Here is a 56360-nt window from a genome sequence, read left to right as displayed (position 1 = left end):
ACCACTTTCTTCAACGCGCGATCGCCGTTTTCCGGCTTGCTTTTCATCTGCGTGAACTTGTAGGTCAACTCGCGCAGCGCGAGGATGGCGCAGCGCACGCCCCAGTCGCTGGTGCGCTCGGGCACCGGCAGTTGGGCGAGCGTGAACGCCACGTTCGCGATCTTCGTGGCGAGCAGCGCCCGCCATGCGGCGCGCGCGGCTTCCGTGTAAGCCTTCTGATTGAAAGCGTCCTGCTTGCCGAGGCCGACCAGCAAAATCCGTGACGCCCCAATCCCCGTCACTTCGGTCAGCATCAACGTGGAACCGGCCTTGCCGCTCATGTCACCAGCTTTCACCGTGCGCGTAAGCAGCCCCTTGGTCACCAAATCCATCTCGCGGGCTGCGCCCGTCAACGTCTGCGCTTCGAACACTCCGAGCACTACTACATCGGCCTTTCCGTTAAGGAAACCATTTGCCGAGCCTTTGCTCCAATCACAGGCTTTTATGCTAAAGTCCATCGCGCTTATCCTCGGATAAAATCTGGGCTGAAGGAAGAAAGCCGCAATTATCCGCTATTTTTTCCGAGGCGGTCGCGGGCAGCGATACCCGGATTGAATGTCTCGCTCATGACTCGGTCGACTCGTTCATCCGGCACGTTTGTCATGGCGTGTGGTCCAAACGTGGTCCAAGCGCGGCCCGCACATAATCCAACCGCCTGGTCGCCGCCGGTTTCCACCTGACAATCAATGATCTTCGAACGCTCCCTTCAGCGTGAACTCGCGTATACGGCTGGCGCCGTATTCATGGTGCTGCTCACGATCATGCTGACCACGATGATGATCCGCATCGTCGGCTTTGCCGCATCGGGACAAGTCGATCCGCGCGACGTCGTCGTGCTGATCGGCCTTACCGTCATCGGCTATCTCGCCGTGATCATGATCGTGACCCTGTTCGTGTCCATCCTCTTCGTGCTGACGCGCTGGTATCGCGACTCGGAGATGGTCGTGTGGCTCGCGTCAGGCGTCAGTCAGACGGCGCTGATCAAACCAATCGCGCTCTTCTCCACGCCCATCATCCTGGCCATCGTATTTTTCGCGTTCGTGGTCTGGCCCTGGTCGAATTTGCAAAGCAAGCTCATCAAGGCACGGTTCCAGCAACGCGACGAAGTCTCGCTGCTCGCACCGGGTCAGTTCCGTGAATCGCAAACCAGCCACCGCGTGTTTTTCATCGAGAAGATGTCGCCGGATCAGGGGCACGTGCAGAACGTGTTCGTGACGAGTACGGAAGGCGGCAAGGTCAACGTGGTGGTATCGAAGAACGGCCATACCGAAACGCACGCCAATGGCGATCGTTTCGTGGTGCTGGAAAACGGCCGGCGCTACGACGGCATTCCGGGGCAGCCGAACTTCCGGATCATGGAGTTCGAGCGCTACGGCGTGAAAATTCAAAGCCAGCAATTCGTGAACACGCCTACCACGACCGGCATGTATACGAACGAGCTGCTGGCCAATCCCACCCGCGACAACCTTGCCGAAATCGCGTGGCGCGCGGGTCTGCCGCTGATCGCGATCAACCTGATGCTGCTCGCCATTCCGCTCTCCTACCAAAACCCCCGACGCAGTCGAACAATCAATCTCGTGATGGCAGTACTGATCTATCTGACGTATTCCAACCTGCTGAACGTGGTGCAGTCGTGGATCGAGCAAGGCCGGGTGTCGTTTGTTGTCGGGCTGGTGGGACTGCACATAATCGTCTCGGTCATGGTCGGGTTCATCTTCTGGTTGCGCATACGCAATCGGCCGCTCTTCAAGCTGTCGGCGTTTACCCGCTCGAAAGGGGCCTGACGCAATGCGCATTTACGAACGGTATTTCGCGCGTCAGATTTATCTCGCGTTCATCTTCATCCTGTTCGCGTTCTCAGGCCTGTTCTTCTTCTTCGACTTGATCAACGAGCTGAACACGGTCGGCCACGGCAACTACAAGTTTGGGCTCGCCGTGCTGCGAGTGGGCTTGCAGACGCCCTCGCGCTTCTACGAAATCATTCCGGTTGCCGCGCTGATTGCGGCCATCTACGTGTTCGCGCAAATGGCCGCCGCGTCCGAGTTCACCATCTTCCGCGTATCCGGATTGTCCACCGGCAAGGCGCTGCGCTCGCTGCTCAAGATCGGCATACCAATGGTCCTGCTCACGTATGTGATCGGCGAAGTGGTCGGCCCCTACTCGGACCAGCTCTCCGAGAAAGTACGGCTCGAAGCGCTGGGCTCGTCGGTGTCGATGAACTTCGAATCAGGCGTCTGGGTGAAAGACACGCTGACCGCGCGCGCGGACGGCGAACAGGTCACGCGCTTTGTAAACGTGGGCACGCTGAATCCGGATACGACCATTGCGAACGTGCGCATCTACGAATTCGATTCGTTGTTCCGGCTGACGAACGTGCGCATCGCTAAAAGTGGCGTGTTCCAGCCGCCGGGCCACTGGAAGCTCACCGACGTAACGGACACCGAACTCATCGACGCGCCGCCACAAACCGTGAATCCCGGCGACGCGCTTAATCCCGTGTATCGCGCGAAACAGATCACCCTGCCCGAGTATTCGCTGCGCTCTGAACTCACGCCGCAGATTTTGTCGGTGCTGCTGGTGTCGCCAGACCGGATGTCGATGTTCAACCTGTTCAGATACATCCAGCATTTGACGGAAAATCATCAGGACACGCAGCGGTATCAGATCGCGTTCTGGCGCAAGATCTTGTATCCGCTCGCGGTGCTGGTGATGCTGGTGCTGTCCCTGCCGTTTGCGTACCTGCATACGCGCGCCGGCGTGGTCGGTGTGAAGGTGTTCGGCGGCATCATGATCGGCATGAGCTTCCAGCTGGTCAACACGCTGTTTTCACACATTGGTACGCTGAACACCTGGCCCGCGCCATTGACGGCCGCAGCGCCGGCGCTGGCGTACCTGATCGTCGGCTTGATCGGGTTGCGGTGGGTGGACCGGCATTAGGCTTCAAGCATTAGGGCTTCAGGCGTCAGCGCTTTGAGACGAGGGAGAACGCGATGAGCAAGCACGGCATGATCCTGTTCGGTCACGGCGCACGCGATCCACGCTGGGCCGAGCCTTTCGAACGGCTCGCCACGAAGCTGCGCGCAATGCGCAGCGCGCCGGTATCGCTGGCGTTTCTTGAACTGATGACCCCCGATTTACCTACGGCTGTCGAACGCCTGGCGGTGGATGGGTGTGACGCGCTCACCGTCGTGCCCGTGTTCTTCGGTCAAGGCGGTCATATACGGCGCGACCTGCCTGAGTTGCTCGATCGATGCCGCGCGATGTTTCCATTGCTGACCATCCAATGCGCAACAGCGGTGGGTGAAGACGACTCGGTGCTGGATGCGGTCGCACAATATTGCGTTCGGCAGATTGAGTAGGTTTATCGCCCCTCACTAGCGTGCTGGCGAAAGCACGACCGTTTTCCATAATGCCCCGCGAGTCATGGACTTCCGGGGCATTGTTCTGTCCGAAGGATTTTCCTGGCCGACGCCATTGTGCCTGCGCGCCGAAGAGGGCCGGAGCCAGCTTCAACGGACACCCGGTGCGGGCCAGATCATCAAACAAACGCGTTCTAATCAGCCAAAAATGGTCATATCTGATCAATTAAGCCACTTATTTGTTCAGATATGACCATTTTTCCATATAGAAATATTGACGATCTTAGGATTTTGTCTATACTGACCAATTAAGTGGGTTTATATGTCAGATACGACAAAATGAAGCGCAACAACAAGGATTTTTCTTCGCCAGAACTTGGGCTTCAGGCCACGGGACTTGGACGCGCGGTCGCCGCCGCCCGGATCGCACGCAACATGACCCGGAAGGATTTTTCCGAACGAGCCAACATCAGCCCGAGTACCCTGATACGCATAGAAAATGGCGATGTTTCGGTCAGTTTCTCGTCGTGGCTGCACGCGTTCGAACGTGCCGGCCTCCTCGGATTGCTCCAGCCGCTCGCGAATCCGCAAAACGACGTGGTCGGCGAAGCGCGGCGCAAGACGGAATCTCGCGTGCGTCCACGCAAGACCGCTTCCAAGACAGGCGAGTATGATTTTTAATACAACAACCTGGAGCAAATACGTCTTCATCGCCCTCGAAGGAGCGGCCGAGGCGGTCCCTGCCGGTAAGCTCGAACTACTCGAAGAAGGTATCAAGCCCGTCGGGTCGACCTTCGTCTACGGCAACAAGTACTTACAGCGTGCGAACGCCGCTGCCGTGGACCCGGTCAGCATGCCTCTGAGCGAGGCGAAGAAGTCCAAGGAAACGGTATTTCAGCCCCCCGCAGGACTGGCGCTGTTTGGCGCAATCCGTGACGCGGCTCCGGATTCCTGGGGACGGCGCGTGATTGAGAATATGTTGAGGGCGGCGCCCGACGGTTTGCCCGAGACTGAATATCTGGCTCATGCCGGCCCCCACCGGACTGGCGCGCTGGATTTCAGGGACTCCCCCACCGCACCTGCAGAACCCGGCAAGTTGCCGGATGCAAAAGAGCTTTCTTATCTGCTCGACGCTGCAGCCATGATCCAGGACGGCAAGCCGGTTCCGAAAAAGCTGCAGTTACTCTTTAGCGTTGGCGCAACTTTCGGCGGCGCGCGGCCCAAAGCCGTGCTGCTGGACGATGGCCGGCAATGGGTCGCCAAATTTCCTGTCGCCCGGGACGGTTTCAACGTTCCCGTCGTGGAGCGTGCAACGCTTGAACTCGCCCGCGAGTGCGGTATGCGCGTTCCCGCAACCAGGCCCATTCACTTGGCCGACGGGCGCGATGTCATGCTGATCGAACGATTTGACCGCGTGCCGTTGCCCGGCGGTACGTTCGGCAAACGCCACGTCGTGAGCGCGCTGACCATGCTCAAGATGCATGAAAGCGATACCGCATCGGCTAATTACACGGACCTGGCGGACCTGCTCGGTGAACGCGGCGCCACGGGCTTTGTCGCGGCCGACAAGATCGAGTTGTTCAAGCGAATGGTGTTCAACATTCTCGTGACGAATGACGATGACCATCTTCGCAATCATGCGTTCGTGTGGGACGGAGCAAACAAGGGCTGGCGCCTGAGCGACCTTTACGACGTCGTGCCGAAGCCGCAGGTCGGCTCCGAGCGTTTCCTCGTACTGGGCGTAGGTCCGGCAATGGGCCGGCTGGCGACGCTCGACAATGCCCTCTCCGCGGCGGGCCGATTCGGTCTGCTCAAACACGCAGCCGTTGAAATCATCCAGCGTTTGTCGGCTGTTGTGAGAGAGTGGCGGACTTATTTCGAGGAGTTCGGTGTTCCCCGAACCGAGTGCAACAAAATCTCCTCTGCATTCCGCAAGCCGCAGGCCATTGGGCTGCGTGAAGTGGAGAAAGCGTAGTGCTTCAACGCTCGCGAAACGGGTCGTTGAAGCACGCAATTGCGCAGGCATCAGGAAACCGGCGCAGGTGAAAAAAGCCCCGTGGGTCAGTGACCCACGGGGCTTTTCAGACGACGAATCACAAGCGGTCTAAAGCTCGCCAGGGCAGCGCGGTTTCGCCGCGTCGCCTGCGGCCTCAATCAAGCAGCAGCCTGTTGTAATGCCGCTTCCACGCTTTGGACCGGTACTACCATAACCGACCGCTCCGCAAACGCCTCACCGATCATCAGCAAACTCGGCTGCGATGCATCGAGCCAATCCCGCGCGTCGCCAATCGCCATTTCGCCCAGCGTCAGCGTAAGCGAACGTTCACGCGGCGTACTGCAAGCCTCGACAATAGCAACCGGCGTCGACGCCGGCCGTCCTGCATCGATCAGTTGCTGCGCAATCTCCGGCGCGCTGTCGCGACCCATGTAGAACACAAGCGAATCCGCGCTTGCCTGCTCGCGAATTTCATCGCTGTCAGGGGCACGGCTGTACGTCGCCAGAGCAACGCTACGCGATACCCCGCGCAAGGTCAGCGAACGCTTCAACGTCGCGGCGCTCGCCAGCGCGGCCGTGATCCCCGGCACCACTTCGTACTCAATACCCGCGGCTTCGAGCGCGCGCATTTCTTCGTCGGCGCGGCCGAACAACATGGGGTCGCCACCCTTCAGGCGCACGACGATCTCGTGTTCGCGGGCGGCATCGACGATCTGCTTGTTGATGAAATGCTGCGCCGTCGAACGCTGTCCGCAACGTTTCCCGACCGCAATCTTGCGCGCGTCCGGCGCGTAGTCGAGCATGGCCGGCTCGATCAACGCGTCGTGCAGAACGACTTGCGCCTGGCTCAACAACCGGGCGCCCCGAACCGTAATCAGGTCCGCAGCACCCGGCCCCGCTCCGATCAAATACACCTTACCCATAGTCGATTCTCAGGCTGAATACGAGCGAATCATCCCGGCCGCAACCGTGTGATGCGTCGCTTCATCGATAAGAACAAACGCACCCGTGCCCTGATGCGTGTCGTAAGCATCGCAGACGATCGGCTTTTGAAGCGTCAGCGCCACGCGGCCGATGTCGTTCATCGTCAGGTTATGGCGGTCCACCGAATGCAGCAGCGTATGCACGTCGAGCACTTCCTTGATTGCACCAATCCGCGCGAACACCGTATTCGTGGTCTGCTTCAGCAAGTACTTGCGTTGCGGTGAAAGCGGCTCTTCGTCGAACCAGCAGAGGTCAGCGTCCAGCTTCTTCGCCGGCTCGATCTTGGCGCCGCTCGTGTTGCGCGGCACGAACGTATCGCCACGCGAGACGTCGACATCTTCCGCCAGGCGAATGGTCACCGTCTGGCCCGCGAACGCGCGATCCACTTGCGCCACGCCGCCCGGAACCGGCGCGATGATCTCGGCAACGGTTGCATCGCGATTGGCGGGCAACACGGTAATGGTGTCGCCCAGTTTCACTTCGCCCGATTCCACCCGGCCCATGTAACCGCGGAAATCGTCGGCCTGACTGCCGTCCTGCCGTGCGACCCATTGCACCGGGAAACGCAGCGCTTGATCCACAGGCTGCGTAACCGGCAGCGCTTCAAGCAGATCGAGCAGCGGTTCGCCCGCATACCACGGCATGCGCTCGCTCGCGGTCACGATGTTGTCACCCTTGAGAGCCGACACCGGCACGAAGCGCACATCGGCAATTCCAAGCCGGCGTGCGAGTTCAACGTACGCGTCGCGGATCTCGTTGAAACGCGTCTCACTGAACTCGACCAAATCCATCTTGTTGATCGCGACGATCACATGCTGCAGCCCAAGCAATTTGACGATCGCGCTATGGCGCACTGTCTGCGGCAGCAGTTGCGCTACGCCATCCTGCAATGTCACGCGCGTGGCATCCACCAGAATGATCGCGGCATGCGCGGTCGATGCGCCCGTCACCATGTTGCGCGTGTACTGCTCATGGCCGGGGGTATCGGCGATGATGAACTTGCGCTTCGCCGTCGCGAAATAACGATACGCGACGTCGATCGTAATGCCCTGCTCACGCTCGGCTTCAAGACCATCAGTCAGCAGCGACAGATCGATTTCGTCACCAACGGTGCGCTTGTTCTTCGCCCGCGACAACGCCGACAACTGATCCGACAACACCGCTTTGCTGTCGAACAGCAGGCGGCCGATCAGCGTGCTCTTGCCGTCGTCTACGCTGCCTGCCGTGATGAAACGCAACACGCCGAGGTCTTCGGGTTGATGAATACTCATGATGTTTCCCTGTTCCTTGTTTGCGGCGTGATGCTTAGAAATAACCTTGTTTCTTGCGGGTTTCCATCGCGGCTTCGGACGCTTGATCGTCCATGCGCGTGGCGCCGCGTTCCGTGATTTCCGTCACGGCCGTTTCCGCGATGATCTTCTCGACGTCGTCGGCATCGCTGGCAACGGGGCACGTGCAACTGATGTCACCAACGGTACGGAAACGCACTTGCGCGACTTCGGACACTTCGCCTTCCAGCAGCGGCGTGATCGGCGTCAGCGGCACGAGCAAGCCATTGCGGCGAATAATTTCGCGATCGTGCGCGTAGTAGATGGACGGCAATTCAAGCTTCTCGCGCCCGATGTATTGCCAGATATCCAGTTCGGTCCAGTTCGAAATGGGGAACACGCGCAAGTGCTCGCCGTTATGCAAACGCGCGTTGTAGATGCTCCACAATTCCGGGCGTTGCGCTTTCGGGTCCCACTGGCCGAATTCATCGCGGAAAGAGAAGATGCGCTCTTTCGCGCGGGCCTTTTCTTCATCGCGACGCGCGCCACCGATCAACGCCGTATAACCGTATTCCTCGATGGTTTCGAGCAACGTCACCGCTTGCGCAGCGTTACGCGAATCCGTTTCGCGACGCAGACGCACGGTACCTTTCTTGATTGAATCTTCGACATGACCGACCACGAGTTCCGCACCAATTTCAGCGGCGCGACGATCGCGGAAGTCGATGACTTCGCTAAAGTTATGACCGGTATCGATATGAACCAGCGGGAACGGCAGCACGGTCTTGCGACCCGAGCCCAGGCCAAATGCCTTCAACGCAAGATGCAGCACGACGACCGAATCCTTGCCGCCGGAGAACAGCAACGCGGGCTTGCTGCACTCGGCCACGAGTTCGCGCAGGATGTGAATGGACTCGGCTTCGAGCCAGTCGAGGTGATCCATCCGGGTCCCGCTATTCGCGATGGGAGCGTTGACTGTTGAATCGAGCGTGCTGCTCATATGCGTCGTTCCTTGGTTGCTTTGCATGACACCAAACTTGTGGCGTCGTGCGTCAATATCAATGCGTTCAGAGCGCCGAGGTTGGCGCTGCGCTGCGGTCTTCCACGATCCTTATATTCGTCACGTGCAAGCCGCATTCCTTCGTGTCCCGCGATTCCCACCACCAGCGTCCTGCCCGGCTATCTTCGCCCGGACGGATAGCGCGCGTGCATGGCTCACAGCCAATGCTCGGATAACCGCGCGCATGCAGCGGGTTGACGGGGACATCGAAGGCTTTCAAATAGGCCCAGACATCGGCTTCGGTCCAGTCCGCGAGCGGATTGAACTTCGCGATACCACGCGGCGCGTCGTGCTCTTCTTCATGCAACTCTACGCGTGTTACCGATTGCTCGCGCCGCTGTCCCGTGACCCACGCGCTCACGTCCTTCAGCGCGCGATTCAACGGCTCGACCTTACGAATGCCGCAACAGCTTTTACGCAAATCGACGCTCTCGTAGAAGGCGTTCAAACCGTGGTCACGCACATACGCTTCAACCGCTTCCGGCAGCGGATAAAACTGTTCAATGTCGTATCCATACCGCTCTTTCACGCGATCAATCATGCCCAGCGTTTCAGCATGCAGACGACCGGTGTTCAGCGAGAAAATGCCGATCTTTACGCCGCGCGAAAGAATGGCGTGCGTGAGCAACATGTCTTCGGCGGCGAGACTGCTGGCTAGCTTGACGTTCGCATGACGTTGCGCGATGGAATCGAGCAGCGCATCAAGACGACCGACTTTGGCTTGCAGTTCGGCATTCATGCAGACGCTCCGGCGGCAGCTTTGCCACGACGACGGAACAGCGGTTCCGGATTGTCCACAGCGCTCTGGTACGGGATGCTCAATTCACCGAACGCGTTCAATGCGTCGTGAATGTCTTTATCGGCGCGAACGGCGAAGGCGTCGAAACCGCAACGTGCGTGGAAGCGCAACTGATCCCGCAACACGTCGCCGATAGCCCGCAACTCGCCGGTCCAGTGATAACGCTCGCGCAGCAAGCGGCCGATGCTGAAACCACGACCATCGCTGAACTTGGGGAAATCGATGGCGATCAGCGCGATCTTGTCGAAGTCTTCGACCAGTTCCGCGGGTTCATCGTCGGGGGCGAGCCACACGCCGATCGGTTCTTTCTTGTGCGCCGCGGTCAACGCGTTCTTGTGCTCTTTCCACCACGTGAACGGCACAATTACCTTACCCAGCAACAATGCATCGACTGCGGGCAACGTGCCATCTTCAGCCGCACGCACCACGTTCCAGTCGTCTTCAACCACTTCGCGGTTCTTGATTATCAAAGCCATGTGCTTATTCCTTAGCGTTTCAAGCATGCGCCGGCTGGCGCGACGCGTACACGCGTTCCTTGAACGGCGCGATGCCGATACGGCCATACGTCTCGATGAAACGCTCGCCTTCAATGCGATTCTCAACGAACGTATCGATCACTTGCGACACGACCTCGGGCATCTCTTCCGCCGAAAACGACGGGCCGATCACGCGGCCAAGATGCGCGCCCGTTGCGCCCGAGCTTTGCTCGCCGCCGAGCGTGACCTGATACCACTCCGAGCCGTCTTTATCGACACCGAGCACACCGATGTTGCCAATGTGATGATGACCGCACGCGTTGATACAACCCGAGATGTTGAGCGTCAGGTCACCGAGGTCGTACACGTAGTCGAGATCGCTGAAACGTTCTTGAATCGCTTGCGCGATCGGGATCGACTTGGCGTTCGCGAGCGAGCAGAAATCGCCGCCCGGGCACGCAATGATGTCGGTCAGCAAACCAATATTCGATGTCGCGAAACCCAGCGCTTTCGCGCGTTCCCACACCGCGTACAGGTCCCGCTTCTTCACGTTTGCCAAGATCAGATTCTGCTCATGCGAGACGCGGATTTCGCCGAACGAGAATTCATCGGCGAGATCGGCGACGGCTTCCATCTGCTTGTCCGTTGCATCGCCCGGCGCAATGCCGGTCGGCTTCAGCGACAACGTCACCGACGCATAACCCGCCACCTTGTGCGGCCGCACGTTGCGCTCGATCCAGCGCGCGAACGGCTTGCTGTCGATGAGATGCTTTTCATACGACACATCCGTATCCGGCAGCTTTTCATACGCGGGCGGTGCGAAGAACTGCGACACGCGCGTGAGTTCTTCTTGCGTGAGCGTGGAAGGACCGTCCTTCAAATGCGCCCACTCTTCCTCCACTTGCTGCGCGAATTTCGCGGGGCTCAGCGCCTTCACGAGAATCTTGATCCGCGCCTTATATATATTGTCGCGACGGCCGTAGCGGTTATACACACGCAACACGGCTTCGCAATACGTCAGCAGATGCTGCCAGGGCAGGTCTTCCTTGATGATCGCGCCGACGATAGGCGTACGACCCAAGCCGCCGCCCGCGAGGATGCTCGCCACCACTTCGCCCGCAGCGTTCTTCTTCAAGTAGACGCCCAGATCATGCACTTGCACGGCTGCGCGATCTTCCACCGAGCCATTGACCGCGATCTTGAACTTGCGCGGCAGCCACGCGAACTCAGGGTGGAAAGTCGACCATTGGCGCAGGATTTCGGCCCACGGACGCGGATCGACGATTTCATCGGGCGCGACGCCTGCGAATTGATCGGCGGTGATATTGCGGATGCAATTGCCTGACGTTTGAATGCCGTGCATTTGCACCGACGCCAGTTTGCGCAAGATTTCCGGCGTTTCTTCGAGCTGGATCCAGTTGAACTGGATGTTGGTCCGCGTCGAAAAGTGGCCATAGCCGCGGTCGTGTTCACGCGCGATCGTGCCGAGCATGCGCATCTGGTCGCTGCGCAAGTTGCCGTACGGAATCGCGATACGGTGCATGTACGCGTGCCGCTGCATGTACAGGCCGTTCTGCAGACGCAGCGGCCGGAATTCTTCTTCGCTCAACTCGCCGGACAAACGGCGGCGCACTTGGTCGCTGTATTGAGCGACGCGTTCGTCGACGATTTTCTGGTCGATCTGATCGTATTGATACATTCGGGGGCCCCAGTTTTCAGTAGTTCCGTCAGTACGGCGTCCTAGCCACGCCGCACGTCTCTATAAGTAGAGTCATTGCCTGGAACGCCGTTCGGACGATGCGTTCATTTGCTTATGACAAATACAGATATCGATATTGGAAAAATTGGCTCGATGGTAATAAACTTCCTATATATTGCAAACGACTGATAAATTACTTTGATATGCGGATGGGTTATATATGAATCTGCACCAGTTCCGCTTCGTGCGCGAAGCCGTCCGGCAGAACTACAACCTCACCGAAGCCGCTAAAGCGCTGTTCACGTCGCAGCCGGGGGTATCGAAAGCGATCATCGAGCTGGAGGATGAACTCGGGGTCGAGATCTTCACGCGTCACGGCAAACGGGTTCGTTCGCTGACGGAGCCAGGGCGAATTATCCTGGCATCGGTGGAAAAAATCTTGCAGGAAGTGGAAAGCCTGAAGCGCGTCGGTAAAGATTACGCGGCACAGGATCAAGGCAATCTGGTGATCGCGGCCACGCATACGCAGGCGCGGTATTCGCTGCCGAACGCCATCGCGGAGTTCAAGAAGCGCTTTCCGAAGGTGCATCTTTCGATTCTGCAAGGCAACCCGACGCAGGTCGCCGAAATGGTCATACATGATCAGGCGGATATCGCCATCGCCACGGAAGCGCTCGCCAACTATAAGGAACTGGTGTCGCTGCCGTGTTTTCAGTGGCACCACGTGGCCGTGATGATGCCGGACCATCCGCTGCTCGAACGCAAGCTGCTGACACTCGACGACCTCGCGCAATACCCGATCATTACCTACGACAACGCGTTCGCCGGCCGCTCGAAGATCAACCAGGCGTTCGCATTGCGCAATCTGTCGCCCGATATCGTGCTGGAAGCCATTGATTCCGATGTGATCAAGACCTACGTCGAACTGGGCTTGGGCGTGGGCATTCTCGCGGATATCGCGTTTAACCCCGAACGCGACAAACACCTTCGCGCAATGCCCGTCGGCCATCTGTTCGGCACGAATGTCACGCGGCTCGCTTTGAAACAAGGCGCGTATTTACGCAGCTATGTGTACACGCTGGTCGAACTGCTCTCGCCTTCGATGAACCGCAAGCTGATCGAGCAGGCGCTGTCCGGCGAGCACGAAACCTACGAGCTTTGATTGACCGGGGTTCGAGCACGACCTAAGACACGGGCAACGCTCGCGTCAAAACCCGCGCCGTGCGATTTTTGTCATCCCACACTTCAGCATTTTTAAACCACACCTCTTCGCGGAGACCTTCCAATGAAGTTGTCGAAGTTCATGCGCCCGGCGCTGATGGTCAGCGCGCTCGCGTTTTTCAGTGCAGCGGCTAACGCGCAACTGAAAGTTGGTATCGATTTGTCGAGCACCGGTCCGGCGGCCGCCATCGGCATCACGAGCAAGAACGCCATGCTGATGTGGCCGAAGACTATTGCGGGTCAACAGGCGGAATACATCATTCTCGACGACGGCTCCGACCCGGGCGCGGCCGTGCGCAATATCCGCAAGCTGATTACCGAAGACAAGGTCGATGTGATCGTCGGACCGAATATCACGCCGGCAGCGCTCGCGGCGCTCGATCCGGTGGCCGAATACCAGACGCCGATGATCACGCTGATCGGCTCGGCATCGGTTGTCGAACCGCAGGAAGGCAAGAAGGTATGGGCGTTCAAGATGGCCCAGACCGACCGCGCAATGGCCGATGTGATGACCCGCACGATGGTCAACCGGAACGTGAAGACGGTCGGTTTCATCGGTTTCGCCGATAGTTACGGCGATAGCTGGTTCAACGAATTCTCGAAGTTCGCCGAGTTGCGGCATATCAAGGTGGTCGCGAGCGAGCGTTTTAATCGCACCGACACGAGTGTGACCGGGCAGATTCTCAAGCTGATGGCCGAGAAACCCGATGCGGTGCTGATCGCGGGCGCGGGTACGCCGACGGTGTTGCCGGAACGCACGCTGATCGAGCGCGGTTATAAAGGCGCGATTTACCAGACGCACGGCATTGCGACGCCGGAGTTCATCAAGCTCGGCGGCAAGGACGTGGAAGGCACGCTGTTCCCGACGCAGCCGGTGGTGGTCGCGCGGACTTTGCCCTCTGATCATCCATCGAAGAAAGCGGCGCTGGCTTTTGTCGATGCCTACGAGGCGAAGTACGGCAAGGGGTCGGTCACGCAGTTTGCCGGCGATGCGGCCGGGGTCTATCCGCGGCTGCAGGATGCGGTCGGGCGTGCGTTGAAAGCCGGGCAACCGGGGACGGTGGCGTTCCGGGTGGCATTGCGCTCGGAGCTGGAACACGCGCATGAACTGGTCGTGCCTAACGGCGTGGTCAACACGAGCGCGACCGATCACGTCGGGTTGGATCAACGGGCGAGCGTGATGGGCATCATCAAGAACGGCCAGTTCACGTATTTGAGCCAGTGAGTTCGCCGGTGAACGCGGTAGCCTGCTGCGTGGATCCAGGGGCTTGCCCGCGGAAACGATTTTCGGCATAATCGCTGACTTGCCGGTTGGCGTCGGAATTTTTCCGCCCCCCAGTCGGCTGGTTCAAATGCTGTTTGCCCGGGTGGTGAAATTGGTAGACGCAGGGGACTCAAAATCCCCCGCCGCAAGGCGTGCCGGTTCGATTCCGGCCCCGGGCACCATTTCCGAAAAGCCGTTTCTGCGTATGCAGAGACGGCTTTTTCGCATTGGGCCCGCGCCGGATCAACGCACGCAAGAAGCGGCAGGCAGTCCGGGGAATCCACCGATCAGATCAACGACAGTCCCTAGCCACGCGCGACCCAAGCGGCTCCCGACAGCCGCGATCCCGCTGCGGCGCTCGGAAAGATTGGGGATGGTGCTGCTTTGACAGGTCCGCTACGAACTCGCTCAGGCCATTCTGAAGATCGTCCTGGCGGAATTCGAACGCCGCCGATTCCCCGGCGAGCGGCATGGCCGGGCATCACCATCGCCCCGATAAGAACACCTTCGTTCCTCGATCTGTTCGTAACGCGGCTCGCAACCGAAAGGCCCTGACTGGCCCCTCCCCCGTCACGATTGTTTCCTTCCTCTCAAACCCCGGCGCACAAACAGATATCATGTGCGCTCGTTAATACTGCCGTGCTTACCCGGCATTCCTTGCTGGAGTTTCTATGGCCTCATCCCCTGATAGCGTCAGCATGGCGTTGTTTTGCGACTTCGAAAACGTCGCCCTCGGCGTGCGCGACGCAAAGTACGACAAGTTCGACATCATGCCGGTGCTCGAACGGCTGCTGCTCAAAGGCAGCATCGTAGTGAAAAAGGCTTATTGCGACTGGGATCGCTACAAAGGTTTTAAAGCCGCCATGCATGAGGCGAGTTTCGAGTTGATCGAAATTCCGCACGTGCGTCAGTCGGGCAAGAATTCAGCGGATATCCGGCTCGTCGTCGATGCGCTCGATCTCTGCTACACGAAATCGCACGTGGATACGTTTGTCATCATCAGCGGTGACTCGGACTTCTCGCCGCTGGTGTCGAAGCTGCGCGAGAACGCGAAAAAGGTGATCGGCGTCGGTGTGAAGAACTCCACGTCCGACCTGCTCGTCGCGAACTGCGATGAATTCATTTTCTACGATGACCTCGTCCGCGAGCAGCAACGCAGCATTGCGAAACGCGAAGCGCGCGAGGCCCGTGAAGCACGCGACGCCCGGGAGGCGAACGCAACGGCATCGTCGGCGAAGCGCTCACCCGACGACGACCGCCAGCCCAAGCAGGAACTCGAAGCACGCAAGGCCAAGGCCATCGCGATTGCGGTGGAAACATTCGATGACCTCGCTTCCGAGCGCGGCGAGAGCGGAAAGATCTGGGCCTCGGTGCTCAAGAGCGCAATCAAACGGCGCAAACCTGATTTCAACGAGTCGTACTACGGCTTTCGCGCGTTCGGCAATCTGCTGGAGGAAGCGCAGGTACGTGGTCTGCTCGAAGTGGGACGGGACGAAAAGTCGGGTTCATTCGTGTTTCGCGCACAATCGGTGGCCGCGACGGAACCCGTGAGGGACATCGAGGCGCCCGTCGTGCCGAAGGAAAACCGCCAGACGGGGAATACGGGTAGCTCGGGCAACGACCGGAATCGGCGGAAAGGCCGCAACCCGCGTCAGCAAGTTTCCGAACCACTCTTCGATGAACCGCGCGAGGCCCAATCCGGAACGTATATAGAACCGCGCTCCAAATCGGGTGGCGAGCACGACCGCAGAGACGGACCGAACCCGCAATCGCAGGTCGTGGAACCGCTCCTCAACGAACTGCAAGATGCGCAGCAACCTGAGGCGCAGGTGGACACGCGACCCAGGCAGGGCCGCGAACGCAATCGCAGAAACAACCGGAACGCAAGGCCGCAGGTCCACGAACCGCTGTTCGATGTAGCACATGAAGCGCCACCCGAAGCTCATGTGGAAGCCGCTGACGAGCAGCCGTTCTTCACGCTACCGCCGAAGGCCAAGGAAGAATTCGTGTTCGTGGAACGCACGGAAGAAGCACTTGCGCCACCCAGCGAAGTAAGCGAAACGCCGTCACCCAAACGCGGCGTGGCGCGGCGTGGACGTCAGGCGGCAGCGAAGAAAGTCGTGGCAAAGACGCAGCCGGAAGCGCCGGTTGAGGTTGCCGCTGCGGGTGAAACTGCTGACAGAACGGACGCGTCTCCCGCAAAGAAAACGGCTGCGAAAAAGACGCCACGTAAAACGGCTCCCGCTAGCCGGCGTCCGCGAAAGACAGCGGCCGCAACGAACGAAGAGTGAACGGTTGAAGACGGGGAATCGCCATGACGTGGTTGTCATGGCGATGCTGGTTTGTTGAAAAATTGCTTGCGGTTAAATGACTGGAACGCCTTGGTGACAGCTAGGGCATTGAGAGCTTGGCTCGCCGCGGCCGGACTTATCCGACTCCGCATTTAACGTAACAACTCGACGCCTTGGGGCTCTGGAATCTCCAGATCCATCAACGCTGAACTCAGCGATTTCCCATGCGCATCGAGCGCGAGTGAGCGTGTCACGCCGCCACCCAGCGCGCGCCCGAGTACGAAATTAACCGCCGCTATTCCCGGCAATTCAAAGCGCATCACGTCGCCCTTTACCACGTCGCTCAGATGCGCTTTCACACGCTCCGGCGTGACATGCGCGAGCAGATGATCGTAATGCCGTGCGTCGTAACAGATCACCGATACATTCAGCGTATTGCCCTTATCGCCGGTTCGGGAATGAGCAAGTTGGCGTAGTTTCATCTCAGGCCTCCACCATTTCAAACGATGGCCGCACGAGTTCTCGTGGCAACAAAACCGACTGCACCGCAATCACTTCCCGAGCGGTCTTTGTCACCCCGCCGCCGCCTGCAGGACCATTTGTATAAAGCGTCTCTACTTCATTGCCGATACGAACCGCCTGCCCCATCGAATCCGTGCGACCGGCTACACGCACCCGAACTTCATACGGCTCCGCGTTACGTTCACCCAGCGTCGCGCCGTGCAACGAGTCGATACCGACCAAATCGAAGCGCAGTTCGCTGGTCAAAACGCCAATTATCTCCAACCGCTCCCGCACAATCTCAAGCGCCAGTTTCGCACGCGCGACAGCACCCGGACCGCCATATGAAATCTGCCCTTCGCCGATAAAACCATCCACGTAAGCCACGGTCACCTTCAACGTCCCGGTCCGCGATGTCCCACGTCCACCGCTCACGCGCACACGATCCTGCCCTTCTTCCACCACGCGAACCTGCGTGAAGTCGGCGACGACATCGGGCTGCAGATATCGGCGGGGATCGTGGATTTCATACAGCAATTGTTCCTTGCACGTAGCCTCCGTCACACGGCCGCCGGCGTGCGCGACCTTGGTGATCGTGACGCAGCCATCAGCGTCGACCTCGCCTATCGGGAAGCCGAGGCGCGCGAGCATGGGTACGTCCTTAAACCCAGGATCGGCGAAATAACCGCCGGTGATCTGTCCCGCGCATTCGAGCAGATGCCCCACCACCGTCGCCTGTCCGAGCGTGGTCCAATCGTCCATCGCCCAGCCGAATGCGTGGATCAGCGGCGCCGTGAACAACGACGGATCGGCGGCGCGACCGGTGAGCACGATATCGGCACCGGCCTGTAATGCTTCGACAATCGGCTCTGCGCCCAGATACGCATTCGCCGAAACGAGCCTGCTGTCGTAGTCCGCAACGCTATCGCCCGATTCCTCGAATCGATACGCTCCTTGCCTCACGACATCGAGTACGTCGTCGCCGCTCACTGCCGCGATTTTCAGACCGCTCAAACCCAGCTCGCGCGCAATCGATGCCGTCTTGCGCGCCGCCGCCAGCGGATTCGCCGCGCCCATGTTCGAGATAATCCGCACGCCGTTGCGCGTAGCCGCCGGCAACACTGCGCGCATCCGGGCCTCGAGCAACGGGTCGTAACCCAGCTCCGGATTCGCTCGCCGCGCCTGTTGCGCAAGTGCGATGGTTCGCTCTGCCAAGCATTCGAACACGAGATAATCGAGCGCTCCGTGTTCGGCCAGTTCGACCGCAGGCTCGATACGGTCGCCCGAGTAACCCGCGCCCGCGCCGATCCGCACGCGGACGGCTTGGGTCACAGCGTTGAGTGCAGCAGTCATACCCATTCCTTGCGTGAAGAGAACGCGCTCAAAGAGGAAAGATGCCCAGTACGACGCACGCGATCGTCATCACGATCGATGCGCCGAACAACAGCGGAAACGTGAATTTCTGATGATCGGCGAGATCGATGCCGGTCAGCCCGACGACCAGGAACGTCGCGGGCGTGAGCGGGCTGACCGGGAACCCTGTTGTCATCTGCCCCAGTAATGCTGCCTGGCCAACGTGCACGGCGGGCACGCCAAGTTGTCCCGCCACCTCCGCGATCACAGGCAACACGCCGAAGTAAAACGAGTCGGGATCGAAGAGCATGCTGAGCGGCATCGATAAGAAACCGAGTGCGACCGGGATGTGCGTTGCCATCGACGGCGGCACGAACCCAACGGCGGCTTGCGCCATCGCCTTGAGCATGCCGCTGCCTTGCATCACGCCCGTGAACACGCCGGCCGCGAGCAGGATGCCGGCCATCATTAGCGCGGCGCGCGCGTGAGCATCAATGCGCTGACGCTGCATATCCACGTTCGGATAGTTGACGAGCAACGCGACGCACAACCCGACCATGAACATGATCGCCGGCGGAATCTTCTCGCCCATTACCACCATCGTGCCGAGCACTATCAGCGTCAGCACGATGTTGAACCAGAAATTCTTTGGTCGACGCAGCGCTTTCTGTTCGTCGGTGAGTTCGCGCGCCGGCACGTGCCCCGGCATCGGGATTGCGCCGTCGGCACCCGTGTATCCCAAGCGTTTTTCTTCGCGCCGGCCAAGCCACCACGCCACGCTGAACACAAATATAAGGCCCACGATCTGCACCGGAATCAACGGATTGAATAACGCCGATATAGGCAGATGCAGCGACGCCGACGCGCGGATCATCGGCCCGGTCCACGGCAGGAAATTGATCCCCGCCGCCATCGATGCCGCCGCAGCCAGCACGCGCCGATCCATCTTGAGACGGTCGTAAAGCGGCAGCATGGCGGGGATGGTCACGAGAAAGCAAACTGCGCCCGAGCCGTCGAGGTGGATCAGCAGCGCGAGCAGCGTCGTACCCATCACAATGCGCGTCGGCCGCGTGCCGACCGTGCGCAAGATGCGGTCGATGATCGGATCAAGCGTGCCCGCGTCGGTAATCGTGCCGAAATACAGGATCGCAAACACGAACATGCCGACCACGGGCGCAAGGCTCTTCAGCCCGTCGATGACAAACTTGCTGGTCTGCAAGCCGAAGCCGCCGATCAGCGACGCCGCTATCGGCACGATGATCAGCGCCACCAGCGGCGACATCCGTTTTGAAAGAATCGCCGCGAGCAGGACGACGATAGTGGCCAGGCCAAGTAAGGGCAGCAAGGTTTGTCTCCGATCTTTTTTAATCGATTGTTTTATGAGTCAACCAAGCGTAATTTCTGGACGTCGATAAAACAATTGAAATGATTTGATGGCAGCAATCACGTTTCGTAATAGCTAACAATCATGGACCTGAATCTCCGCGACATACGCGCGTTCATCGCCGTCGCGCAGGCGGGCAATTTCACGCGCGCGGCGGTGCGGCTGCATCTGTCGCAGCCCGCGTTGACGGTGCAGATCCGGCGCCTCGAAGAAACGCTCGGCGCGCGGCTGTTCGACCGCAATAGCCGCAGCGTTGCGTTGACGCCGGTCGGCCGGGATTTGTTGCCCGTCCTGCAAAAATCGCTCGGCGACATGGAGCAGGTTCTCCACGACGCCCGCGCGCTCAGCGACGGTTCCACCGGCACGGTGCGGCTCGCGTGCCTGCCGTCGTTCGCCGCAAGTTTGCTGCCCGATCTGATCCAGGATTTCAGACGCGAGTTGCCGCACGTGTCGTTTCAGATCCGCGATGTGGTGGCGAGCGTCGTCAACGCGCTGGTGCGTAACGAGGATGTAGACGTGGGCCTGACCGGCGGCGACGTCACCGATGCCTCGCTGGAAGTGCTGCACGCCGGTGAGGACCGGCTGTGCGTGGTGTGCCCGGACGGGCATCCGTTGACGGCTGGGAAGCGGATCGGCCTGGAGGAGATCGTCCGCTATCCGCTGGTGTTGACGGCGGCGGGAACGAGCGTGCGGGCAGTGGTGGATGCCGCGTTCGAGCATGCCGGCTGCGCCCCCGTGCCCACCTGCGAGCCGACCTACATGATGACGGCGGTTGCAATGGTCCGGGCAGGGCTAGGCGTGACCATCCTGCCCCGCTCGGCGCGCGAAGTGCGCGCGGAACCGGCACTGGTGACGCGGGTTATCGATGAACCGGGTTTCGTGCGGCCGATTGCGCTCGTGAAGAAGCGCGGACGCACGCTGCCGCCCGTGACGGAGGCGTTTGTCGGCGTGATCGTCAAGGGGCTTGGGCAGCGCGGAGAGTGAAAGCGCGGTGATCGATTCAACGCATGTAGGCGAACACGGTCAGTCTCCCCATACCGTGGCGCTTGAGGGCGCAGCAGCATGGGTCCTGCGTGTTTCAGACTCCTCCATTCAAGTCTCCATGACTTCGTTTTGCCGTCACGCGGACGCTTAGATCAGCAACAGCAAGGCCGCGCCATACACCACGGCGCCGAGCAGGAAGGTCATGACGGTGAAGCCAAGCACGCGCTGCACCCCGACACCCGCCATGGCGACAACCGGCGCGGCCCAGAACGGCTGCAGCATGTTGGACACCTGTTCGCCCATGGCGACTGCCATCGTTGCGCCGGGTACCGATGCATGGAGCGCCACCGCCGCCGGCACCACGAACGGGCCCTGCACCGCCCAGTGGCCGCCGCCCGACGGCACGAGGAAGGTCACGATCAGCGAACACACATAACTCCAAAAAGGCAGCGTATGCGCGTTCGAAATGGCGATGAAAAAGTGCGACAGCACGTCGGGCAAACCGGTCGCCTCCATGATCCCCATGATGCCGCCGTAGAGCGGGTATTGCAGCATCATCGACCCGGTCTGGCGCGCGGCGTTCTTGATGGCATCGGCGTATGCGAGGGGGTAGCCGTGCAGCACCACGCCCGCGAAGAACATCACGAAGATCACTGCGTTCACGCCGCTGAAGCTGGTCTTGTGCGTCCACGCAATCGCCAGGAACGACACCCCCGCCGCACCGATAAACGCGCTGCCCACCCACGAATATTCGAGCCACTTCGCCGGTGTTAGCTTGCCCGACGGACGCGTCTTGGCTGGCGGATCGGGATTCTTGTCGAGATCGAGTACGACGATGTCTTCATCGGCGGGCTTGAGGAAAGCAAGCACGATCGGCGTGGCGATCAGCATCACGATGGTCGGCACCAGGTTGAACGCGGTGAAAACCGTGCTGCTGAACGGCAGCACCTGCCCCGTCAGTTTTTCGACGACGTTCATCGCGCTGCCGTGCGTCGCCTGGGCAAGTGCGATTGAACTTGAGATGCCGCTCGCCCATACGACCCAGCCGGAGAAACCCGCCGCGACGATCCACGCAAAGTCCACGCGCATGCGCTTGGCGACTTCACGCGCGAGCAGCGCTGCGACCACGAGCCCGAAACCCCAATTGAGAAACGACGCCACGGCTACCGACACAAAGGTAAGCGTGGCAGCCTGGACCGGCGTGCGCGCGAGAGAAACGACCGCACGAAAAAGCCGCTGCACAGGGGGCGCGTGTGCGAACGCGTGGCCCGTGACGAGGATCAGCGTGATCTGGAACGCAAACGTCAGGATATCGAAGAAACCCTTGTACCAGCCGCCAACAATTCCAATGAACGAAGGATGAGGCGCGAACAACGCTGAAACGACTGCGACGAACGCGGTGATCAGGATGGCGAGAACAAACGGGTCGGGGATTACTCGCTCGAAAAGCTCAATGGTCGCGTTGGTGAAGCGCGTTTTACCGCTGCCGCCCGAAGGTGAGGCGCTCGCCGGTTTCATGTCAGTCTCCTTGTCATTGTTGTTGGATGTTTCAGCGTCGAGCGGTGTTAGAAGTCGTATAGGGCGGCGGGGTTGTCGACCAGAATCGCGCGGCGTTGCACGGGGTTTTCCACCCAGTGCGCAAGCAGGTCGAACAGCGCGGTATCGTCGGGCTTGGTAGCCTCGGTTGGGTGCGGCCAATCGCTGCCCCACACCAGCCGCTCGGGCGCGGCGCCGACCCACGCATGCGCCGCGCGGTCCATATCGCTGTAGCGTTGCGCTTCGCCCACGCGCGAATCAAGGTACGGACCGGATAACTTCAGCCACGCACGACCGCCATCCAGCAGCGAGCGCACGATGCCAAACGCTGGATGATCAATGCCCTCGGGTAACGACAAACGCGCGAGGTGATCGAAGACGATCTTCGACGGCAGGCGTCTCAGCAAAGCCTCATGTTCCACGATCTGCGCCGCCGTCCAATGCAACTGGACATGCCAGCCAAGTTCATGCACTCGCCGCGACAGCGACTCAACCATCTCGAAGCCGACCACCGCCTGCACCGGCGTGTACAACGTGAAGCGAATCCCGCGGATACCGCCGGCATGCAGCGTGACCAGTTCGGCATCGGTCACGTCGGTGCGCAGCACAGCCACGCCGCGCGTACGGTCGGCGCCGAGTTGCTGGATGGCATCGAGTGTTACGCGGTTGTCGACGCCATAGATGCGCGGCGTCACGACCACCGTACGCGTCGTGTCAATGCGCGCCTGCAACTCACGGCGGTAGTCATCGGCAGTTGCATTGTTCACCATCGTGCCGGTGTGCGGAAAGCGGGCATCGTAGACATGCATGTGCGCATCGCAGGCAAACGGTGGCGCTGGAGTGATTTCGGGCATGACGTGTCTCCGTTCCTTTTATTGGCTTTTATTCAATCACGCGCTTCGCCCGCAGCACTTCGATGTCGTCGCTCGACATGCCTTGCTCGCTCAGCACTTGCTCTGAATCCTGTCCGAACGTGGGGGCGGCAAACGGTTCGGGACCTGGCGTCCGGCCGAACCGGATCGAGCGCTTGAGCCCACGATATCGCCCCACCACCGGATGTTCATACGTCGCGATCATGTCTTCGGCCAGCACTTGCGGGTCGTCGAACATATCTTCCACCGTGCGCGCCGCCGCGCACGGCACGTCTTCGCCGAACAGCGCTTCCCATTCCAGCGCGCTCTTCGCGGCCAACGCGGCGTGAAGTTGCGGCACGATTTCGTTCACGTGCAGTGCACGCTTCCTGACGGTATCGAAACGCGGATCGGCGGCGAGTGCATCAAGGCCCGTCTTGCGGCAGAGCGCCTGCCAGAAATGCGGCGTGTTGGCGGAGATGTAGAGGTACCCTTCGCGCGTCGGATGAATGCCGGTGATGCCGCCCGAACGCATGTCCCGGCCGACTTCGCGGGGCTCGCTGTCGGCCCAGACGAGACGCGCCGACTGCATGGCAAGCGCGCTGCGCAACAGCGACACGCCTACGTATTGCCCCTCCCCGCTGCGCTCACGCTCGAACAGCGCCGACGCCACGCCACCGGCCACCAGCGCCGCCGCGTAGTAATCCACCACCGATCCGTACAGCACCTCGGGCGGGCCGCCGCTCTTGCCTTGCATCGAGCACATGCCGGTCATGGTCTGCAGCACCTGGTCGTAACCGGCCTTGTCCTTGAGCGGCCCGGTTTCGCCATAGCCGGTCACGGCGCAGTAAATAAGCCGCGGATTGAGCGCTTTCAACTGCTCGTAATCGATACCCAGCCGCGCCGGCACGCTCGGCCGGAAGTTGTGCACGAGGACGTCGGCGCTGGCCACCAGCGCCTTCAGCGCGGCCAACCCTTCAGGTTGTTTGAGGTCGAGCGCGAGGCCGAGCTTGCTGCGGTTCACGCCGAGAAAAGCCCGGCTTTCGCTCTCAAGGGTCGAGGGATATTTGCGCAGGTTGTCGCCTGCGGGCGGCTCGATCTTGATGACTTCGGCGCCCTGGTCGGCGAGCAGGCTGCAACCATACGGCCCGGCGATATACGCGCTCAAGTCGAGCACACGAATGCCGCTCAGCGGCCCGCGTGCGCCATCGGGTCTGCGGGATGACACGCTCATGCCTGCGGCTCCCGGTCTTGCGTTGACGCAACCGTCGAAGCCGCAATAGAAGCCGCATTAGAAGCTGCCTGAGCCACGATCGCCCGAGCCCGCGCGAGGAATGGGCCGTCGATCATCTTGCCGTCGACCACATACGCGCCCCGGCCTGCCGCATCGGCTTCTGCCGCCGCTTCGACCACACGTTGCGCGTGGGCGATCTCATCGGGCGTCGGCTGGAACACTTCATTGGCGAGCGCAACCTGGCTCGGATGAATGCAGCTCTTGCCGATAAAGCCAAGACTGCGCGCAAGCCGCGCTTCGGCCCGGAAACCGGCCTGATCGCGGATATCGGCGAACGCAGAGTCGTAGGCGAACACGCCCGCCTCGCCCGCCGCCATGCTCAGGGCAAACATGGCCTGCTGGATCGCAGCGGTCTCCCGCCGCGCGATGCCCAGCGGCTCGAACAAGTCACCCAGCCCAAGCTGCAAGCCTTTCACGCGAGGATGTGCGCTGGCCAGTTCAAACGCACGCCGCAATGCGCCCGGCGATTCGATATTCAGCAGCAAGCCAATCGGCTCGGTCACGCCGTTAGCGCGTTCGGCGGCATTGAGCGCGTTCGCGGCTGCCCGGACGTCGTCAGCGTTGCGCGGTTTCGGCAAGTTGATCAGATCGACGCCCGCCTGCACGACGGCGGCGAGATCGGCTTCGAAATGAGGTGAATCGATGGCGTTCACGCGCACGATCAGCGTCTTGCCGCCGAACCGGTCCGCAGGAGAAGAGGAAGCGTTCGAACCCGGCGGAGAACCCAGGAGAAAATCGCGCAAATGTGCCCGGGCTTCGGGCTTGCGCGCTTCGGATACGGCGTCTTCGAGATCGAAAGAAAGGGCGTCTGCCTGGCTCGCCAGCGCTTTGGCGAACAGTTCGGGCCGCGAACCCGGAACAAATAATTTGCTTTTCATGCCGCCAGTCTAGTCATCGGCACAATGAAGATAAAGCGATAGAATGTCCCTTCAAAATGAACTAAAAGTATCTTTTATGGAAACCTCGTTCCTGACCAGTTTCCTGCTGGTCGTCGATACCGGTTCCATGGCCGAAGCCGCTCGCCGCCTCGACCTGACGCCTGCCGCGGTCGCGCAGCAGATCCGCACGCTCGAACGCGAATTCGGCGCCCCGCTTCTCGCGCGTGCCGGCCGGACGGTATCGGTCACGCCGGCAGGCAGCCGGATAGTCGCGCAGTCGCGGGGTTTGCTGCGTGAACTCGCCGACCTGAAGATCCTCGCCAACGACGAATACGCAACCGGCGAGCTCAAGCTCGGCACGATCAATACGGCGCTACATAGCCTGCTGCCCGATATCCTCGCGCGTTTTGTCAGCGCTCATCCGCATGTGAAGGTGTTCATCCAGTCGGGGACCTCGAACGAATTGTATGAAGCATTGCGGCAAGGTGACGTCGATGCAGCCGTCTGCACGCATCCCGCCTTCGCGATGCCGAAAACCTTCGTGTGGGAACTGCTTCGAGAGGAACCGCTGGTGGTAATCGCGCCGCAGAGCCTGGCGAAACGCGAAGCACATGACCTGCTCGCGCACGAGCCGCTGATCCGCTACGACCGCTCGCTCGCGGGCGGTAAAGAAGCGGAGTGTTATCTGAGGCGAGTCGGCATTGTGCCCAACGAGCGCTTCGAACTAAGCTCGCTCGCGGCCATCGCGATGATGGTGGACCGTGGACTCGGGGTATCGCTCGCACCCGATGTCGCCTCCCCGATGACCAGCGCGCTGCGCATCGCGCGGATCAGCTTGCCGATGGAGTCCGAGCCGCGCCGCTTCGGCGTGCTCTGGAAACGGGCGTCGGTACGTGACCGGCTGATTCGCGGCCTGGTGGACTGCGCGCTGCAATGCGTGCGCGGATCGATCGTATGAAATTACCGGGTTGTTCGCAGCGCCTCAAAAATAATACGGCGGCACGCTCGCGCGTGCCGCCGTATGTGGCGCTTGAAACATGCTGTCCCGGGCGCCTTACTCCAGGCCTTGCCGCTTACTGCGGTTGACCCTTGTCGTTGATACCCATGGCTGAAGCAGATGAGATGCGGCAGCCGATGCGCCCTTCAGGTGCGATGCCTTGTCTTACTTGGCCGCCGTACCGCTTGCGCCAGATGCTGCCTTCTTCTTATGCTTGAAGTGCGGCAGATGCGGCTTGGGTTCTTTCGGGCTGACAGCAGGCTTGCTTTCGTCAGTCTTCGAACCACCACCCGCACCTTGTGCCATTGCCGTGCCTGCGAACGCGAATGCGAGCGCACCAACCATTGCAATTTGCGAGAACTTCTTCATTTGCCAATCTCCCTGGAGTGTTGAATCGATTGCAGCATCGCATTGTTGTTCGAAATGTAAAGAAATTCAACGAATTCAGAATATTCCTATCGGAAATTGGTCTTGGCTAGTTCCACGATTTCGTCGCCGCGACCATTCAGGATCGCGCGCAACATGTAAAGGCTGAAGCCTTTGGCCTGCGCCAATTCCACTTTGGGCGGCATCGCCAGCTCATGCTTTGATGTCACCACATCCACGAGCGCCGGCCCGGGATAAGCGAAAGCCTTTTGCAGAGCCTCTGCGATGTCCTCGGACTCCTCTACCCGGATGCTGAAAATGCCCGCACCCTGAGCGATGGCGGCGAAGTCCGTTTTGGCCAGATCGACGTTGGTATCGAGGTAACCAGCGGCCTTGAGCTCCATGGAAACGAAGCCGAGCAGACTGTTGTTATAAACCACCACTTTGATCGGCAGGTCGAGTTGTCGGGCGCTGAGCAAGTCGCCGAGCAGCATCGATAAACCGCCATCGCCCGAAAGCGAGATCACTTGGCGCCCCGGATTCGCGCCTTGGGCGCCGAGCGCCTGCGGCATCGCGTTTGCCATGGAGCCGTGGTTGAACGAACCGTGAAGCTGGCGTTTGCCGTTCATCGTGAGGTAACGCGCGGCCCAGACGGTCGGCGTGCCGACATCGACGGTAAAAATGGCGTCTTCCGAGGCGGCTTCGTTAATCAGCTTCGTCAGGTATTGCGGATGAATCGCGTTACCCGGGCCTGACGGCGTGGCGAGTTCATCGAGTCCCTTTCGCGCCGTTGCATAGTGCTTGCGGGCGGTATCGATGAACTTGCGGTCAGACTTGCGCGTGAGCTTCGGCAGGACCGCCGCGATGGTCTCCTTGACCGTGCCGACCAGCCCAAGCGCGAGCGGCGCGCGCGAGCCGAGCTTCGAGCCGCGCCAGTCGATCTGGATGATCTTGGCGTCGGCGGGATAGAACGGCCGGTAGGGGAAATCGCAGCCGAGCAGCAGCAGCGTGTCGCACGACATCATCGCGTGATAGCCGGAGCTGAAACCGATCAGCCCCGTCATGCCGACGTCGTACGGGTTATCCCATTCAATGAACTGCTTGCCGCGCATCGCGTGGACGACCGGTGCGCCCAGCGCGTCCGCGAGCGCGACCACTTCGTCGTGCGCGCCCACGGTGCCGCTGCCGCACATCAGCGTCACCGCTTCCGAGTCGTTCAGCATGGCCGCGAGCCGGTCGATATCGATGTCCGACGGCAGGATGGTCGACGGTCCCGTGGCGGACCAGCCGGGCTTTTCCGCGGGCGCGTCGCTCAACGCGACATCGCCGGGTAACACGATCACCGCGACGCCGCGCTCTTCGATCGCCGTGCGCATCGCGCGTGCGAGCACGCGGGGAAACTGCGCGGCGCTCGACACGAGTTCCACGTAATGGCTGCATTCCTTGAACAATGCGGTCGGATGCGTCTCCTGGAAATAGCCCAGTCCAATTTCCGTCGACGGAATATGCGCGGCAATCGCCAGCACCGGCTGCTGGTTACGGTGACAGTCATACAAGCCATTGATCAGGTGCAGGTTGCCCGGGCCACAACTTCCCGCGCATACGGCAAGCTTGCCAGTGGATGCGGCGTCGGCACCTGCCGCAAACGCGGCCACTTCTTCGTGGCGGGTGTGCATCCATCGAATGGAGCCAAGCTGCTCGAGGCTGTAGGCGAGCCCGTTCAGGCTGTCGCCGGTAACGCCCCAGATACGTTCGACGCCTGCTGCCGCCAGCGTCCTGGCCAAAAATTCCGCAACCGTGTTTCTTGCCATGTCCTGCTCCTTGGGTGAAAAGAGGGATCGGAGTGCTCGATCGGGTGCCGGATTGTCAGCATCCTTTCGTCATACGCGTGGAACGGGTCAAAACGGCTCAAAGCGAAAAGCATAAACGTCATGCAGGGGATCAACTATGAAAAGACCTTAATCGGCCTGCTTTACGAATGACCGACGACAGAGGCTGAGGGTCGATACGCCGGTATGCAATGCATTCAACAGGGCCCTCGTTCATGATGTGCTCACCTAAATCCCGGTGTTGCTCGGCGGCCGCCGCAAGGGATCGAAGCACGCGGGTTGCTAGAATGTCCGTCCCTTCTTTCTGCCTGAGCCAAGAACCACCCTGATGGATCTCGAACGCATTCTTTTCACGCAGGGTTTCGGCTCGCGCCGCCAATGCCGCGCGCTGATAGCCGATGGCCGCGTGTCCATCGCGGGCTCGTCCTGTAGCAATGCCGCCAATGCCACGATCGACATTGCGTCCGACACGCTCGCGTCATTCGAGTTTCAAGTCGATGGCGCGACGTGGCGGTATCGGGAGAAAGCGTATCTGGTGCTGAACAAACCGCCGGGCTACGAGTGCTCGCGTGATCCGCAACACCACCTGAGCGTCTTTCACCTATTGCCGCCACAGTTGACCGAGCGCGGCGTGCAATGCGTGGGACGTCTGGATCAGGACACGACCGGCCTTCTGCTCCTCTCCGATGACGGCGCGTTCGTGCATGCGTTCACATCGCCGAAACGCAAGGTACCGAAGGTGTATCTGGCGACCACGCGCCATCCACTGGACGATGCTCAACTCTTGGCGTTGCGCAATGGCGTCTTGCTGCATGGCGAATCGCAACCCGTTGCAGCAGTCAGCGCCGAACAGCGCGACGAGCGACAGCTCGAGCTTTCGGTGCTCGAAGGCAAGTATCACCAGGTGAAGCGGATGGTTGCGGCGGCGGGGAACCGCGTGGAGAAATTGCATCGGGAGCGTATTGGCGGGTTTGCTCTGCCCGATGAACTGGCCGAAGGCCAATGGCGCTGGCTGGACGATGCAGACCTCGCCATGCTCAGGCATTGCTGACGCGCTTCGTGTGTCATATTCGTGCGACAGCGCGCCAAGTCACGATCACGGCGGGTTTAACGTCTCCATCAGACCAGCCCCGCACGCTGCATCCATCCCGGCGCTTCGAGCGTAGAAGGTGGCACCCCCCTGCTTTTCGACATTTATGCCCACACAACAAAAACGCCGCATCGTGACATTGGGTCTTGCGAGTCTTGGCGCTGCAGCGCTCGCCGCCTGTAGTCCCGTCAAATTTTTGAACGCCACTATCCCGTCGAGTGGTTACAGGAAAACGCCAGATATCGCGTACGGAAACGATCCGCGCCAGGTACTCGATGTATACGTACCCGCCGCCGCGCCGGCTACCGGGCCGCGTCCGGTTGTCGTCTTTTTCTACGGCGGAAGCTGGCAGACCGGCAATCGCGGCAATTATCTGTTTGTCGCGCAGGCGTTGACCTCGCGCGGCTACGTGGCCGTGCTGCCTGACTACCGTACGTATCCGGAAACGGCGTTTCCTGGTTTTGTCGATGATGCGGCGGCGGCCGCGCGCTGGACCCGCGACCACGCGCATGAATTCGGCGGCGATCCGTCGCGGCTGTTCGTCATGGGCCACTCAGCAGGCGCTCATCTGGCTGCGCTGATCGCGACCGATCCGCGTTATCTCGCTTCGCAATCGATGTCGAAAGCCGACTTGCGCGGGGTGATCGGCCTGGCTGGACCTTACGATTTCCTGCCGCTCACGGATCCCACGCTATTCGACGTATTTCCAGAAGGCACGCGCGCCGAGAGCCAGCCGATCAATTTCGTCACCGGCCACGAGCCGCCGATGTTCCTTGCAGCCGGCACGGACGACACCGTCGTCGATCCCGGCAACACCGACCGTCTGGCGGCCATGCTGCGCAAACATGGCGACTCGGTGGAGGTCAAACATTACGACGGCTTCGGTCATATCCGGATTGTTTCGGCGCTGGCGTTGCCGTTGCGTGGACGCTCCACAGTGCTCGCGGATATATCGGCGTTCATCGATTCGCAATAACCGCAACATTACGCTCGCCGTGGCAATTCCATAGGTGTTAACACAACACGCTGACGCCGCACTGCAGCATGGCTTTCTTACGACGAAAATCTATACTGCTTACACGACTATTAAAAGAAGCAGGAGGGCCACCATGGCCGCTCACACGACCATTGCAATGATTGCGTTCGTTGCCATCAGCGTGTTGTTTATCGTCGGATTGCTGGTGACAATGCATCGGCACCATCGCTATCAACCCAACCTGATTGGTGCGCTGATCGGGGCCTTGCTGTGCTTCATCCTGCTGGAGACGCTGCCGGTACTGATGTAACGGCCGGATGAACGATCGCCTGGCGCAAGAAGTCGCCGATGCTCGGATAACGCAGCGCGTAACGCATTTCGTCTCGCAACCGGGTGTTCTGCAGACGTCGCGATTCGCGCATGAACGAGAGCATCATCGGCTCGAGTTGCGCCTCCGCCTGCTCGCGCGAAACGCGGGGAACGCGCGGCAAGCCGAACGCATCGGCAACCAGGTCGAAATAATCCCCCATGCGCAAGTCGCTGTCGTCCGATGCATGCACCACGCGCTGCGGCCGCGCTCGCCGGATCGCGAGCACGAGAATGGCGGCGAGATCGTCGGCGTGGATATGGTTGGTGTAGACATCATCGGCCGGCGCAAGCGCCGGCGTCCTCTTGTGCAGTCGTGCCAGGGGCAAACGGTTGCCGGCGTAGATCCCGGGAATCCGCACAATCGATGCACTCAGCACGCCGCGCCGCGTAGCGCCCCGCAATTGCGTTTCCGCCGATACACGTCGTTTCGCGCGTGCGTTGTCCGGCCTGACCGGGCGCGTCTCATCGATACACGCCCCGCCACAATCGCCGTAAACCCCCGACGTGCTCGCATAAATCAGGCGGATCCGCGCCCGGCGCGCGGCGGCGCCCGAAACCCGGTCGGGTACAATAGACGCTCTTTTTATGGCTTTGGCGTGCGCGTTGCCGCCCATTCTGACGGTCGCAGGCATAGCGCTTTTGAAGGTCGCACGAAACCATCCGCGCCATGCCCGCTGACGGGCCACGGCGCTGGTCGCCTCGCGCGCAACGGAGCGTCGCGGCGCACTCAACGCGGCAATCAGCGCGCGGGTCCTGCTGTCGTCGTCGCCGGTTTTCTGCGGTGGCGCGAGATGCAGCACCGTGGATGCAAGACCGGCCAGCCGTCGCAGGCTGCGGCGCTCGTCCAGGTTGGCAATCAACGGTGTTGTGCCTGCGGCGCGCAATTCGGCTGCGCGCGCGGGTTGACTTGAAAGTGCGATCACGCGAGGCGCGGCGGCACGGTGGGCGAGAAGCGGCACGCAACGCAGGCCGACATCGCCGCAACCGGCAATCAGCACGCGCGCGCGGCGTAGTTTTCGAGTGGCTATCATGCTGTCGATTGTAGCCGCGACAGCTTTTGCATTTGTTTCATCCAACTCATCCAGGATCTATGGCTTTCAACGTAACGCTCCGGCAAAGCGGCCGGCAGTTTCAGGTAGAACCCGACGAAGCGGTGCTGCTCGCCGCCCTGCGTCAGGGCATAGGACTTCCCTACGGCTGCAAGAACGGAGCCTGTGGTTCATGCAAGGGCACGGTTGTGTCCGGCGAAGTCGAGCAGGCGCCGCATTCGTCGTCGGCGTTGTCCAACGACGAGAAAACCCGCGGCATGGCCCTGCTTTGCTGCGCGACGCCCAAGGGCGACCTGACGATCGACATACGCGAAGTGGCAGGCGTAGGCGACATTCAGGTCAAGAAGCTGCCTTGCCGGGTGAACGCGCTGGAACGCAAGGCGGCCGACGTCATTGAACTGAAGCTGCAATTGCCGGCCAACGAACGGCTGCAATACCTGGCTGGCCAGTACATCGAATTCATTTTGAAGGACGGCAAGCGCCGCAGCTATTCGATGGCGAGCCCGCCGCACCACGAAGGCCCGATCGAGTTGCACGTTCGCCACATGCCTGGCGGCACCTTCACGGACCACGTGTTCGGCACCATGAAAGAGCGCGACATTCTGCGCTTCGAAGGCCCGCTCGGCACATTCTTCCTGCGTGAAGATTCAGAGAAGCCCATTGTGCTGCTCGCTTCCGGCACGGGCTTCGCGCCCATCAAGGCAATCATTGAACATGCTGTGTTCAAGAACCTGAACCGGCCCATGACGCTCTATTGGGGCGGCCGCCGCAAGCAGGACCTGTACATGATGGACATGGCCGAACAGTGGGCGAAAGATGTACCGAACTTCTCGTTCGTGCCGGTGCTCTCGGAACCCGATGAAAGCGATGCGTGGACCGGGCGTACGGGCTTTGTTCATCGTGCTGTCATCGAAGATCTGCCAGACTTGAGCGGCTATCAGGTGTACGCGTGCGGCGCGCCGGTGATGGTGGAATCGGCGCAACGCGATTTCACGAGTCATCACCGTTTGCCGGAGGACGAGTTCTACGCCGATTCGTTCACCAGCGCGGCGGATCTGGCCAATCCGGTTTAGGCGCACCAAAGCCTGCGAGTGTGGCGGCTCGACAAAAAATCGGGCCGACATGGTTTACACGCAGGAACTTCGTAACGTATTCTTCGCGAATGCTCAAAATTTACGCCACTCTTCGACGTCGCTCGCCGCTCCCATAGGGATGCCGCTGGCTCGTCACGGATTGGCGCTTGAGTTTTCGAACCAGCGCACATTTCGCCACCATGAAGCCACGGAATTCCGTGGCTTTTTGCATTGTTGGTTCGGTTTTTTATCTCGCCACTTTTTTTACTTGCTGTTTTCGTGGAGCCCGCCGTCATGAATTTCCAAGAGTACCCCGTCGAATCGCTGATGTTTATCACGAACCGTCCTGAGATCGTGTTCACCCACGGCAAGGGTTCCTGGCTCTACGACAACAACGAGAAGCGATACCTCGACTTCATCCAGGGCTGGGCGGTGAATAGTCTGGGTCATTGCAACGACGGCATGATCGAAGCCATGGACAAACAGGCTCGCACGCTGATCAACCCGTCGCCCGCGTTCTACAACGCGCCGATGGCCCAGCTCGCCGCCTTGCTGACCGCCAACAGCTGCTTCGACAAAGTGTTCTTTGCCAACAGCGGTGCCGAAGCCAACGAAGGCGCGATCAAGCTTGCGCGCAAGTGGGGCAAGAAGTTCAAGGGCGGCGCGTACGAGATCATCACGTTCGATCACAGCTTCCACGGCCGGACTTTGGCGACCATGTCGGCCAGCGGCAAGCCGGGCTGGGACACCCTCTATGCACCGCAGGTGCCGGGTTTTCCGAAGGCCGACCTGAACGACATCGCATCGGTGGAAAAGCTCATCACCGATAAAACCGTTGGCGTGATGCTCGAGCCTATCCAGGGCGAAGGCGGCGTGATTCCGGCCACGCGCGAGTTCATGCAGGCTTTGCGCGCGCTGACGGAGAAACATGGGTTGCTGTTGATCGTCGATGAAGTGCAAAGCGGTTGCGGTCGCGCCGGCACCTTGTTCGCGTATGAATTGTCGGGCGTGGAGCCGGACATCATGACGCTCGGCAAGGGCATTGGCGGCGGCGTGCCGCTGGCCGCGCTGCTTTCGACCAAGGAAGTGGCGTGCTTCGAACCCGGTGACCAGGGCGGCACGTACAACGGCAATCCGCTGATGACGGCGGCGGGTTTTTCGGTGATTTCGCAACTGACGGCGCCGGGTTTTCTCGAAGGCGTGCGGGAACGCGGCGAGTATCTGAAGGCGCAGTTGTTGCAGCTTTCGGAAGAGCGCGGTTTTAACGGCGAACGCGGCGAAGGTTTGCTGCGCGCGTTGCTGCTCAATAACGACAACGGTCCAAAGATTGTCGAAATGGCGCGCGACATGGGACCGGATGGTTTGCTTCTGAACGCAGCGCGGCCGAACCTGCTGCGCTTCATGCCGGCGCTGAACGTGACGAAGGACGAGATCGACCAGATGATGTCGATGCTGCGGTCCGTGCTGGACGCGCTTTGATTATCCGGGTCTTCGATGAGCGCGACACGCAGGCCGTGCTCGCGCTCTGGGCACAAGCGTTTCCCGAATACGCCACGCCTGGCAAACCGCAGCGGGACCCGCGTTTATCGATTCGAAACAAGCTCGCCATGCAGCCGGAGTTCTTCTTCGTCGGCATGCTGGAAGAGCGTCTGATCGGCACGGTGATGGCGGGTTACGACGGACATCGCGGATGGATGTATTCGCTCGCGGTCGCCGAGGATCAACGCGGTAATGGTTATGCCCGTGCGCTGGTTGAACATGCGGAACGCGCGCTTGCCGCCATCGGATGTCCGAAGCTGAATTTGCAGATCATGGCGAACAAGCCTGAAACCCAGGCGTTTTACGCGAAGCTCGGTTATCAGAGGGATGAAGTGATCAGCCTCGGTAAGCGGCTTTGAACTTTTGATCGCGCATTAAAAAAAGCCGCATGCCCTTCTTCAAAGGCATGCGGCTTCTTCATTCAACAATGCCGATTATTCACCCAAGTAAGCAGCCCGGACCTTCGGATCATCCAGCATGGTCTTTGCATCACCCGACATGGTGACCAGACCCGAATCCATCACGTACCCACGATTCGCCGCCTGCAACGCCAGCCGGGCGTTCTGCTCGACCAGCAGCACCGTCAGCCCTTCGCCCGAAATCTCACGCACCACCTCGAAGATCTTCTCGACCATGATCGGCGAGAGACCCATCGACGGTTCGTCGAGGAGCAACAGCTTCGGCCGCGACAACAAAGCCCGCGCCATGGCCAGCATCTGCTGTTCACCACCCGACAACGTGCCCGCATACTGCGACGCCCGCTCTTTCAGCCGCGGAAAGAAGCCGAACATGCGGTCGGTGTCCTTGTCGATTTCGTCCTTGTCGTTACGCAAATACGCGCCCATCTGCATGTTTTCAAGAATCGACATGCGCGCAAAAATGCCCCGCCCTTCCGGCACCATCGCGAGGCCGCGCTTGAGCAATTCATGCGACGGCACACCCTTGATCGACTGGCCCATGTATTCGATATCGCCAGCCGAATACGCCTTCAGACCCGTGATGGCTTTCATCGTGGTCGTCTTGCCCGCGCCGTTCGCGCCGATCAGCGTCACGAGTTCGCCCTGGCCGACTTCCAGGTCCACGCCCTTGACGGCGTGAATACCACCGTAGCTGACCTGCAGGCCCTTGATCTTCAACATTGCGCCGTTCGCGCCATTCATCGTAGCCATCAGTGAACCCCTGCCCCGAGATAAGCCTCGATCACCTTCGGATCCTTCTGCACGTCGTGCGGCAGACCCTCGGCGATCACCTTGCCGTAATCGAGCACCGTCATCCGGTTGCACAATCCCATCACCAGTTTCACATCGTGTTCGATCAAGAGGATCGTGCGGCCGTCGCTGCGAATCTTGTCGAGCAGGCGCGTGAGCTCGACCTTCTCGGTCGCGTTCATGCCGGCGGCGGGTTCATCGAGTGCGAGCAACTTCGGATCGGTGGCCAGCGCACGCGCAATTTCCAGCCGGCGCTGGTGCCCGTACGACAGGTTGCGCGACGTGTAATCCGCGTATTGCAACACGCCCACATACTCCAGCAGCTCCAGCGCGCGCTCCTTGATTTCCTTCTCTTCACGACGCTCCGACGGCGTCTGCAACACCGCGCCGATCAGGCCGTGCTTCGTTCGCACGTGGCGTCCGACCATCACGTTCTCGAGCGCCGTCATGCCGCCGAACAGGCGAATGTTCTGGAAGGTACGCGCAATGCCCGCCTTCGCCACCTGATGCACGGCGGTCGGCGTGTACGGCGTGCCATCGAGGACGAACGAACCCGAATCCGGCGTGTACAAGCCCGTGATCACGTTGAAGAACGTGGTCTTGCCTGCTCCGTTCGGGCCGATCAGGCCGTAGATTTCGCCTTCCCTGATTTCCAGGCCAACTTCGGCCAGTGCCTGCAAGCCGCCGAAGCGCTTGTTCACGCCCTTCACGGACAGTCGAATGGGTTTTTCGCTCATTGTTTTTTCTCCGCTGCTCGAGGCTTAGGCACGCACCGGCTTCTTGCCAGCGCGCTTCGCAATCTTCGCGATCTTGTCTTCGTGTTTCGGAGACGGCCACAGGCCTTCCGAGCGATACAGCATGATCAGCACCATCGCGAGACCGTAGAGCAACTGGCGGATGACTTCGGTGTCCACGATCTGATGACCGAAGATGAAGTTCTGCAGCGGACCCATAGTCGAGCGCAGGAATTCGGGGAACACGGCGAGCAGCACCGCGCCCAGGATCACGCCTGGAATGTGGCCCATGCCGCCCAGCACCACGCAGGCCAGCACCACGATGGATTCCCAGAACGTGAACGATTCCGGCGAGACGAATCCCTGGAACGTACCGAACATCGCGCCCGACAAACCACCGAATGACGCACCCATCGCGAAGGCCAGCAGCTTCACGTTACGGGTATTGATGCCCATCGCCTTGGCGGCGATTTCGTCTTCGCGGATCGCGGCCCACGCGCGGCCAATACGCGAATGCTGCAAGCGTACGCACACGAAGATCACGAACAGCGAACACAGCACGAACAGGTAGTAATAGTTGTAAACCGAGGGGAAGTTGAACCCGAACAACGAATGGGACTTCGATAAATCGAAGCCGAACAGCGACACCGGATCAACGCCCGTAATCCCCTTCGGCCCGTTCGTGATGTTGATCGGACGATCCAGGTTGTTCATGAAGATCCGGACGATTTCCCCGAAGCCCAACGTCACGATAGCGAGGTAATCGCCGCGCAGACGCAGCGTCGGTGCACCGAGCAACACGCCGAAGGTGGCCGCCAGCGCCATCGCGCACGGCACGATGATCCAGAACGGCGTATGCAGGCCATTGGGGAACAGGTGCGCGATCCACTCGAACTGCGTGGTCAGTTGCGGCGAGGACAGCAACGCAGCCACGTATGCGCCCACCGCGTAAAACGCGATGTAGCCCAAGTCCAGCAGGCCGGCAAAACCCACCACCACGTTCAGGCCAAGCGCCAACATCACGTACAGCATCGCGAAGTCGAGCACGCGGACCCAGTAATTGCCGCCGGCCGCGCCGATCAACATGGGCGCGAGGATCACGAGCGCGGTAACCAGCACCGTGACGGCGTAATTCTTCGCCGTTTTTCTTTCAGGGATGAGCGTGGTCGACGGCTCGATCGGTTGAATTGAAGTCATGCTTGGTCTCCCTGTTTAAGCGCGATCTGCGACACGTTCGCCGAGCAGGCCGGACGGACGGAACACCAGCACGACGATCAGCACGATGAACGCGAACACGTCCTGGTAGTTACTGCCGAACACACCGCCCGTCAAATTGCCGATATACCCGGCACCCAGTTGTTCGATCAGGCCGAGCAGCACGCCGCCCACCATCGCGCCGCCCAGGTTGCCGATCCCCCCCAGCACCGCCGCCGTGAATGCCTTCAACCCAGGGATGAAGCCCATGTAGAAGTGCGCGTTGCCGTATTCGGAGGCGATCATCACACCGGCGAGCGCAGCAAGCGCAGAGCCGATCATGAAGGTCGCGGAGATCACGAAATTAGGGTTGACCCCCATCAGGCTCGCGACGCCCGGATTCTCGGCAATGGCGCGCATCGCGCGGCCGAGTTTCGTCTTGTGCACGAGCAGCAGCAAGCCGCCCATCACGAGGAACGCCACCACGATAATCACGATTTCCGTCATCGAAATGACCGCGCCCGGACGATCGGCGGTGGCCGTAATCACGTTGATCGGATCGGTCGGCAGCAGTTGCGGGAAGGCCAGCGGATTGCGGCCCCAGATCATCATGGCCAGCGTCTGGAGAAGAATCGATACGCCGATAGCCGTAATCAGCGGCGCAAGACGCGGCGCCCGACGCAAGGGCCGGTAAGCCACGCGTTCGATGGTGTAGCCGACCAGCGCGCAGACGACCGCGGCAACCAGTAGCGCGATGACCAGCACCAACGCTAACGGCATGCCCGGGAAGTGGTTCTGCATGACGCCGATGGCGGACAGCGCGACCATGGCGCCGACCATCAGCACGTCCCCGTGAGCGAAGTTGATGATGCCGAGAATCCCGTACACCATCGTGTAACCCAACGCGATGATGGCGTAGACGCTGCCAAGCACCAGCCCGTTGATAATCTGCTGGATGAAGATATCCATTGAAGGCTCCTTAGCCCGTGCGACTAGATTTACGCTTTATCGCTGGCCGATAAACCGAAGGGAAGAAAAAAACGCAACCGCACCGCGCGTACTTGAAAAAAAACTCTAAAACGTCTGAAAGTGACTACGAATCGAGGGGCTGCTCAACCAGGTGTGCATTCGCCGCGCGGCGCCGCAACACACGGTTACGGCGTGATGACGTCAATGACGTTCTTCTTGTTATCCTTGAAATCGATTAGCGTAATTGCGCCGCCGCCTTTCAAATCACCTTTGTCATCGAATGCAATGTGTCCTGTCAGGCCATTGAAATCCGTCGATGCAATCGCGGCAAGCACCTTTGGCGCTTCAATCGAATTAGCCCGCTTCATGGCGTCGACAATCACATATACGGCGTCATAGGTGAACGGTGCGTAGCTCTGGACCGGCAGATGGAAACGGGCTTCATAGCGCTGCGCGAAATCCCCGCCCTTGTCCAGCTTCGACACGTCCACGCCAAGTTCCGAGCACACCACGTTCGGCGCTGCGTTGGCCGCGAGCGTGGCCATGTCGGCGGAACACATGCCGTCACCGCCAAGAATCTTCGCCTTGATGCCTAAAGCTGCAGCCTGTTTGGCAAACGGTCCACCGGTCACGTCCATGCCGCCGAACATCACCGCGTCGGGCTGGACGTGCTTGATCTTGTTCAAGATCGCCTTGAAATCGCGCGCTTTTTCGCTCGTCACTTCGTGCCCCGTGATGCGGCCGCCGCCTGCGACCACAGCCTTGGCAAACTCGTTCGCGAGACCCCGGCCGTAGAGCGTGGCGTCATCGACGACCACGATTTTTCGCGCGTGCAGCGTCTTGAGCGCATAAGTCGCCAGCACCGGCCCCTGGCGCGCGTCCGTCGGCACCACACGGAACGTCGTTTTGTACCCTTGCTGCGTGAACGCGGGGTTGGTCGTCGCACCCGAGATCTGCGCCACATCCGCGTCGCTATAGATCTTCGATGCCGGAATCGACACGCCCGAATTCAAATGTCCGACCACCGCCACCACGTGGTCAGCCACCAATTGCTGCGCCGCTGCAATGCCCTTCTTGGGATCGGCTGCGTCGTCCTGCGTGTCCAGTTCGAGATGAATCGCGTGACCGTCGATAGTCAGTCCCTGAGCACTGATTTCCTCGATGGCCAGCCTTGCGCCGTTTTCGTTGTCCTGCCCAAGATGGGCCAGCGGTCCGCTAAGCGGCGCGACGTGGCCGATCCTGACGATAGTCGCGGTGCTGGCCGGCACGGGCGCGGAGGCCGCAGCCACCGATGCGGATGCCGCCACGGCCGGCGCACTTCCCCCCACACTCGCCGAGGCTTCCGGCACCGCCGACGCCCCCGCAGCTTGCTCGTTGTCACTTTTTTTGCTGCACGCCGTTGCCATCGCAACTGCAGCCGCGATGGTCACGACAAAGCCAAACTTAATTCGCATTCAATCGGTCTCCGGCGCCCTGAGAAGCTGATGTTTCCAGCCCATCCGGCTTGGAACGCGCGCATTGTAACTCGGTTTTTGAGACGTGCAATATTGTTCAGCGACAGGGGTTTTCCTCCATTGCAACCCTCTCTTTGGCCTCTGGCGGAGGTCTCGGAGCAACCCGGTTGCGCCCCGCCCCGGTGCGCAAGTTGCACCATTGACTGGCATCGTGGGTAAACACCAATGCGTTGCATTGCTTTGGCGGCCATGCGAATTCGCGAAAACGCACTTTCATGGTGCGAGTGCAAAATCAGCCGGTCAATCCGGGCGTTCTCGTAGCGACCCGGGTGCCGTGCTCGCGGGTGCGGCGTTTGGGCGCGACATTTTTTAAGGCGCACAAATAAAAAGCCGCGCCAACACGGGTTGGAGCGGCCTCTCAATACAATTTCGACTTCGCCTCTAAGCCTCTAATTCAGGAACGAAGGACGACGCTTCGCAGATGGCGCATCACCCCGGCAGCGTCAACCCGCGCGGCAGCGGAAACGAAACCGTCTCCTCGATCCCTTCCAGCGGGCGCACGTTTCGCACCCCCAGTTCCCGCAACCGCGCGATCACAGCTTGCGCCAGCACTTCCGGCGCCGACGCGCCCGCCGTCACGCCGATGCGCTTTTTGCCTTCCACCCATTTCGGGTCGATTTGCGTGGGTGAATCCACCATATAGGCGGGGATTCCGCGCTTTTCAGCGACTTCACGCAGCCGGCTTGAATTCGAGCTGTTCGGGCTGCCGACCACGATCACCACATCGCATTGAGGCGCGAGAAACTTCACCGCGTCCTGACGATTCTGCGTGGCGTAGCAAATATCCTGCTTCTTCGGCTCTTTTACCGACGGGTATTTCAACTTCAATGCCCCGATGATCGCGGAGGCGTCATCCACTGACAGCGTGGTTTGCGTCACGTACGCAATCCGGTCGGGATCGGCAAGCGTGAGCGCTTCCACGTCCTCGATATCCTCCACCAGATGCATGCCCTCACCGCTCTGTCCCATCGTACCTTCCACTTCGGGGTGTCCCTTGTGGCCGATCATCACGATATCGAAGCCCTCCTGACGCATCTTCGCGACTTCCATATGCACCTTGGTCACCAGCGGGCAGGTAGCGTCGAACACGCGCAAGCCCCGGGTTTCCGCCTCCGAGCGCACCGCTTTCGACACGCCGTGCGCGCTGAAAATCAGCGTGCTGCCTTCAGGCGCATCCGCCAGATCTTCGATGAACACCGCGCCTTTCTTGCGCAGATCCTCGACGACATAGGCGTTGTGCACGATCTCGTGGCGTACGTAAATAGGCGCGCCAAACAGCGCGATGGCCCGCTCCACGATTTCGATTGCGCGATCGACGCCGGCGCAAAAGCCGCGCGGCTGGGCGAGAAGAATTTCGACATCGAGAAGGGTGTCAGTGGAGCTCATGGCTACAGAATTCCGATGATTTTCACTTCGAACGCCAGCGCCTGGCCGGCAAGCGGATGATTGAAATCGAACAGCGCGGAGGTCTCGCCGACCTCCTTGAGGACGCCCGCGTAACGGCCACCGCCCGGCGCATTGAATTCGACGAGGTCGCCGGGAGAAAAATTCTCGCCGATCATCGCGTTCTCACGCAACGTGGCTAACGACACCCATTGCAGCATTTCCGGATTGCGCGGACCGAACCCCTGGCCAGGCATCAGCCGAAAGGTCGAGTGGTGGCCCACCTTCAGACCCAGCAGAATGTCTTCGAGCGGCGGCGCAAGATGACCGGCGCCTAATAACAGCGTGGCGGGCTTGTCGGCAAACGTGCTGACAATGTCCGCTCCATCCTCAAGCGCAAGCCGGTAATGAAGCGTGACATGCGAACCGGGTTTCACCTCGGAAATATCAATGATGCTCATGTTTGATCGTGGTAGCCGTAAAAGCCGTAATTACCTTCTCAGCCGGTCCCGCCGTCCGATAAAAGGCCGGGCGTCCAAACGGGACGCAGTCGTGGCGAAAGCTTGGCCGGCACCCGGGCACCGCGCCGCAGGAGCTGAAGCATCCGTTGGGCAAACCACTGAACGGGCGCTCGGGGAAGTGCCAAACCTACATTGTAAGCCACAGTACGACAGCCCCGCCTCGATCCGACCAATGCTCCAGCGTGATAGCGGACGGGCCGGCCAGTCGCCGCTTCCGACGCTATTTTCAATCTCGATTTCAACCTTGGTTCTGACGTTCTTTCCGCGATTGCACGCGGGCAGGAGCGTGACATGAACGCCCGGCTCGAGTTGGTGCAAAACAACGCGCCCTATTCTGCCGCCGACCTGCTCGCCGCGGAGCCTCCCGCACATATCGAGCCTGCCGTCATGCGCATGCTCGACTGGCCTGCGCGCGATCGTCCGCGCGAACGCCTGTTAAAACTGGGCGCTCAGACGTTATCGGACGCTGAGTTGCTTGCATTGTTCCTGAATACGGGCCGCCCTGGCATGACGTCCGTTGACGTGGCGCGCGACCTCCTGGTCCGGTTCGAATCAATTAGAGGCGTGCTGAGCACGACTGCGACGGAATTACGCAGGTTCGGCGGCATCGGCCCGGCGAAGGCGGCGCTGCTGCTTGCTGTCTCGGAGCTGTGCCAGCGTTCGCTCGCGGAAAAAACCCGCGACCGGCCCTTGCTGGACGCCCCGCAGGCAGTGGAAGACTATTTGAAGTGGCTGATCGGCACGCGGCCCAACGAAGTGTTCGTCACCCTTTTTCTCGACATCAGACATTGCCTGATCACCGTGGACGAGTCGGCGAAGGGGTCGATCTCTCGTGTTGCCGTTTATCCTCGCGAAATCGTGCGGCGGGCGCTCACATTAAATGCGGCCAGCCTGATCGTCGCGCATAATCACCCCTCCGGCGGCGTCGAGCCGAGCGCAAACGACCGCAGGCTGACGCGCGTGCTGCAGGACTCGCTCGCGCTGATCGACGTCCGGCTGCTGGATCATCTGGTGGTGACCTCGAACGAGGTTTTCTCGTTTTCGCGACAGGGATGGATTCCGGCATGAGTTGCAGCCGAAGTGACAGCCGAACGCTGATTTCACTGATTTAATAGCCCGCTGGCCGCAAAAGGCGGCAAAACCAAGCCTGAATGAGGCATTGCGGGCGGAAAACCGCACGAAACCTGCCCCGGACCAGATGGGCGGATACCTCGTCCGGTACCAAAAAGAGTTGATTTTGCTGGTTTTTTGCGGTTAGAATCTCGGTTTGCTTCTTTCAACCAACCTGTTCCGAGCGTACGCGGTCATCATTTCGGGCAAACCTCTCGGTAGCCCGAAGCGGTCCCAAATGTATCTGGCGTTCGAACTCAGAATTAAAGCGTATTAGGAGTGCTCTCATGGCACGTGTATGCCAAGTAACCGGGAAGGGGCCGATGAGCGGCAACAACGTTTCCCATGCGAACAACCGCACCAAGCGTCGTTTCCTGCCCAATCTGCAAAATCGCCGCTTCTTCGTTGAAAGCGAAAACCGCTGGGTTCGTCTGCGTCTCTCGAACGCCGGCCTTCGTCTGATCGACAAAAACGGCATCGACTCCGTGCTCGCAGATTTGCGCGCACGTGGCGAAGTCTAAGGAGCAGGAACATGGCCAAGGGCGCACGCGACAAGATCAAGCTGGAATCGACCGCAGGAACGGGTCACTTCTACACGACCACGAAGAACAAGCGCAACATGCCGGAAAAGATGGCGATCAAGAAGTTTGATCCCGTTGTCCGCAAGCACGTTGAATACAAAGAAACCAAGATCAAATAAGATCCGGTCTCTTTCGCTGCAGCATCACAAAAAGCCTCGCTCACGCGAGGCTTTTTGCTTTGGTGCCGGCATCCTTCCTGTCCGGCCGAACTCGTGCGCTCTGTTCGCCCTACTGGCCGAACGGCCAAGTGGCCGCGTAGCGTGGCACGCGTTATCCTTACCGACCAGGCTTTCTACATGCCACCGGCGTGAATCCCGAAAGTCGCAGCGGATAAAATTGACGGAGACAGGGCGGGATGAATTTCGACGTGGCAATTATCGGCAGCGGGCTAGCGGGCCTGAGCGTGGCGCTGAATCTGGCGGACACCCGGCGCGTGGCCATCCTCGCCAAGCGCAGCGTAAGCGAAGGCGCCAGCGACTGGGCCCAGGGCGGTATCGCGGCCGTGCTCGACTCAGCCGACAGTATCGACAACCACGTTCGCGACACGTTGATCGCCGGTGGTGGCTTGTGCGATGAGGCCGCTACCCGATTCATCGTGGAAAACGGGCGGGCGGCCATCGAATGGCTGATCAGCGAAGGCGTGCCGTTCACGAAGGATCTGTCCGCCGAACTCGGCTTTCATCTGACGCGTGAAGGCGGTCATAGTCATCGGCGAATCATTCATGCAGCCGATGCAACCGGTCACGCCGTGGTCACCACGCTCAACGAGCGCGTGCGCAATCATCCGAACATCACGGTCCTGGAAGATCATCACGCCATCGACCTGATCACGTCCGAGCGGCTCGGGTTGCCCGGGCATCGCTGTCATGGACTTTATGCGCTCGATCTTGCGAGCGGACGTACCGTCACCATCGAGGCGCCGCATACCGTGCTCGCGACCGGGGGCGCAGGCAAGGTGTATCTGTACACCACGAATCCGGATACCGCGACCGGCGATGGCATTGCGATGGCGTGGCGCGCCGGCTGCCGGGTATCGAACATGGAGTTCATCCAGTTCCATCCGACTTGCCTGTTCCATCCGTATGCGAAGTCCTTCCTGATTTCGGAAGCGGTACGCGGCGAAGGCGGCATCCTGCGCCTGCCCGACGGCACGCGGTTCATGCCCGCCCACGACGAACGCGCTGAACTTGCACCGCGCGATATCGTCGCCCGGGCGATCGACTTCGAGATCAAGAAGCGCGGTATTGACTGCGTGTATCTCGACATCAGCCATCAGCCGGAAGCGTTCCTTCAGGAGCACTTCCCCACCATCCTTGCGCGCTGCCGCGAGTTCGGTATCGATATCACGAAACAGCCTATTCCCGTGGTGCCGGCCGCGCATTACACGTGCGGAGGCGTGGTGACGGATCTGGCCGGCCGCACGGATCGCGCCGGCCTTTATGCCGTGGGTGAGACCTCGTGCACGGGGCTTCACGGTGCGAACCGGCTGGCAAGCAACTCTCTGCTCGAATGCCTGGTGGTCGGGCGCGCGGCGGCGCAAGCCATGGAAAAGGACGGCTTCGCGGCGAGCGGCCATGCCCCCCTGCCTGCCTGGGATGAAAGCCGCGTCTCCGATCCGGACGAGGAAGTCGTGGTCGCGCACAACTGGGACGAGTTGCGGCGGCTGATGTGGAATTACGTGGGCATTGTGCGTACCGATAAACGGCTTGCACGCGCCCAGCATCGGATAGCGCTGCTGCGTGACGAGATCCACGAGTACTACGCGAACTTCAAGGTGAGCCGCGACCTGCTTGAATTGCGGAATCTTGTTGATGTCGCGTCGCTGATTGTGGAAAGCGCATGCTCACGGCGCGAGAGCCGCGGTTTGCACTTCAGCCGCGACTGGCCGGAGACCTTGCCGAAGGCGCTGCCGACTGTATTGACGCCGCCGGCTGTGAGACGCAGGGGAATTTGAACGAAAGGAATCGCGGATTGCACTGCGATAGCGGATATGCAGCAACAGCCCGTTAGCTAAAAGCGAAAAAGCGAAAAAGCCATTCCAACACGAATTGGAATGGCTTTTTCGTTTCTGCCTGGGAGCAATGGGCAGCGGGCGATTTGAACCGCGCCTGGTTACGTCGAACGTACCGCATCCAGCGCGCACTGCACCAGATCCCGCATCAACGGCGCGACCCGTGCGGCGCGGGCTTCGTCATAGGCGTACGGCCGTGTCTCTTCCATATAAGTCACCTGCGACAACTCAAGCTGCACCGCGTGAATGCCGTCCTGCGGCGCTCCGTAGTGCCGCGTGATGTAACCGCCCTTGAAGCGGCCGTTAGCCACAGCCGTGTAAGCACCCTGCCCGACCACCATCGCTTCGAGCTTTTCCGCGAGACCCGCAACCGCGCTTTCCCCGGCCGCCGTGCCGAAGTTGAAGTCAGTAAGCTTGCCGTCGAAGAAACGCGGCACATGTGAGCGAATGGAATGTGCTTCCCACAGCAATGCTTTGTCATGCGCGGCTTTTAAGCGCGCCAGTTCCTCGGTCAGCGCATCGTGATACGGCCGCCAATACTTCTCGCGACGCTCGGCGATCTGCGCATCCGAAGGCGCAGCGCCTGCGGGATACAGCGCCTCGCTGTTGAACGTATCGACGGGACACAGGCCGGTCGTATCGCGTCCCGGATAGAGATTCGCGCCATCCGGCGGACGGTTCAAGTCAATCACGTAACGCGAATTCGCGGGCACGAGGATCGACGCGCCCATCTCCACTGCGAACGCGTAGAGACGTTCGAGATGCCAGTCGGTGTCATCGACTTCGCGGGCGATCGGCGTCATGGACGCAGCTATGTCGGCGGGAATCTGCGTGCCGGCATGGGGAATCGAAATCAGCAGCGGCGCAGTGCCGCGCTTCAACGTAAAAACTTGATCCGTCACAGGCGTGTCCTTTATTTGAGCAATCCGGCCAGCGTGTTTCGATACTGCCCGAACGCCTCTCCTTCATCGCGATGCCGCCGCGCCTCCACCACGCGCTTCCCGCCAACGCTCACATCCAGCACCGGCGTCTCGCCGTGTTCGCAAAACACCACGCCCGATAACCACGCGTCCGGTGCATGCCCGGCAATCGCCGGATGATCTGGATCGAGCACGATGAAATCCGCCCGGCGCCCCGCTTCCAGCGCGCCGACCGCACGGCCGGTGGCGCTGGCGCCGCCTCGGCCTGCGGCGTCGAAGAGACGATCGGCGACGTGCGCCTGTTCGTTCGATGCCAGCACGTTGCGCTCGCGTCGTGTCAGCCGTTGTCCGTATTCAAGCAAGCGCAACTCTGAGCGCCAGTCGACGGCGATATGGCTGTCCGAGCCGAGTCCAAACCGTCCACCGTCGTTCAGGTACGCATGCGTGGGGAAAATGCCATCGCCGAGATTGGCTTCGGTTGTCAGGCACAGGCCCGCGACGGCGCCACTTGCGGCCATTGCGCGGACTTCGTCTTCGTCGACATGCGTGGCGTGCACGAGGCACCAGCGTTCGTTCACGTCGAAGTTATCGAGCAGCCAGCGCACGGGCCGCGCCTTCAGCGTCTCAAGGCTGGCATCGACTTCAGCCGTCTGCTCGGCTACGTGAATGTGCACCGGCGCGCCTGGAAAAGCGCTGTCGAGTCCGCTGAGCAAACGGCCCAGCGATTCCTTCGATACAGCACGCAGCGAATGCGGCGCGACGCCGTATCGGAGGTTGCCATTTTCGGGCTGCGTCGAGCGCAATGAAACGAGGGCATCGAGCAGGCTTTCCGGCGTGTGGATAAACCGCGCCTGACCGGGCGTAGGCTCGCGCTCGCCAAAACCGCTGTATTGATAAAGCACGGGCAACATCGTCATGCCGATGCCGGTTTGTGCTGCGGCATCGACCACGCGAGCGGCCATTTCAGCGGGATTCGCGTACGGATTGCCGTCTGGCGCGTGATGCACGTAGTGAAACTCGCAGACCGACGTGTAGCCCGCCTTCAGCATCTCGATATAAAGCCAGCGCGCAATGTCGCCAATGCTGTCCGGGGAAATGCGCGCGGCAAACCGGTACATCAGGTCGCGCCAGCTCCAGAAGCTGTCAGCAGGATTCGCGCGATATTCGGTGAGCCCCGCCATCGCGCGCTGGAACGCATGCGAGTGAAGATTCGGCATGCCGGCGAGCACCGGGCCTTTGGCTTTATCCACGCCAGCCGGTTGCGTGCTGTCCGGCGTAACGGCGACCAAGGTACCGTGATCGTCCCATTGCAGCAGCACGTCGCGATGCCATCCGTCCTGCAAACGCGCGTGTTCGGCAAACAAGCTATTTCGATTCATGTGGAATCCTACTTAATTCCGCTTATTTTCGTTTATCCACGGTCACCGCCCCGTGGCGCACGACCAGCGCGCAACGATCAAGGCCGGTCCAGTACGCCAATTCCGCCAGCGTTTCGATATCCCACGCAACAAAATCCGCCTTCGCGCCAACGGTGATCTCACCGTTCACATCGGCGTGACCGAGCGCTTTTGCGCCGTGACGCGTCACGCCCGCGAGCACTTCCGCCACCGATAAACGGAACAACGTGCTGCCCATGTTGAGCATCAGCAGCAGCGACGTACTCGGCGATGTGCCCGGATTACTGTCGGTGGCGAGCGCTATCGGCACGCCGTGACGACGCAAAAGCTCGATCGGCGGCAACTGTTTTTCGCGGATGAAATAGAACGCGCCCGGCAACAGCACGGCGACGGTGCCGGCTTCGCGCATCGCGATTGCGCCGGCTTCGTCGAGGAATTCGAGGTGATCGGCGGATAACGCGTGATGCTTCGCCGCGAGCGCCGCGCCGCCCATCAGCGACAACTGCTCGGCGTGCATTTTCACGGGCAGATTCAGTTTCGATGCCGCGTCAAACACGCGCTCCGCTTGCTCAAGCGTGAACGCAATGCGCTCGCAGAACACATCGACGGCATCGACCAGGCCTTCCGCCGCGAGCGTCGGCAGCATCTCGTTGCAGACATGGGCGATGTAGTCATCGGCGCGGCCGGCGTACTCCGGCGGCAACGCGTGCGCGCCAAGGAACGTCGTGGAAATGGTCACCGGCCGCGCCGCCGCGAGCCGCCGCGCGACGCGCAGCATCTTGCGTTCGGTCGGAAGGTCCAGCCCGTAACCCGATTTGATTTCAAGCGCGGTCACGCCTTCGGCGAGCAACGCGTCCAGCCGACGCAGCGACTGCGCGAACAATTCGTCCTCGCTCGCGGCGCGCGTGTTGCGCACCGTCGAGACAATACCGCCACCGCGTTTCGCGATGTCTTCGTAGCTCGCCCCTTCAAGCCGCATCGCGAATTCTTCTGCGCGGTTTCCGGCGTAGACGAGATGCGTGTGGCAATCGACGAGACCCGGCGTCACGATCCGCCCTTTTAGATCGTGGCTTACAGCACCGGCAAACGCGGACGGTAATTCAGCCTCGGCGCCGAACCATTCGATACGCCCGTCGCGCACGACAATCGCCGCGTTTTCGAGTACATCTGCCGGATCCGCACGCGCTGCAAGACGTGCATTGCGCCAGATCTGCACGCTGTTATTGGTCATGTCAGCGATCCTTCGAAACAATACGAGCGTCGATGAGAACCGCTCCTTCCGAAACCGGTTCGACGTTTAAAGAAGCCTGTTCGCCGGCCTCAAAAACAAGCGCATCGCCTTGAGACAAACGCTCGCCATTGACCGCAAATTCGCCGAGCGCGCAGACCAGCACAACGCTGCCTTGCGCCACGCTCAACGCTGCAGCATCACGCCGCACCGTCACACTTCCCGACACGCGATCCCGCCTCAACATCAGGTTGAAATCGCGCGTTGGACCGTGCGGCAATTCTGCCGTTATCTTTGTTTCACCCGCGAACGCGAACGAATCCCAGAGAGCGAGAACATGCCGCGGGCCGTCTGCATCGGTAAGCACCATCTCCGTGCCCTCGATCAACGTCAGCACGCGATCAATGCCCTCGAACACCGAGAACGCCCCGGCCTCCGATACATCCGCGATGCTCACGCGCCAGTCGAAGGCATCGAAGGCCGCACCTGGCGGCGACGCGGCGATCTCGCGCGTCGCACCGCCTCCGTTTTTCCACGGCACGGCCTTCAAATCGGCCGCGCGAATAATGCTGAAGGCCAGTGCCATGATCAGGTCGTGATGAACGGCAGATCGAGGCCGAAGCTCTTCGCGCATTCAATGGCTTGCTCGTAACCGGCATCGCCATGACGCATCACGCCCGACGCGCAGTCGTTCACCAGCACGCGCGCGAGACGCTTCTGTGCTGCGTCGGTGCCATCGGCAACGATCACCATGCCAGCATGTTGCGAGTAACCCATGCCAACGCCGCCACCATGATGCAAGCTGACCCACGTCGCGCCGCCTGCTGTGTTCAACAGTGCGTTGAGCAGCGGCCAGTCCGAGACGGCGTCCGTGCCGTCCTTCATGCTTTCCGTCTCACGATTCGGGCTGGCAACCGAACCCGTATCCAGATGATCCCGGCCGATCACGATAGGCGCTTTCAACTCGCCGCTCTTGACCATTTCATTGAACGCGAGGCCGGCGACATGACGCTCGCCCAGGCCCAGCCAGCAAATCCGCGCCGGCAAACCCTGGAACGCGATGCGGTCGCGCGCCATATCGAGCCAGCGGTTCATGCCTGCGTTATGCGGGAACAGTTCTTTCAACTTGGCGTCGGTCTTGTAGATGTCTTCCGGATCGCCTGACAACGCGACCCAGCGGAACGGCCCCTTGCCTTCGCAAAACAACGGGCGGATATACGCCGGAACGAAGCCAGGAAAATCGAACGCGTTCTTGACGCCGTCGTCGAAAGCGACCTGACGCAGGTTATTGCCGTAATCGACGGCGTGAATGCCCATCGCGTGGAAATCGAGCATCGCCTGGACGTGCTGGGCGCACGAACGTTGCGCGGCGGCCTTTAGCTCAGCGTGCTGGGACGGGTCGAGCGACGCCGCGCGCCACTTCTCCAGGCTCCAGCCAGCCGGCAGATAACCGTTGATCAGATCGTGCGACGAGGTTTGATCGGTGACCAGATCCGGCTTGATGCCACCCGCCTTGGCGCGGCGCACGAGTTCCGGCAGCACTTCGGCTGCGTTGCCCAGCAACGCGATCGACACAGCGTCGCCGGCGGCCGTGTGCTGCTTGACCAGTTCAAGCGCGTGATCGATGTCCTTCGCTTGTTTGTCGACGTAACGCGTACGCAGACGGAAATCGATACGCGTCTGGTCGCACTCGATATTCAGCGATACCGCTCCCGCCAGCGTCGCCGCCAGCGGCTGCGCGCCGCCCATGCCTCCTAGCCCCGCGGTCAGGATCCAGCGGCCCTTCCAGTCGCCGTTAAAGTGCTGCCGCGCGGCTTCGACGAAGGTTTCGTACGTTCCCTGAACGATTCCCTGACTGCCGATGTAGATCCAGCTTCCGGCCGTCATCTGGCCGTACATGAAGAGACCCTTGCGGTCGAGTTCGTTGAAGTGTTCCCACGTCGCCCATTTCGGCACGAGGTTGGAGTTCGCGATCAACACGCGCGGTGCGTCGGCATGCGTCTTGAACACGCCAACCGGTTTGCCGGACTGAACCAGCAGCGACTCATCGCCTTCCAGGCGTTGCAGCGTTTCGAGGATTTTGTCGAGACATTCCCAGTTGCGGGCAGCGCGGCCTATACCGCCATAGACCACCAGCTTGTCGGGGTTCTCGGCGACCTCCGGATCGAGGTTGTTCAGCAGCATCCGATACGGCGCTTCGGTGAGCCAGCTCTTGCACGTAAGCTCGGTGCCGCGCGGTGCGCGCAGGGGACGCGGGTTGTGGTTTTTCATCAAAGCACTCCTCGGACGGGATGGTGAACATTCGGTATCTTGCAGCCAATTCCTCGGGGCGTTTCAGCCAGCAATGGAGCTTGGTCGGCGAGTTGTATATACAAGTCTGAATTAAAACAAATCAGAGCGCAAGCGGTGGGCAGAGGGATTCGGCTAGGGGTTTACTTGAACGACGCTGACAGCCCGGTATAAACCGCGCGACCAACGCCGATCCCGCGTAAAAACGGCAGAATCGGCGGCAACGGAGCGTGCGCGGTCTGTCTATACAAGGCCCTGATAATTAAAACTCGGGGTTTGCGTCGTGGACGAACGCCCAGGCTGCGGCGATATCGCCCGCCAATGGCCGGTCGTCCCGGTATCGCGAAATAACTGCACGGACGCTCCTATAGATAGCGTCGGTTTTAGGCGCACGTGGCAAGTCAGCGGGTTGCAGGTCATACGCCTGAGTCGCCGCCAGCAGCTCGATAGCCAATATGCGCTCGGCATTCGCGATGATTTCCAAAGCCTTCAATGCAGCCGGCGTCGCGTGACACAGGTGATCCTCCTGCAAGCCGGAAGTAATCCCCCCATCCAGACTCGCAGGCATTGCAAGCCGCCGGTTGTGCGCAACCAGTGAAGCCGCCGTGTACTGCGCGATCATGAAACCGGAACACGTGCCGCCGCTATCGGCGAGAAAAGCGGGCAAGCCGCTCACCAGCGGATTCACCAGCCGGTCGATGCGGCGCTCAGCCATCGCGGCGACCTCGGCCACCGCGGTACTCAGGCTATCCATCGCCAGGCCAATCGACGCGCCCACCGCATGCGCCTGCGAAAACACCCGCGGCGACGCGAGCGTGCCGGCGACGACGGGGTTATCGGTGACAGAAGCCAGTTCGCGATTCACCACTTCCGCCGTCGTCGCGAACACGTCGCGCGCCGCGCCGTGCACGTGGGGAATCGTCCGCAAGCTCAAGGGGTCCTGCGTCTTGCGTCCGAACGACGCCGCGATAATGCCGCTGTCAGCAAGAAGCGCCCGCAGGTGGGCGCCTACCAAAGACAATCCCGGCGATATGCGCAGCGCAAGCGAATCGGCATCGAAGGCCGCCGCTTGACCACGCAGGTTCTCAAAAGACATCGCCGAAATGGTGTCGGCCCACTCGAGCAGCCGCTCAGTGCGCGCCAGCGCCAGCGAGGCAAGCCCGGTCACACAAGGCGTGCCGTTGACCACGCTCAAGCCCTCCTTCGCCTCAAGCACGAGCGGTTCGTGCGCCAGCCGTTGCAACGCGCCGGCGGCGCTCATACGGCCGGTGTCATCGCGGACAAACCCTTCGCCGATGAGCACCAGCGCAATATGCGCCATATGGCTCAGATATCCGACCGAGCCGAATGCCGGCACTTCGGGCGTCAACCCGCTGTCGAGCAACGTGACGAGCAGTTCCACGAGTTCGAGGCGCACGCCGGAATGCCCATGCGCGAAGTTGTTCACCGCAGCCGCGATGATCGCGCGAGTCTCCTCACCCCGCAGCGGCTCCCCCACACCGACCGCGTGACTCATCAGGATATTGCGCGACAACGCGCGCTGTTCCGACGGCGACACCACCACGTCGCACAGCGCGCCCACGCCGGTGTTCACGCCATACGCGCGAATCCGGCGTTCGACGATCTGCTCGACCAGCGAGCGCGCATGGTCGATCCGCGAGCGCGCCCCCGGCGACAAAACCAGCTTCGCGCCATTCGCAATCTGGGCAATGCCACGCCAGTCAAGCGGCTTGTCGATACACACGGAAGACACCGCCGCCGCCGAGCGCTCGTTGCCGCAACCATCACTCAAGTCCGCGCCGATGACGATAGGATCAATCGATGGCGTCGGTAAAAAGGAACTTGCCAACACGTCAACCTCGCTCTATTTTAGTTAGCAGTACGTGAATGATGACTCGATACGAACTGCTGGAACCGTTCCGAGCAGCGGCCGTTGAACAGGTCGTCGGGCGCGCCTTGGGCATCGACTTGTCCCTGGTGCAGGAACATCACGCGATTCGATACATGCCGCGCAAAGCCCATCTCATGCGTGACGACCAGCATGGTCCGGCCTTCCTCGGCGAGCGCGCGCATCACGCGCAATACTTCGCCGACCAGTTCCGGATCGAGCGCGGATGTGGGTTCATCGAAGAGCATGACCTTGGGGTGCATGGCCAAAGCCCGTGCAATGGCTACGCGCTGTTGCTGGCCGCCCGACAGATGCGCGGGGTAGGCATCGCGCTTTTCGTAGAGGCCGACCTTCGTCAGCAACTGCTCCGCCTCTTCAACGGCTTCCGCACGCGTGCGTTTCTGCACGCGCAACGGCCCTTCAATCACGTTCTGCATTACCGTCATGTGCGACCAGAGGTTGAAACTCTGGAACACCATGCCGAGCTGCGAACGAATCCGGTCGACCTGCTTGCGGTTGCCCGGCTGCAGGCGGCCATCGCGGCCACGCTTCATTTCGATCGCTTCGCCCGCGAGTCTCACTTCACCGTCGTCGGGCGTTTCCAGCATGTTGATACAGCGCAGGAAAGTGCTTTTGCCGGACCCGCTCGCGCCGAGGATGGAGATCACATCGCCTTCGTGCGCGTCGAGGGAAATGCCCTTGAGCACGTGCGCGTCGCCAAATGACTTGTGGATGTTGGTCGCGGACAGCGCAATGGAGGTGCTTACGTTCATGAGGTTTTCTCCCTTGGATTCAGGAATCGATGTGTTGGCTGTCGGGGACGGTCACCGCTTTGAGCGTGGCCTGTGAACGCTGCTTCTTCGGCGCCGTAGCGTTGCGATCGCGCAGGTGCGGCGAGAGCTTCTTTTCGAGCATGCCCAGCGCCCGCACGATGATGAAATTCAGCACGAGATAGATAGCGGCCGCGCAGATAAAAACCTCCATCGTCCGGTAGGTGCGCTGGATGATCTGCTGCGCAACGCCCGTCACGTCCCAGACCGTGACAAGACTGGCCAGCGCCGTCGACTTGACGAGCAATACGGCTTCGGTCGAGTAGGCCGGCAACGCGTAACGCAGCGTGATCGGCGCGATGATCCGGCGCAACACGGTCCAGCGCGACATGCCGCACGCGAGCGCCGCTTCAATCTGCCCGTGCGGTACCGACTGCAAACCGCCGCGAATAATCTCGGCGGTATATCCAGCCGTGCACAACGCGAGCGAGACGATCGCACACACATACGGTACACGCAGCAACGGCCAGAGGAAGCTCTCGCGCACAGCCGGGAACTGACCCAGGCCGTAATACACGAGGAACATCTGGATCAGTAGCGGCGAGCCGCGGAACACCAGGATATAGCCCCGCGCAAAACGGTTGAGCGCCCAGTTCGGGCTCACCCGCATCGCAACAATCACAAGAGAAAGCATCCCACCCACGATCAGCGAGGCGAAGAACAACCCGAGCGTGGTGGGGACAGCGGCTAATAGTTTGGAGAACGTATCGCCGAGAAATTCGAAATCGATATTCATGGTCGGATTCGCTTGGGAGTTCGTATGGGTGGCTCAGTGGCGCGCGAGCGTGCCGCGAAATGATCGGCCGATACGTGCTTCGGCGCGGTCGAAGACGCGGTTCGACAGGCTAGTGAGGACCAGGTACAACGCCCCGCCGACCATATAAAACGTGAAGTATTGATGCGTCGATCCGGCGGCGACCTGGCTCGTACGCATCAGTTCGGCGAGTCCCGTCACGGCGATCAACGCTGAGTCCTTGAGGCTCAATTGCCAGACGTTGCCGATACCCGGCAACGCAAAACGGATGACTTGCGGAATCAGCACGCGCCGCCATAACGTTGCCGTCGGCATGCCGATGGCCCGCGCTGCCTCGATCTCGCCACGCGATACCGCCAGCACGGCCGAGCGATACACCTCAGCTTGATACGATCCGGAAATCAGGCCAATGGCAAGTGCACCGACCATGAAAGGCGGCACGCCGATGAACCCATCGGCGCCGAAAAAATGTCCGACGGCGGTCATCACCGACGAGCCGCCGAAGTAGAAGAGATAGATGATCAGCAGCTCGGGGATGCCGCGAAAGAGCGTGGTGTAGGCATCGCCGAGAATTCTCAGCGTGCGGCTGCGAGACAGTTTTGCGGCGGCGACCATCGCGCCGAAAACTGCGCCTACGGCGAGCGCGGCGATCGTCAGCACCACGGTCATGAGCAGCGCGAGCAGCAAGGTGCTGCCCCACCCTTGCTCGCCGAAACCGAGTAGTTGAACCAGACTCATCTTTTATCTCCAACGGTGACACATCGTCGAGCGCGCCGGGTTACAAAGGCGCGCTCGCCAGGGCTTCGTGAATCAACAGCGCCTCAAGGCGTGGCGTCGACCTTCAGCCACTTCAGCGAGAGGCGCTTGACCGTGCCGTCTGCGAGTGCCGCCTGGATGCCCTGGTCGAATTTGGCCTTCAGATCCTTGTCGGATTGACGGAATGCCAGCGCTTCGCCGGGACCCCAAACCGTTCCGGCGATCTTCGGGCCGGTGAACGCGAGACCCTTGTTTTCCGGCTTGGTGAATGCCGACGCCCAGTAGGTGCTGTCGTCGAAAGCCACGTCGATGCGGCCGGCTACCAGATCGAGGTCATGCTCCGGCGCGGTCTTGTATTCGCGAATGGTCGCGACGTCCTTGAAGTTCGTATCGATGAACTTGGTGTAGACCGTACCCGACTGGATGCCGATGGTCTTGCCCTTCAGCGCGACGCGCAGTGCATCGACGGTGGCTTTGTCGTGCGCGGCGTCACCGGTCAGCTTGACGGTCTGGCCTGCACCGGGTTGCTTCGCGAGCGCGGACGGGCT

Annotated in this window: 54 protein-coding genes and 1 tRNA gene (2 of these 55 only partly in view); 21 read left to right on the top strand and 34 right to left on the bottom strand. The window is 60.7% G+C overall.

From position 1 onward, the window contains the following. A protein-coding gene (locus tag ACSQ8V_RS03870; RefSeq protein ID WP_213762462.1) for a leucyl aminopeptidase crosses the window boundary here: on the bottom strand, positions 1–497 show its 5' end (the start). 1015 nt of this gene lie to the left of the window's left edge; 497 of the gene's 1512 nt are visible here — the first part of the coding sequence; it begins with the start codon at positions 495–497; its stop codon lies off the left edge, out of view. A gap of 228 nt (positions 498–725) precedes the next feature. Between ACSQ8V_RS03870 and lptF the strand changes: the two genes are divergently transcribed. From lptF to ACSQ8V_RS03845, 5 genes are all read left to right on the top strand, one after another. Next, positions 726–1823, top strand: coding sequence for an LPS export ABC transporter permease LptF (lptF, locus tag ACSQ8V_RS03865; protein WP_436180947.1), 1098 nt, complete (start codon positions 726–728; stop codon positions 1821–1823). 4 nt (positions 1824–1827) lie between these two features. Then, positions 1828–2976: an LPS export ABC transporter permease LptG gene (lptG, locus tag ACSQ8V_RS03860; protein ID WP_213762460.1), complete on the top strand. Its 1149-nt coding sequence runs from the start codon at positions 1828–1830 to the stop codon at positions 2974–2976. 53 nt (positions 2977–3029) lie between these two features. Then, positions 3030–3398 (top strand): sirohydrochlorin chelatase, encoded by a 369-nt coding sequence (locus ACSQ8V_RS03855; protein WP_436204944.1) that lies wholly within the window; start codon positions 3030–3032, stop codon positions 3396–3398. A gap of 339 nt (positions 3399–3737) precedes the next feature. Beyond that, complete coding sequence (locus ACSQ8V_RS03850; protein WP_213762458.1) at positions 3738–4079, top strand: helix-turn-helix domain-containing protein; 342 nt, start codon at positions 3738–3740, stop codon at positions 4077–4079. Then, positions 4069–5373 carry a type II toxin-antitoxin system HipA family toxin gene (locus tag ACSQ8V_RS03845; RefSeq protein WP_213762457.1) on the top strand — a complete coding sequence of 435 codons (1305 nt, stop codon included), beginning with the start codon at positions 4069–4071 and terminating at the stop codon, positions 5371–5373. Before ACSQ8V_RS03850 ends, ACSQ8V_RS03845 begins: the two co-directional genes overlap by 11 nt. Positions 5374–5552: 179 nt before the next feature. On the opposite strand, the gene cobA is transcribed toward ACSQ8V_RS03845, so the two are convergent. The 6 genes from cobA to ACSQ8V_RS03815 form a co-directional block, all read right to left on the bottom strand. After that, positions 5553–6317: a uroporphyrinogen-III C-methyltransferase gene (gene cobA, locus ACSQ8V_RS03840; protein ID WP_436204943.1), complete on the bottom strand. Its 765-nt coding sequence runs from the start codon at positions 6315–6317 to the stop codon at positions 5553–5555. A gap of 9 nt (positions 6318–6326) precedes the next feature. Beyond that, complete coding sequence (locus ACSQ8V_RS03835; protein WP_436206584.1) at positions 6327–7652, bottom strand: sulfate adenylyltransferase subunit 1; 1326 nt, start codon at positions 7650–7652, stop codon at positions 6327–6329. A gap of 31 nt (positions 7653–7683) precedes the next feature. Next, a complete protein-coding gene (gene cysD, locus ACSQ8V_RS03830) occupies positions 7684–8646 on the bottom strand; it encodes a sulfate adenylyltransferase subunit CysD (RefSeq protein WP_436204942.1) in 963 nt (320 codons plus the stop codon). A gap of 67 nt (positions 8647–8713) precedes the next feature. After that, positions 8714–9445: a phosphoadenylyl-sulfate reductase gene (locus ACSQ8V_RS03825; protein ID WP_436204941.1), complete on the bottom strand. Its 732-nt coding sequence runs from the start codon at positions 9443–9445 to the stop codon at positions 8714–8716. Further along, on the bottom strand, positions 9442–9981 hold the full coding sequence (locus ACSQ8V_RS03820) for a DUF934 domain-containing protein (RefSeq protein WP_436204940.1): 540 nt from the start codon (positions 9979–9981) through the stop codon (positions 9442–9444). Before ACSQ8V_RS03820 ends, ACSQ8V_RS03825 begins: the two co-directional genes overlap by 4 nt. Positions 9982–10000: 19 nt before the next feature. Beyond that, positions 10001–11680 carry a nitrite/sulfite reductase gene (locus tag ACSQ8V_RS03815; RefSeq protein ID WP_436204939.1) on the bottom strand — a complete coding sequence of 560 codons (1680 nt, stop codon included), beginning with the start codon at positions 11678–11680 and terminating at the stop codon, positions 10001–10003. Between the two features lie 220 nt (positions 11681–11900). Between ACSQ8V_RS03815 and ACSQ8V_RS03810 the strand changes: the two genes are divergently transcribed. The 4 genes from ACSQ8V_RS03810 (at position 11901) to ACSQ8V_RS03795 (ending at position 16456) form a co-directional block, all read left to right on the top strand. Beyond that, complete coding sequence (locus ACSQ8V_RS03810; protein ID WP_213762452.1) at positions 11901–12842, top strand: CysB family HTH-type transcriptional regulator; 942 nt, start codon at positions 11901–11903, stop codon at positions 12840–12842. 123 nt (positions 12843–12965) lie between these two features. Then, a complete protein-coding gene (locus tag ACSQ8V_RS03805) occupies positions 12966–14126 on the top strand; it encodes an ABC transporter substrate-binding protein (RefSeq protein ID WP_436180941.1) in 1161 nt (386 codons plus the stop codon). Between the two features lie 136 nt (positions 14127–14262). Continuing rightward, positions 14263–14347: transfer RNA gene (locus ACSQ8V_RS03800), tRNA-Leu, on the top strand. A 489-nt stretch (positions 14348–14836) separates the two neighbouring features. Further along, positions 14837–16456, top strand: a complete 1620-nt coding sequence (locus ACSQ8V_RS03795) for an NYN domain-containing protein (protein ID WP_436204938.1) — start codon at positions 14837–14839, stop codon at positions 16454–16456. A gap of 152 nt (positions 16457–16608) precedes the next feature. Here ACSQ8V_RS03795 and ACSQ8V_RS03790 read toward each other — a convergent pair whose 3' ends face one another. The 3 genes from ACSQ8V_RS03790 to ACSQ8V_RS03780 are packed head-to-tail and all read right to left on the bottom strand — an operon-like array spanning position 16609 to position 19655. Continuing rightward, the gene (locus tag ACSQ8V_RS03790; RefSeq protein WP_436204937.1) at positions 16609–16938 is read right to left on the bottom strand and encodes an AtuA-related protein; all 330 of its coding nucleotides are present in this window, start codon (positions 16936–16938) and stop codon (positions 16609–16611) included. 1 nt (position 16939) lies between these two features. Beyond that, positions 16940–18310, bottom strand: a complete 1371-nt coding sequence (locus tag ACSQ8V_RS03785) for an acyclic terpene utilization AtuA family protein (RefSeq protein ID WP_436204936.1) — start codon at positions 18308–18310, stop codon at positions 16940–16942. Between the two features lie 28 nt (positions 18311–18338). Next, complete coding sequence (locus tag ACSQ8V_RS03780; protein WP_436180938.1) at positions 18339–19655, bottom strand: CitMHS family transporter; 1317 nt, start codon at positions 19653–19655, stop codon at positions 18339–18341. A gap of 123 nt (positions 19656–19778) precedes the next feature. Between ACSQ8V_RS03780 and ACSQ8V_RS03775 the strand changes: the two genes are divergently transcribed. After that, positions 19779–20678, top strand: a complete 900-nt coding sequence (locus ACSQ8V_RS03775) for a LysR family transcriptional regulator (protein ID WP_213762382.1) — start codon at positions 19779–19781, stop codon at positions 20676–20678. A 147-nt stretch (positions 20679–20825) separates the two neighbouring features. On the opposite strand, the gene ACSQ8V_RS03770 is transcribed toward ACSQ8V_RS03775, so the two are convergent. From ACSQ8V_RS03770 to ACSQ8V_RS03755, 4 genes are read right to left on the bottom strand one after another with little or no spacing between them, the layout of a single operon-like run. Then, positions 20826–22196 (bottom strand): short-chain fatty acid transporter, encoded by a 1371-nt coding sequence (locus tag ACSQ8V_RS03770; RefSeq protein WP_436180936.1) that lies wholly within the window; start codon positions 22194–22196, stop codon positions 20826–20828. Between the two features lie 47 nt (positions 22197–22243). Continuing rightward, positions 22244–23068, bottom strand: coding sequence for an amidohydrolase family protein (locus ACSQ8V_RS03765; protein WP_436204935.1), 825 nt, complete (start codon positions 23066–23068; stop codon positions 22244–22246). Positions 23069–23096: 28 nt separating this feature from the next. Beyond that, a complete protein-coding gene (locus ACSQ8V_RS03760; protein ID WP_436180934.1) occupies positions 23097–24299 on the bottom strand; it encodes a CaiB/BaiF CoA transferase family protein in 1203 nt (400 codons plus the stop codon). Beyond that, positions 24296–25237 carry an HpcH/HpaI aldolase/citrate lyase family protein gene (locus tag ACSQ8V_RS03755; protein ID WP_436204934.1) on the bottom strand — a complete coding sequence of 314 codons (942 nt, stop codon included), beginning with the start codon at positions 25235–25237 and terminating at the stop codon, positions 24296–24298. The genes ACSQ8V_RS03760 and ACSQ8V_RS03755 overlap by 4 nt, the downstream gene beginning before the upstream one ends. A gap of 76 nt (positions 25238–25313) precedes the next feature. On the opposite strand from ACSQ8V_RS03755, the gene ACSQ8V_RS03750 reads away from it, so the two are divergent. Beyond that, entirely contained in the window at positions 25314–26195 is an 882-nt protein-coding gene (locus tag ACSQ8V_RS03750) for a LysR family transcriptional regulator (protein ID WP_436204933.1), read from the top strand. A 204-nt stretch (positions 26196–26399) separates the two neighbouring features. On the opposite strand, the gene ACSQ8V_RS03745 is transcribed toward ACSQ8V_RS03750, so the two are convergent. Both ACSQ8V_RS03745 and poxB read right to left on the bottom strand, forming a co-directional pair. Then, positions 26400–26603 carry a hypothetical protein gene (locus ACSQ8V_RS03745; protein WP_213762376.1) on the bottom strand — a complete coding sequence of 68 codons (204 nt, stop codon included), beginning with the start codon at positions 26601–26603 and terminating at the stop codon, positions 26400–26402. Positions 26604–26689: 86 nt separating this feature from the next. Next, the gene (poxB, locus tag ACSQ8V_RS03740; protein ID WP_436204932.1) at positions 26690–28411 is read right to left on the bottom strand and encodes a ubiquinone-dependent pyruvate dehydrogenase; all 1722 of its coding nucleotides are present in this window, start codon (positions 28409–28411) and stop codon (positions 26690–26692) included. Positions 28412–28757: 346 nt separating this feature from the next. Here poxB and ACSQ8V_RS03735 point away from each other — a divergent pair, with 346 nt between their 5' ends. The 3 genes from ACSQ8V_RS03735 (at position 28758) to ACSQ8V_RS03725 (ending at position 30805) form a co-directional block, all read left to right on the top strand. After that, positions 28758–29480, top strand: coding sequence for a pseudouridine synthase (locus ACSQ8V_RS03735; protein ID WP_436180932.1), 723 nt, complete (start codon positions 28758–28760; stop codon positions 29478–29480). 145 nt (positions 29481–29625) lie between these two features. Next, on the top strand, positions 29626–30495 hold the full coding sequence (locus ACSQ8V_RS03730; RefSeq protein WP_436204931.1) for an alpha/beta hydrolase: 870 nt from the start codon (positions 29626–29628) through the stop codon (positions 30493–30495). Positions 30496–30628: 133 nt separating this feature from the next. After that, positions 30629–30805, top strand: a complete 177-nt coding sequence (locus ACSQ8V_RS03725; protein ID WP_436204930.1) for a hypothetical protein — start codon at positions 30629–30631, stop codon at positions 30803–30805. Here the strand turns inward: ACSQ8V_RS03725 and ACSQ8V_RS03720 are convergent. Then, positions 30771–31895: an NAD-dependent epimerase/dehydratase family protein gene (locus ACSQ8V_RS03720; protein WP_436204929.1), complete on the bottom strand. Its 1125-nt coding sequence runs from the start codon at positions 31893–31895 to the stop codon at positions 30771–30773. The genes ACSQ8V_RS03725 and ACSQ8V_RS03720 overlap by 35 nt on opposite strands. 59 nt (positions 31896–31954) lie before the next feature. On the opposite strand from ACSQ8V_RS03720, the gene ACSQ8V_RS03715 reads away from it, so the two are divergent. The 3 genes from ACSQ8V_RS03715 to ACSQ8V_RS03705 all read left to right on the top strand — a co-directional run bounded on the left by ACSQ8V_RS03715 (position 31955) and on the right by ACSQ8V_RS03705 (position 34884). Further along, on the top strand, positions 31955–32986 hold the full coding sequence (locus tag ACSQ8V_RS03715; protein WP_213762370.1) for a CDP-6-deoxy-delta-3,4-glucoseen reductase: 1032 nt from the start codon (positions 31955–31957) through the stop codon (positions 32984–32986). A 294-nt stretch (positions 32987–33280) separates the two neighbouring features. Beyond that, positions 33281–34465, top strand: coding sequence for an acetylornithine transaminase (locus ACSQ8V_RS03710; protein ID WP_436204928.1), 1185 nt, complete (start codon positions 33281–33283; stop codon positions 34463–34465). Beyond that, a complete protein-coding gene (locus ACSQ8V_RS03705; RefSeq protein ID WP_213762368.1) occupies positions 34462–34884 on the top strand; it encodes a GNAT family acetyltransferase in 423 nt (140 codons plus the stop codon). Before ACSQ8V_RS03710 ends, ACSQ8V_RS03705 begins: the two co-directional genes overlap by 4 nt. A gap of 75 nt (positions 34885–34959) precedes the next feature. Here ACSQ8V_RS03705 and ACSQ8V_RS03700 read toward each other — a convergent pair whose 3' ends face one another. From ACSQ8V_RS03700 to ACSQ8V_RS03670, 7 genes are all read right to left on the bottom strand, one after another. Next, positions 34960–35664, bottom strand: coding sequence for an ABC transporter ATP-binding protein (locus ACSQ8V_RS03700; RefSeq protein WP_089163536.1), 705 nt, complete (start codon positions 35662–35664; stop codon positions 34960–34962). A gap of 29 nt (positions 35665–35693) precedes the next feature. After that, on the bottom strand, positions 35694–36470 hold the full coding sequence (locus ACSQ8V_RS03695; RefSeq protein ID WP_436180927.1) for an ABC transporter ATP-binding protein: 777 nt from the start codon (positions 36468–36470) through the stop codon (positions 35694–35696). Positions 36471–36494: 24 nt separating this feature from the next. Then, the gene (locus ACSQ8V_RS03690; RefSeq protein ID WP_213762366.1) at positions 36495–37664 is read right to left on the bottom strand and encodes an ABC transporter permease subunit; all 1170 of its coding nucleotides are present in this window, start codon (positions 37662–37664) and stop codon (positions 36495–36497) included. Between the two features lie 15 nt (positions 37665–37679). Continuing rightward, entirely contained in the window at positions 37680–38630 is a 951-nt protein-coding gene (locus ACSQ8V_RS03685; protein ID WP_213762365.1) for a branched-chain amino acid ABC transporter permease, read from the bottom strand. Between the two features lie 185 nt (positions 38631–38815). Continuing rightward, complete coding sequence (locus tag ACSQ8V_RS03680) at positions 38816–40084, bottom strand: branched-chain amino acid ABC transporter substrate-binding protein (protein WP_436204927.1); 1269 nt, start codon at positions 40082–40084, stop codon at positions 38816–38818. Between the two features lie 489 nt (positions 40085–40573). Then, complete coding sequence (gene ispH / locus ACSQ8V_RS03675) at positions 40574–41530, bottom strand: 4-hydroxy-3-methylbut-2-enyl diphosphate reductase (RefSeq protein WP_089163464.1); 957 nt, start codon at positions 41528–41530, stop codon at positions 40574–40576. Positions 41531–41532: 2 nt separating this feature from the next. Next, a complete protein-coding gene (locus ACSQ8V_RS03670) occupies positions 41533–41988 on the bottom strand; it encodes an FKBP-type peptidyl-prolyl cis-trans isomerase (protein WP_213762363.1) in 456 nt (151 codons plus the stop codon). 351 nt (positions 41989–42339) lie between these two features. Here ACSQ8V_RS03670 and radC point away from each other — a divergent pair, with 351 nt between their 5' ends. The 4 genes from radC (at position 42340) to nadB (ending at position 45693) form a co-directional block, all read left to right on the top strand. Beyond that, on the top strand, positions 42340–43116 hold the full coding sequence (radC, locus tag ACSQ8V_RS03665; RefSeq protein ID WP_436204926.1) for a RadC family protein: 777 nt from the start codon (positions 42340–42342) through the stop codon (positions 43114–43116). Between the two features lie 329 nt (positions 43117–43445). Continuing rightward, a complete protein-coding gene (gene rpmB / locus ACSQ8V_RS03660) occupies positions 43446–43679 on the top strand; it encodes a 50S ribosomal protein L28 (protein WP_031359861.1) in 234 nt (77 codons plus the stop codon). 11 nt (positions 43680–43690) lie between these two features. Beyond that, a complete protein-coding gene (rpmG, locus tag ACSQ8V_RS03655; protein WP_006478046.1) occupies positions 43691–43858 on the top strand; it encodes a 50S ribosomal protein L33 in 168 nt (55 codons plus the stop codon). Between the two features lie 236 nt (positions 43859–44094). Next, positions 44095–45693 (top strand): L-aspartate oxidase, encoded by a 1599-nt coding sequence (gene nadB, locus ACSQ8V_RS03650; RefSeq protein ID WP_436204925.1) that lies wholly within the window; start codon positions 44095–44097, stop codon positions 45691–45693. Positions 45694–45851: 158 nt separating this feature from the next. Here nadB and hutG read toward each other — a convergent pair whose 3' ends face one another. From hutG to ACSQ8V_RS03600, 10 genes are all read right to left on the bottom strand, one after another. Further along, positions 45852–46652, bottom strand: a complete 801-nt coding sequence (gene hutG, locus ACSQ8V_RS03645; protein WP_436204924.1) for an N-formylglutamate deformylase — start codon at positions 46650–46652, stop codon at positions 45852–45854. An 11-nt stretch (positions 46653–46663) separates the two neighbouring features. Then, positions 46664–48049 (bottom strand): formimidoylglutamate deiminase, encoded by a 1386-nt coding sequence (locus ACSQ8V_RS03640; protein ID WP_436204923.1) that lies wholly within the window; start codon positions 48047–48049, stop codon positions 46664–46666. Positions 48050–48071: 22 nt separating this feature from the next. Then, a complete protein-coding gene (gene hutI / locus ACSQ8V_RS03635) occupies positions 48072–49298 on the bottom strand; it encodes an imidazolonepropionase (RefSeq protein WP_436204922.1) in 1227 nt (408 codons plus the stop codon). Position 49299: 1 nt separating this feature from the next. Further along, on the bottom strand, positions 49300–49881 hold the full coding sequence (locus ACSQ8V_RS03630) for a HutD/Ves family protein (protein WP_436204921.1): 582 nt from the start codon (positions 49879–49881) through the stop codon (positions 49300–49302). A 2-nt stretch (positions 49882–49883) separates the two neighbouring features. After that, complete coding sequence (gene hutU / locus ACSQ8V_RS03625) at positions 49884–51566, bottom strand: urocanate hydratase (RefSeq protein WP_436180919.1); 1683 nt, start codon at positions 51564–51566, stop codon at positions 49884–49886. Between the two features lie 280 nt (positions 51567–51846). Beyond that, positions 51847–53337, bottom strand: coding sequence for an HAL/PAL/TAL family ammonia-lyase (locus ACSQ8V_RS03620; RefSeq protein ID WP_436206583.1), 1491 nt, complete (start codon positions 53335–53337; stop codon positions 51847–51849). Between the two features lie 116 nt (positions 53338–53453). Further along, a complete protein-coding gene (locus ACSQ8V_RS03615; protein ID WP_436204920.1) occupies positions 53454–54245 on the bottom strand; it encodes an ABC transporter ATP-binding protein in 792 nt (263 codons plus the stop codon). Between the two features lie 19 nt (positions 54246–54264). Next, on the bottom strand, positions 54265–55038 hold the full coding sequence (locus ACSQ8V_RS03610; RefSeq protein ID WP_436204919.1) for an ABC transporter permease: 774 nt from the start codon (positions 55036–55038) through the stop codon (positions 54265–54267). Between the two features lie 33 nt (positions 55039–55071). Beyond that, positions 55072–55794 carry an ABC transporter permease gene (locus ACSQ8V_RS03605; RefSeq protein WP_213762353.1) on the bottom strand — a complete coding sequence of 241 codons (723 nt, stop codon included), beginning with the start codon at positions 55792–55794 and terminating at the stop codon, positions 55072–55074. 83 nt (positions 55795–55877) lie between these two features. After that, positions 55878–56360, bottom strand: the 3' portion of a protein-coding gene (locus tag ACSQ8V_RS03600; protein ID WP_436204918.1) for a transporter substrate-binding domain-containing protein. It continues 384 nt past the right edge of the window; only the last 483 of its 867 coding nucleotides appear in the window; its start codon lies off the right edge, out of view; its stop codon occupies positions 55878–55880.

This window comes from Caballeronia sp. LjRoot31, assembly GCF_964253885.1.
GTDB lineage: Bacteria > Pseudomonadota > Gammaproteobacteria > Burkholderiales > Burkholderiaceae > Caballeronia.
This window is presented reverse-complemented; position numbering and strand designations above follow the sequence as displayed.

Excerpts from the sequence above, each read along its gene's own strand:
- lptF (WP_436180947.1), top strand. The coding sequence starts at position 726 with ATGATCTTCGAACGCTCCCTTCAGCGTGAACTCGCGTATACGGCTGGC.
- lptG (WP_213762460.1), top strand. The coding sequence starts at position 1,828 with ATGCGCATTTACGAACGGTATTTCGCGCGTCAGATTTATCTCGCGTTC.
- ACSQ8V_RS03855 (WP_436204944.1), top strand. The coding sequence starts at position 3,030 with ATGAGCAAGCACGGCATGATCCTGTTCGGTCACGGCGCACGCGATCCA.
- ACSQ8V_RS03850 (WP_213762458.1), top strand. The coding sequence starts at position 3,738 with ATGAAGCGCAACAACAAGGATTTTTCTTCGCCAGAACTTGGGCTTCAG.
- ACSQ8V_RS03845 (WP_213762457.1), top strand. The coding sequence starts at position 4,069 with ATGATTTTTAATACAACAACCTGGAGCAAATACGTCTTCATCGCCCTC.
- cobA (WP_436204943.1), bottom strand. The coding sequence starts at position 6,317 with ATGGGTAAGGTGTATTTGATCGGAGCGGGGCCGGGTGCTGCGGACCTG.
- cysD (WP_436204942.1), bottom strand. The coding sequence starts at position 8,646 with ATGAGCAGCACGCTCGATTCAACAGTCAACGCTCCCATCGCGAATAGC.
- ACSQ8V_RS03825 (WP_436204941.1), bottom strand. The coding sequence starts at position 9,445 with ATGAATGCCGAACTGCAAGCCAAAGTCGGTCGTCTTGATGCGCTGCTC.
- ACSQ8V_RS03820 (WP_436204940.1), bottom strand. The coding sequence starts at position 9,981 with ATGGCTTTGATAATCAAGAACCGCGAAGTGGTTGAAGACGACTGGAAC.
- ACSQ8V_RS03815 (WP_436204939.1), bottom strand. The coding sequence starts at position 11,680 with ATGTATCAATACGATCAGATCGACCAGAAAATCGTCGACGAACGCGTC.
- ACSQ8V_RS03810 (WP_213762452.1), top strand. The coding sequence starts at position 11,901 with ATGAATCTGCACCAGTTCCGCTTCGTGCGCGAAGCCGTCCGGCAGAAC.
- ACSQ8V_RS03805 (WP_436180941.1), top strand. The coding sequence starts at position 12,966 with ATGAAGTTGTCGAAGTTCATGCGCCCGGCGCTGATGGTCAGCGCGCTC.
- ACSQ8V_RS03795 (WP_436204938.1), top strand. The coding sequence starts at position 14,837 with ATGGCCTCATCCCCTGATAGCGTCAGCATGGCGTTGTTTTGCGACTTC.
- ACSQ8V_RS03790 (WP_436204937.1), bottom strand. The coding sequence starts at position 16,938 with ATGAAACTACGCCAACTTGCTCATTCCCGAACCGGCGATAAGGGCAAT.
- ACSQ8V_RS03785 (WP_436204936.1), bottom strand. The coding sequence starts at position 18,310 with ATGACTGCTGCACTCAACGCTGTGACCCAAGCCGTCCGCGTGCGGATC.
- ACSQ8V_RS03775 (WP_213762382.1), top strand. The coding sequence starts at position 19,779 with ATGGACCTGAATCTCCGCGACATACGCGCGTTCATCGCCGTCGCGCAG.
- ACSQ8V_RS03770 (WP_436180936.1), bottom strand. The coding sequence starts at position 22,196 with ATGAAACCGGCGAGCGCCTCACCTTCGGGCGGCAGCGGTAAAACGCGC.
- ACSQ8V_RS03765 (WP_436204935.1), bottom strand. The coding sequence starts at position 23,068 with ATGCCCGAAATCACTCCAGCGCCACCGTTTGCCTGCGATGCGCACATG.
- ACSQ8V_RS03760 (WP_436180934.1), bottom strand. The coding sequence starts at position 24,299 with ATGAGCGTGTCATCCCGCAGACCCGATGGCGCACGCGGGCCGCTGAGC.
- ACSQ8V_RS03755 (WP_436204934.1), bottom strand. The coding sequence starts at position 25,237 with ATGAAAAGCAAATTATTTGTTCCGGGTTCGCGGCCCGAACTGTTCGCC.
- ACSQ8V_RS03750 (WP_436204933.1), top strand. The coding sequence starts at position 25,314 with ATGGAAACCTCGTTCCTGACCAGTTTCCTGCTGGTCGTCGATACCGGT.
- ACSQ8V_RS03745 (WP_213762376.1), bottom strand. The coding sequence starts at position 26,603 with ATGAAGAAGTTCTCGCAAATTGCAATGGTTGGTGCGCTCGCATTCGCG.
- poxB (WP_436204932.1), bottom strand. The coding sequence starts at position 28,411 with ATGGCAAGAAACACGGTTGCGGAATTTTTGGCCAGGACGCTGGCGGCA.
- ACSQ8V_RS03735 (WP_436180932.1), top strand. The coding sequence starts at position 28,758 with ATGGATCTCGAACGCATTCTTTTCACGCAGGGTTTCGGCTCGCGCCGC.
- ACSQ8V_RS03730 (WP_436204931.1), top strand. The coding sequence starts at position 29,626 with ATGCCCACACAACAAAAACGCCGCATCGTGACATTGGGTCTTGCGAGT.
- ACSQ8V_RS03725 (WP_436204930.1), top strand. The coding sequence starts at position 30,629 with ATGGCCGCTCACACGACCATTGCAATGATTGCGTTCGTTGCCATCAGC.
- ACSQ8V_RS03720 (WP_436204929.1), bottom strand. The coding sequence starts at position 31,895 with ATGATAGCCACTCGAAAACTACGCCGCGCGCGCGTGCTGATTGCCGGT.
- ACSQ8V_RS03715 (WP_213762370.1), top strand. The coding sequence starts at position 31,955 with ATGGCTTTCAACGTAACGCTCCGGCAAAGCGGCCGGCAGTTTCAGGTA.
- ACSQ8V_RS03710 (WP_436204928.1), top strand. The coding sequence starts at position 33,281 with ATGAATTTCCAAGAGTACCCCGTCGAATCGCTGATGTTTATCACGAAC.
- ACSQ8V_RS03700 (WP_089163536.1), bottom strand. The coding sequence starts at position 35,664 with ATGTTGAAGATCAAGGGCCTGCAGGTCAGCTACGGTGGTATTCACGCC.
- ACSQ8V_RS03695 (WP_436180927.1), bottom strand. The coding sequence starts at position 36,470 with ATGAGCGAAAAACCCATTCGACTGTCCGTGAAGGGCGTGAACAAGCGC.
- ACSQ8V_RS03690 (WP_213762366.1), bottom strand. The coding sequence starts at position 37,664 with ATGACTTCAATTCAACCGATCGAGCCGTCGACCACGCTCATCCCTGAA.
- ACSQ8V_RS03685 (WP_213762365.1), bottom strand. The coding sequence starts at position 38,630 with ATGGATATCTTCATCCAGCAGATTATCAACGGGCTGGTGCTTGGCAGC.
- ACSQ8V_RS03680 (WP_436204927.1), bottom strand. The coding sequence starts at position 40,084 with ATGCGAATTAAGTTTGGCTTTGTCGTGACCATCGCGGCTGCAGTTGCG.
- ispH (WP_089163464.1), bottom strand. The coding sequence starts at position 41,530 with ATGAGCTCCACTGACACCCTTCTCGATGTCGAAATTCTTCTCGCCCAG.
- ACSQ8V_RS03670 (WP_213762363.1), bottom strand. The coding sequence starts at position 41,988 with ATGAGCATCATTGATATTTCCGAGGTGAAACCCGGTTCGCATGTCACG.
- radC (WP_436204926.1), top strand. The coding sequence starts at position 42,340 with ATGAACGCCCGGCTCGAGTTGGTGCAAAACAACGCGCCCTATTCTGCC.
- rpmB (WP_031359861.1), top strand. The coding sequence starts at position 43,446 with ATGGCACGTGTATGCCAAGTAACCGGGAAGGGGCCGATGAGCGGCAAC.
- rpmG (WP_006478046.1), top strand. The coding sequence starts at position 43,691 with ATGGCCAAGGGCGCACGCGACAAGATCAAGCTGGAATCGACCGCAGGA.
- nadB (WP_436204925.1), top strand. The coding sequence starts at position 44,095 with ATGAATTTCGACGTGGCAATTATCGGCAGCGGGCTAGCGGGCCTGAGC.
- ACSQ8V_RS03640 (WP_436204923.1), bottom strand. The coding sequence starts at position 48,049 with ATGAATCGAAATAGCTTGTTTGCCGAACACGCGCGTTTGCAGGACGGA.
- hutI (WP_436204922.1), bottom strand. The coding sequence starts at position 49,298 with ATGACCAATAACAGCGTGCAGATCTGGCGCAATGCACGTCTTGCAGCG.
- ACSQ8V_RS03630 (WP_436204921.1), bottom strand. The coding sequence starts at position 49,881 with ATGGCACTGGCCTTCAGCATTATTCGCGCGGCCGATTTGAAGGCCGTG.
- hutU (WP_436180919.1), bottom strand. The coding sequence starts at position 51,566 with ATGAAAAACCACAACCCGCGTCCCCTGCGCGCACCGCGCGGCACCGAG.
- ACSQ8V_RS03615 (WP_436204920.1), bottom strand. The coding sequence starts at position 54,245 with ATGAACGTAAGCACCTCCATTGCGCTGTCCGCGACCAACATCCACAAG.
- ACSQ8V_RS03610 (WP_436204919.1), bottom strand. The coding sequence starts at position 55,038 with ATGAATATCGATTTCGAATTTCTCGGCGATACGTTCTCCAAACTATTA.
- ACSQ8V_RS03605 (WP_213762353.1), bottom strand. The coding sequence starts at position 55,794 with ATGAGTCTGGTTCAACTACTCGGTTTCGGCGAGCAAGGGTGGGGCAGC.